This window comes from Flavobacterium saliperosum, assembly GCF_900100625.1.
GTDB lineage: Bacteria > Bacteroidota > Bacteroidia > Flavobacteriales > Flavobacteriaceae > Flavobacterium > Flavobacterium saliperosum.
The window spans coordinates 1-57,671 of record NZ_FMTY01000002.1 but is presented as its reverse complement, the minus strand read 5'-3'; the positions used below and the strand labels follow the sequence as shown (position 1 = coordinate 57,671).

54 protein-coding genes (1 of these 54 running past the window's edge) are annotated in these 57,671 nt (G+C 39.6%); 31 read left to right on the top strand and 23 right to left on the bottom strand.

The window, feature by feature from the left end:
• Positions 1 to 83, bottom strand: partial view of a transcription antitermination factor NusB gene (gene nusB, locus BLQ05_RS03650; protein WP_023576348.1) — the start only. It extends 862 nt beyond the left edge of the window; the window shows 83 of its 945 coding nt (coding positions 1-83); it begins with the start codon at positions 81 to 83; its stop codon lies beyond the left edge, outside the window.
• 82 nt (positions 84 to 165) lie between these two features.
• Positions 166 to 1,272, bottom strand: coding sequence for a Glu/Leu/Phe/Val dehydrogenase dimerization domain-containing protein (locus BLQ05_RS03645; RefSeq protein WP_023576347.1), 1,107 nt, complete (start codon positions 1,270 to 1,272; stop codon positions 166 to 168).
• A gap of 198 nt (positions 1,273 to 1,470) precedes the next feature.
• Here BLQ05_RS03645 and BLQ05_RS03640 point away from each other — a divergent pair, with 198 nt between their 5' ends.
• The 4 genes from BLQ05_RS03640 (at position 1,471) to BLQ05_RS03625 (ending at position 7,617) form a co-directional block, all read left to right on the top strand.
• A complete protein-coding gene (locus tag BLQ05_RS03640) occupies positions 1,471 to 3,219 on the top strand; it encodes an ABC transporter ATP-binding protein (protein ID WP_023576345.1) in 1,749 nt (582 codons plus the stop codon).
• Positions 3,220 to 3,292: 73 nt separating this feature from the next.
• Complete coding sequence (locus tag BLQ05_RS03635; protein ID WP_023576344.1) at positions 3,293 to 3,673, top strand: PUR family DNA/RNA-binding protein; 381 nt, start codon at positions 3,293 to 3,295, stop codon at positions 3,671 to 3,673.
• Positions 3,674 to 4,066: 393 nt separating this feature from the next.
• Entirely contained in the window at positions 4,067 to 6,580 is a 2,514-nt protein-coding gene (locus BLQ05_RS03630; protein WP_023576342.1) for a cation-translocating P-type ATPase, read from the top strand.
• 68 nt (positions 6,581 to 6,648) lie between these two features.
• Positions 6,649 to 7,617 carry a hypothetical protein gene (locus BLQ05_RS03625; RefSeq protein WP_023576341.1) on the top strand — a complete coding sequence of 323 codons (969 nt, stop codon included), beginning with the start codon at positions 6,649 to 6,651 and terminating at the stop codon, positions 7,615 to 7,617.
• Between the two features lie 37 nt (positions 7,618 to 7,654).
• Here the strand turns inward: BLQ05_RS03625 and BLQ05_RS03620 are convergent, their stop codons facing one another.
• Together BLQ05_RS03620 and BLQ05_RS03615 are read right to left on the bottom strand one after the other, a co-directional pair.
• Entirely contained in the window at positions 7,655 to 7,987 is a 333-nt protein-coding gene (locus BLQ05_RS03620; RefSeq protein ID WP_143000905.1) for a tRNA-binding protein, read from the bottom strand.
• Positions 7,987 to 8,460: an Mpo1 family 2-hydroxy fatty acid dioxygenase gene (locus BLQ05_RS03615; RefSeq protein ID WP_023576339.1), complete on the bottom strand. Its 474-nt coding sequence runs from the start codon at positions 8,458 to 8,460 to the stop codon at positions 7,987 to 7,989. The genes BLQ05_RS03620 and BLQ05_RS03615 overlap by 1 nt, the downstream gene beginning before the upstream one ends.
• Positions 8,461 to 8,542: 82 nt before the next feature.
• Between BLQ05_RS03615 and BLQ05_RS03610 the strand changes: the two genes are divergently transcribed.
• The 3 genes from BLQ05_RS03610 (at position 8,543) to BLQ05_RS03600 (ending at position 11,330) form a co-directional block, all read left to right on the top strand.
• On the top strand, positions 8,543 to 9,097 hold the full coding sequence (locus BLQ05_RS03610) for a thioredoxin family protein (protein WP_023576338.1): 555 nt from the start codon (positions 8,543 to 8,545) through the stop codon (positions 9,095 to 9,097).
• Positions 9,098 to 9,371: 274 nt separating this feature from the next.
• On the top strand, positions 9,372 to 10,934 hold the full coding sequence (locus BLQ05_RS03605; protein ID WP_051365744.1) for an FMN-binding glutamate synthase family protein: 1,563 nt from the start codon (positions 9,372 to 9,374) through the stop codon (positions 10,932 to 10,934).
• A gap of 6 nt (positions 10,935 to 10,940) precedes the next feature.
• Complete coding sequence (locus BLQ05_RS03600) at positions 10,941 to 11,330, top strand: GreA/GreB family elongation factor (RefSeq protein ID WP_023576336.1); 390 nt, start codon at positions 10,941 to 10,943, stop codon at positions 11,328 to 11,330.
• 39 nt (positions 11,331 to 11,369) lie between these two features.
• Here the strand turns inward: BLQ05_RS03600 and BLQ05_RS03595 are convergent, their stop codons facing one another.
• Both BLQ05_RS03595 and BLQ05_RS03590 read right to left on the bottom strand, forming a co-directional pair.
• Positions 11,370 to 11,894, bottom strand: coding sequence for a hypothetical protein (locus BLQ05_RS03595; RefSeq protein WP_023576335.1), 525 nt, complete (start codon positions 11,892 to 11,894; stop codon positions 11,370 to 11,372).
• Positions 11,895 to 12,006: 112 nt separating this feature from the next.
• Entirely contained in the window at positions 12,007 to 12,939 is a 933-nt protein-coding gene (locus tag BLQ05_RS03590; protein WP_035654468.1) for a peptidylprolyl isomerase, read from the bottom strand.
• A gap of 129 nt (positions 12,940 to 13,068) precedes the next feature.
• Here BLQ05_RS03590 and BLQ05_RS03585 point away from each other — a divergent pair, with 129 nt between their 5' ends.
• The 16 genes from BLQ05_RS03585 to BLQ05_RS03510 all read left to right on the top strand — a co-directional run bounded on the left by BLQ05_RS03585 (position 13,069) and on the right by BLQ05_RS03510 (position 31,386).
• Positions 13,069 to 13,527: a GNAT family N-acetyltransferase gene (locus tag BLQ05_RS03585; protein ID WP_023576333.1), complete on the top strand. Its 459-nt coding sequence runs from the start codon at positions 13,069 to 13,071 to the stop codon at positions 13,525 to 13,527.
• A gap of 20 nt (positions 13,528 to 13,547) precedes the next feature.
• The gene (locus tag BLQ05_RS03580) at positions 13,548 to 14,351 is read left to right on the top strand and encodes a class I SAM-dependent methyltransferase (protein WP_023576332.1); all 804 of its coding nucleotides are present in this window, start codon (positions 13,548 to 13,550) and stop codon (positions 14,349 to 14,351) included.
• A 2-nt stretch (positions 14,352 to 14,353) separates the two neighbouring features.
• Entirely contained in the window at positions 14,354 to 14,800 is a 447-nt protein-coding gene (locus BLQ05_RS03575; protein WP_023576331.1) for a DUF1569 domain-containing protein, read from the top strand.
• A 188-nt stretch (positions 14,801 to 14,988) separates the two neighbouring features.
• Entirely contained in the window at positions 14,989 to 15,666 is a 678-nt protein-coding gene (gene trmD, locus BLQ05_RS03570) for a tRNA (guanosine(37)-N1)-methyltransferase TrmD (RefSeq protein ID WP_023576330.1), read from the top strand.
• Positions 15,667 to 15,863: 197 nt separating this feature from the next.
• Positions 15,864 to 16,214 carry a 50S ribosomal protein L19 gene (gene rplS / locus BLQ05_RS03565; protein WP_023576329.1) on the top strand — a complete coding sequence of 117 codons (351 nt, stop codon included), beginning with the start codon at positions 15,864 to 15,866 and terminating at the stop codon, positions 16,212 to 16,214.
• Positions 16,215 to 16,446: 232 nt separating this feature from the next.
• Positions 16,447 to 18,669 carry an NADP-dependent isocitrate dehydrogenase gene (locus tag BLQ05_RS03560; protein ID WP_023576328.1) on the top strand — a complete coding sequence of 741 codons (2,223 nt, stop codon included), beginning with the start codon at positions 16,447 to 16,449 and terminating at the stop codon, positions 18,667 to 18,669.
• 128 nt (positions 18,670 to 18,797) lie between these two features.
• Positions 18,798 to 21,176, top strand: coding sequence for a TonB-dependent receptor (locus tag BLQ05_RS03555; RefSeq protein WP_023576327.1), 2,379 nt, complete (start codon positions 18,798 to 18,800; stop codon positions 21,174 to 21,176).
• 4 nt (positions 21,177 to 21,180) lie between these two features.
• A complete protein-coding gene (locus BLQ05_RS03550; RefSeq protein ID WP_023576326.1) occupies positions 21,181 to 22,008 on the top strand; it encodes a DUF4249 domain-containing protein in 828 nt (275 codons plus the stop codon).
• 38 nt (positions 22,009 to 22,046) lie between these two features.
• A complete protein-coding gene (locus BLQ05_RS03545) occupies positions 22,047 to 22,709 on the top strand; it encodes a thiamine diphosphokinase (RefSeq protein WP_023576325.1) in 663 nt (220 codons plus the stop codon).
• Between the two features lie 158 nt (positions 22,710 to 22,867).
• The gene (locus BLQ05_RS03540; RefSeq protein WP_035654462.1) at positions 22,868 to 23,299 is read left to right on the top strand and encodes a thioredoxin family protein; all 432 of its coding nucleotides are present in this window, start codon (positions 22,868 to 22,870) and stop codon (positions 23,297 to 23,299) included.
• Complete coding sequence (locus tag BLQ05_RS03535) at positions 23,299 to 24,219, top strand: FAD:protein FMN transferase (protein ID WP_023576324.1); 921 nt, start codon at positions 23,299 to 23,301, stop codon at positions 24,217 to 24,219. The genes BLQ05_RS03540 and BLQ05_RS03535 overlap by 1 nt, the downstream gene beginning before the upstream one ends.
• Positions 24,220 to 24,239: 20 nt before the next feature.
• Positions 24,240 to 24,446 carry a DUF4266 domain-containing protein gene (locus BLQ05_RS03530; RefSeq protein ID WP_023576323.1) on the top strand — a complete coding sequence of 69 codons (207 nt, stop codon included), beginning with the start codon at positions 24,240 to 24,242 and terminating at the stop codon, positions 24,444 to 24,446.
• A gap of 20 nt (positions 24,447 to 24,466) precedes the next feature.
• On the top strand, positions 24,467 to 25,678 hold the full coding sequence (locus BLQ05_RS03525; protein WP_023576322.1) for a DUF3570 domain-containing protein: 1,212 nt from the start codon (positions 24,467 to 24,469) through the stop codon (positions 25,676 to 25,678).
• An 85-nt stretch (positions 25,679 to 25,763) separates the two neighbouring features.
• Positions 25,764 to 27,068 carry a DUF389 domain-containing protein gene (locus BLQ05_RS03520; RefSeq protein WP_023576321.1) on the top strand — a complete coding sequence of 435 codons (1,305 nt, stop codon included), beginning with the start codon at positions 25,764 to 25,766 and terminating at the stop codon, positions 27,066 to 27,068.
• A gap of 42 nt (positions 27,069 to 27,110) precedes the next feature.
• Positions 27,111 to 29,099 carry an excinuclease ABC subunit UvrB gene (gene uvrB / locus BLQ05_RS03515; RefSeq protein WP_023576320.1) on the top strand — a complete coding sequence of 663 codons (1,989 nt, stop codon included), beginning with the start codon at positions 27,111 to 27,113 and terminating at the stop codon, positions 29,097 to 29,099.
• A gap of 157 nt (positions 29,100 to 29,256) precedes the next feature.
• Positions 29,257 to 31,386: a prolyl oligopeptidase family serine peptidase gene (locus BLQ05_RS03510; RefSeq protein WP_023576319.1), complete on the top strand. Its 2,130-nt coding sequence runs from the start codon at positions 29,257 to 29,259 to the stop codon at positions 31,384 to 31,386.
• Here the strand turns inward: BLQ05_RS03510 and BLQ05_RS03505 are convergent.
• The gene (locus tag BLQ05_RS03505) at positions 31,383 to 31,811 is read right to left on the bottom strand and encodes a TerB family tellurite resistance protein (RefSeq protein ID WP_262486479.1); all 429 of its coding nucleotides are present in this window, start codon (positions 31,809 to 31,811) and stop codon (positions 31,383 to 31,385) included. The two genes, BLQ05_RS03510 and BLQ05_RS03505, sit on opposite strands and share 4 nt — an antisense overlap.
• Before the next feature lie 51 nt (positions 31,812 to 31,862).
• On the opposite strand from BLQ05_RS03505, the gene BLQ05_RS03500 reads away from it, so the two are divergent.
• Positions 31,863 to 32,360, top strand: coding sequence for a DUF1456 family protein (locus tag BLQ05_RS03500; RefSeq protein ID WP_023576317.1), 498 nt, complete (start codon positions 31,863 to 31,865; stop codon positions 32,358 to 32,360).
• A 72-nt stretch (positions 32,361 to 32,432) separates the two neighbouring features.
• On the opposite strand, the gene BLQ05_RS03495 is transcribed toward BLQ05_RS03500, so the two are convergent.
• The gene (locus BLQ05_RS03495) at positions 32,433 to 32,774 is read right to left on the bottom strand and encodes a hypothetical protein (protein WP_023576316.1); all 342 of its coding nucleotides are present in this window, start codon (positions 32,772 to 32,774) and stop codon (positions 32,433 to 32,435) included.
• 312 nt (positions 32,775 to 33,086) lie between these two features.
• Positions 33,087 to 34,283, bottom strand: coding sequence for an ADP-forming succinate--CoA ligase subunit beta (sucC, locus tag BLQ05_RS03490; RefSeq protein ID WP_023576315.1), 1,197 nt, complete (start codon positions 34,281 to 34,283; stop codon positions 33,087 to 33,089).
• 207 nt (positions 34,284 to 34,490) lie between these two features.
• Between sucC and lysA the strand changes: the two genes are divergently transcribed.
• The gene (gene lysA, locus BLQ05_RS03485) at positions 34,491 to 35,696 is read left to right on the top strand and encodes a diaminopimelate decarboxylase (protein WP_023576314.1); all 1,206 of its coding nucleotides are present in this window, start codon (positions 34,491 to 34,493) and stop codon (positions 35,694 to 35,696) included.
• Between the two features lie 40 nt (positions 35,697 to 35,736).
• Here the strand turns inward: lysA and pafA are convergent, their stop codons facing one another.
• From pafA to BLQ05_RS03455, 6 genes are read right to left on the bottom strand one after another with little or no spacing between them, the layout of a single operon-like run.
• Positions 35,737 to 37,350, bottom strand: a complete 1,614-nt coding sequence (gene pafA / locus BLQ05_RS03480; protein ID WP_023576313.1) for an alkaline phosphatase PafA — start codon at positions 37,348 to 37,350, stop codon at positions 35,737 to 35,739.
• A gap of 39 nt (positions 37,351 to 37,389) precedes the next feature.
• Positions 37,390 to 37,800, bottom strand: coding sequence for a hypothetical protein (locus BLQ05_RS03475; protein ID WP_023576312.1), 411 nt, complete (start codon positions 37,798 to 37,800; stop codon positions 37,390 to 37,392).
• Between the two features lie 18 nt (positions 37,801 to 37,818).
• Entirely contained in the window at positions 37,819 to 38,760 is a 942-nt protein-coding gene (locus BLQ05_RS03470) for an NAD(P)H-dependent flavin oxidoreductase (RefSeq protein ID WP_023576311.1), read from the bottom strand.
• A gap of 11 nt (positions 38,761 to 38,771) precedes the next feature.
• On the bottom strand, positions 38,772 to 40,391 hold the full coding sequence (locus BLQ05_RS03465) for a S8 family serine peptidase (RefSeq protein WP_023576310.1): 1,620 nt from the start codon (positions 40,389 to 40,391) through the stop codon (positions 38,772 to 38,774).
• Between the two features lie 27 nt (positions 40,392 to 40,418).
• Entirely contained in the window at positions 40,419 to 41,606 is a 1,188-nt protein-coding gene (gene mnmA / locus BLQ05_RS03460; protein WP_023576309.1) for a tRNA 2-thiouridine(34) synthase MnmA, read from the bottom strand.
• Between the two features lie 20 nt (positions 41,607 to 41,626).
• Positions 41,627 to 42,364 carry a toxin-antitoxin system YwqK family antitoxin gene (locus tag BLQ05_RS03455; RefSeq protein ID WP_023576308.1) on the bottom strand — a complete coding sequence of 246 codons (738 nt, stop codon included), beginning with the start codon at positions 42,362 to 42,364 and terminating at the stop codon, positions 41,627 to 41,629.
• A gap of 60 nt (positions 42,365 to 42,424) precedes the next feature.
• On the opposite strand from BLQ05_RS03455, the gene BLQ05_RS03450 reads away from it, so the two are divergent.
• Positions 42,425 to 43,399, top strand: coding sequence for a fasciclin domain-containing protein (locus BLQ05_RS03450; protein WP_023576307.1), 975 nt, complete (start codon positions 42,425 to 42,427; stop codon positions 43,397 to 43,399).
• Positions 43,400 to 43,450: 51 nt separating this feature from the next.
• Here BLQ05_RS03450 and proC read toward each other — a convergent pair whose 3' ends face one another.
• The 7 genes from proC to guaA form a co-directional block, all read right to left on the bottom strand.
• The gene (gene proC / locus BLQ05_RS03445) at positions 43,451 to 44,251 is read right to left on the bottom strand and encodes a pyrroline-5-carboxylate reductase (protein ID WP_023576306.1); all 801 of its coding nucleotides are present in this window, start codon (positions 44,249 to 44,251) and stop codon (positions 43,451 to 43,453) included.
• Between the two features lie 79 nt (positions 44,252 to 44,330).
• On the bottom strand, positions 44,331 to 46,217 hold the full coding sequence (gene yidC / locus BLQ05_RS03440; RefSeq protein WP_023576305.1) for a membrane protein insertase YidC: 1,887 nt from the start codon (positions 46,215 to 46,217) through the stop codon (positions 44,331 to 44,333).
• A gap of 33 nt (positions 46,218 to 46,250) precedes the next feature.
• Positions 46,251 to 47,867 (bottom strand): CTP synthase, encoded by a 1,617-nt coding sequence (locus tag BLQ05_RS03435; RefSeq protein ID WP_023576304.1) that lies wholly within the window; start codon positions 47,865 to 47,867, stop codon positions 46,251 to 46,253.
• 269 nt (positions 47,868 to 48,136) lie between these two features.
• Entirely contained in the window at positions 48,137 to 48,370 is a 234-nt protein-coding gene (locus tag BLQ05_RS03430; protein ID WP_035654457.1) for a DUF3820 family protein, read from the bottom strand.
• A 1-nt stretch (position 48,371) separates the two neighbouring features.
• The gene (locus BLQ05_RS03425) at positions 48,372 to 48,773 is read right to left on the bottom strand and encodes an OsmC family protein (protein WP_035654455.1); all 402 of its coding nucleotides are present in this window, start codon (positions 48,771 to 48,773) and stop codon (positions 48,372 to 48,374) included.
• Positions 48,773 to 50,701: a LysM peptidoglycan-binding domain-containing protein gene (locus tag BLQ05_RS03420; protein WP_023576301.1), complete on the bottom strand. Its 1,929-nt coding sequence runs from the start codon at positions 50,699 to 50,701 to the stop codon at positions 48,773 to 48,775. Before BLQ05_RS03420 ends, BLQ05_RS03425 begins: the two co-directional genes overlap by 1 nt.
• A 76-nt stretch (positions 50,702 to 50,777) precedes the next feature.
• Positions 50,778 to 52,307: a glutamine-hydrolyzing GMP synthase gene (gene guaA, locus BLQ05_RS03415; RefSeq protein ID WP_035654452.1), complete on the bottom strand. Its 1,530-nt coding sequence runs from the start codon at positions 52,305 to 52,307 to the stop codon at positions 50,778 to 50,780.
• 92 nt (positions 52,308 to 52,399) lie between these two features.
• Between guaA and BLQ05_RS03410 the strand changes: the two genes are divergently transcribed.
• The 4 genes from BLQ05_RS03410 to BLQ05_RS03395 all read left to right on the top strand — a co-directional run bounded on the left by BLQ05_RS03410 (position 52,400) and on the right by BLQ05_RS03395 (position 56,441).
• Positions 52,400 to 53,413 carry a DHH family phosphoesterase gene (locus tag BLQ05_RS03410; protein ID WP_074460087.1) on the top strand — a complete coding sequence of 338 codons (1,014 nt, stop codon included), beginning with the start codon at positions 52,400 to 52,402 and terminating at the stop codon, positions 53,411 to 53,413.
• Positions 53,414 to 53,492: 79 nt separating this feature from the next.
• Positions 53,493 to 54,053, top strand: a complete 561-nt coding sequence (gene gldI / locus BLQ05_RS03405; RefSeq protein ID WP_023576298.1) for a gliding motility-associated peptidyl-prolyl isomerase GldI — start codon at positions 53,493 to 53,495, stop codon at positions 54,051 to 54,053.
• A 25-nt stretch (positions 54,054 to 54,078) separates the two neighbouring features.
• Positions 54,079 to 55,161, top strand: coding sequence for a peptidylprolyl isomerase (locus tag BLQ05_RS03400; protein ID WP_023576297.1), 1,083 nt, complete (start codon positions 54,079 to 54,081; stop codon positions 55,159 to 55,161).
• Between the two features lie 74 nt (positions 55,162 to 55,235).
• Entirely contained in the window at positions 55,236 to 56,441 is a 1,206-nt protein-coding gene (locus tag BLQ05_RS03395; RefSeq protein ID WP_023576296.1) for a peptidylprolyl isomerase, read from the top strand.
• Positions 56,442 to 56,566: 125 nt separating this feature from the next.
• Here the strand turns inward: BLQ05_RS03395 and BLQ05_RS03390 are convergent, their stop codons facing one another.
• Positions 56,567 to 57,001, bottom strand: coding sequence for a hypothetical protein (locus tag BLQ05_RS03390; protein ID WP_023576295.1), 435 nt, complete (start codon positions 56,999 to 57,001; stop codon positions 56,567 to 56,569).
• Between the two features lie 372 nt (positions 57,002 to 57,373).
• Here BLQ05_RS03390 and BLQ05_RS03385 point away from each other — a divergent pair.
• Positions 57,374 to 57,671 (top strand): hypothetical protein (locus tag BLQ05_RS03385; protein ID WP_143000904.1); only part of this gene is annotated, 298 nt, incomplete at its 3' end.

The following is a 57,671-nucleotide window of genomic DNA, read 5'->3' as shown; positions in this document are numbered from 1 at the left end:
TTGTCAAGATTATCGGAATTGTTTTGATGCATGGCGTAGATAGATTGCATCACTTTCACACGGATATGTCTTCTGTTTAACATCTTGTTGTAAGAACTTTAAAAATTAACGGAGCGAAAGAATGCCTTTCGCTCCGCAAAATTATGAAATATTATTTTTTAAAAACTACTTTGCAGCGTTTTCTTTTTTTCTTGCATCGATACGCTCCTGCGCCATTCTCATAGCCGCCTGATGGGTAGTGATGTTGCTTTCTTTTGCATAGTTAAAAATATCCAAAGTAGTATTGTAGATATTTTCGGTTCTGCGCATGGCTTCTTCTTTACCGTATCCTGCGATTTCACCATATACGTTAATGATTCCACCCGCGTTGATTAAGAAATCCGGAGCATACAAAATCCCTCTTTCCTGTAATCTTGCACCGTGAATCTGCTCAACCGCCAACTGATTGTTTGCCGCTCCAGCAATAACTTTCGCTTTGATTTTTTCTATAGTATCATCGTTAATTGTAGCTCCTAAAGCACATGGCGCGTAGATATCCACATCAACACTGTACAAATCGTTTCCTGTATATACTTTAGCACCATATTTGGCACCAACTTCCTGAAGACGCGCTTCGTTAATATCGGCAATCTGAACCAAAGCACCTTCTTTAGTGATTAACTCAACCAAAGTCTCACCTACGTGACCGATACCTTGAACCAAAATCTTTTTGCCTTCTAAATTATCCGAACCAAACTGGTATTTCGCAGCTGCTTTCATTCCCATGTAAACACCGTAAGCCGTTACCGGAGACGGGTTACCTGAACCACCTCTTCCTTCAGAAATTCCGGTCACATATGGCGTATTGTCACGAATCAGATCCATATCGGCCGTAGTGGTTCCCACATCCTCAGCCGTGATATATTTTCCGCTTAACGAATTTACAAACTGTCCGAATTTAGCAATCAATTCCGGAGTTTTATCCGCTTTTGAATCACCGATGATAACCGCTTTTCCTCCACCAAGATTCAAACCTGAAATTGCCGACTTGAACGTCATTCCGCGAGACAAACGCAAAACATCATTCAATGCTTCCCATTCGTTAGTATATTTCCACATTCTCGTCCCTCCCAAAGCAGGTCCTAAAACTGTGTTATGAACTCCAATAATTGCTTTTAAACCAGTATCTTTGTCGTGACAAAATACGATTTGCTCATGATTATCAAATGAAACCTGACCGAAAACAGGGTCGATTTTATGAAGCTCACCAGCGTTTGTAACTTCTGTTATCATGTTTTAAATGTTTTTATAGGTTGAATTATATTCAAAAACAGGTTGCAAAATTACATTTTTATTCAGAATATTTCAATACAAATCGTTTTTTTTAATTTTTTATTAATAAATGTTTTCAAATCAGAATTGCGCTTTTTAAAAATTTATTTTAATTTTTTAACACTTTAAAGCAGATTTTTTCAAAATATATCAAATACAATGAAAGAACTTCAATATTTAAACAAATATTTCATAAAATACAAATACCGATTCCTGCTCGGAATTTTTATTACAATTGTAGCACAATTCTTCACTTTGTATACCCCGAAACTGGTAGGTGACTCCATTAAGGTTTTAGAGCACAGCAAATTATCCCCGGAAGCGGTTCAGGATGTCCTGTTGAAAAACATTATCCTGATTTTGGTCACTACCTTAATAGCCGGTTTTTTGACTTTTTTAATGCGTCAGACATTGATTGTAATGTCGCGTCATATTGAGTTCGATTTAAAAAATGAAGTGTTTTACCAATACGAAAGACTAACCCAAAATTTTTACAAACAAAACCGTACCGGTGATTTAATGAACCGTATTAGTGAAGACGTTGGAAAAGTGCGTCAGTATGTGGGGCCGGCCGTAATGTATTCCATAAATACCATTATTCGTTTTGCGGTGGTGACGGTTCAGATGTATATCGTTTCACCCGAACTTACCTTGTATTCGCTTTTACCATTACCCGTTTTAGCCTACAGCATTTTCAAAATCAGTTCGGAAATCAACAAACGCAGTACTGCCTACCAACAGAATTTATCCAAGCTTTCCACGTTCACTCAGGAAATGTTTTCCGGAATTCGCGTGATAAAAGCCTATGCACTTGAAAATAAGAAACAAAACGATTTTATCGACCTTTCCAAAGAAAGCAAAACCAAGAATCTTGATTTGGCACGGGTACAGTCATTGTTTGGGCCATTGATGATTTTACTTATCGGAATCAGTAACCTTGTGGTGATTTATGTGGGCGGAATGATGTATATCAATGGAACAATTCCGGATATCGGAGTAATCGCCCAGTTTATTTTATACATTAACATGCTGACCTGGCCTGTAGCATCTTTAGGATGGGTGTCCTCCATGGTTCAGGAAGCCGAGGCGTCGCAGAAACGCATCAACGAATTCCTGAAAGTGGTACCGGAAATTCAGAATACCGTGAACGAAAAAACGGAAATCAACGGAAAAATCGCTTTCGAGAATGTTTCGTTTACCTATGACGACACCAATATTGAAGCGCTGAAAAACATTTCGTTTACCATAAACAAAGGAGAAACTCTTGCCATATTAGGGAAAACCGGTTCCGGAAAATCGACGATACTTTCCCTTATCAGCCGACTGTACGATGTAAAAGAGGGAACGGTGAAAATTGACGGTACCGATATCAAAAAACTCAACCTGTTCGATGTTCGGGATCATATCGGTTTTGTTCCGCAGGATGCGTTCCTGTTTTCGGATTCGATAAAAAACAATATCAAATTCGGAAAAGAAGATGCCACCGAAGAAGAAGTGATTGAAGCAGCTAAAAAAGCCGTCGTGCATAAAAATATCGTAAAGTTTAAAAACCAATATGAAACTGTTTTGGGGGAACGCGGGATTACGCTTTCGGGAGGACAAAAGCAACGGGTTTCCATAGCGCGTGCGATGATTAAAAACGCACCAATATTACTTTTAGACGACTGTCTATCAGCGGTTGATACCGAAACCGAAGAAGCCATCCTAAACAATCTGATGGAATTCTGCAAAGACAAAACCACGATTATTGTCAGCCATCGTGTTTCCTCTGCCAAAAATGCCGACCAGATAATCATTTTGGAGGAAGGAAAAATTATCCAGCAAGGTTCTCACTATCAGCTTGTAAATCAGGAAGGTTATTACAAAGAATTGTATTATAAACAACTTTCCGAAAAAGAAATGCAATAAAATGTTGGTTAATTTGGTTTTTTTTTAGATTTTTGGTTTCTACTTAACACAATTAATATTTGACAGAAGGATTATGAGAGAAAATGATTTGTTAGAAAAAGAAGAAATTTTTTCTAAAGTTTTAAGAGCAGGAAGAAGAACGTATTTTTTTGATGTAAGGGCAACTAAGGCAGATGATTACTATATCACTGTAACCGAAAGTAAAAAATTCACCGAAGAAGACGGTTCGTTCCACTTTAAGAAACACAAAATTTACTTGTACAAAGAAGATTTTGCCGCTTTTAAAGATATTCTAGATGAAATGACTTCTTATGTGTTAAACCACAAAGGCGAAGAAGTAATCTCCGAAAGACACCAAAAAGATTTCAAAAAAGAATATTTCGCAGATAAATCAGAAGAAACTGAAACGAGAACTTTAGGAAGCTATACCGATATTGATTTTGACGATATCTAATATTGTGAACTTCAGTTAAAAACATAAAGAAGTCCAAAATCATACGGTTTTGGGCTTTTTATTTCACATTAAACCGATGCATAAAATACGCTATTTCTTTAAAAAATACGGTGTTGCATTCCATTCATCAACACTGCTTCTTTGGATTTGGCTTTCCAAAAAAAATTTCGATACATTCCAAATCTCCCCAACATTACCCGTAAAGATAGCCTTGATAGCTTCTATACTGCTTGTTTGCATCGCTTTTTTAAATCTGATTGTAGCCCTTCAAAAATTGAAAAAAAAATAAATGTGCCATAAAAGCACTACTCCTTTACAAATACAAACTCCCATAAATCTTTCCTTTATACTGCAGAAAAACGTACATTTGAGTACAATCGATACGCTGCAACAATGCCTGACAAAATAAACATTCCCGAACATTTTACCGGCTTAAACGATATGGAAGTGGCTGCTTCCCGACAACAATTTGGCAGTAACGAGCAAACCAACAAACCGCAATACCAATGGTGGATTGCCCTTCTGGAGTTACTTAAAGAACCTATGTTGCTCTTGCTTATCGCCGTTTCGGTTATTTACTTTATTCTCGGTCAAAACAGCGAAGCCTGGTTTATGTTAAGTGCTGTTATTGCCGTTTCCGGAATCTCATTTTATCAGGACAACCGAAGCCGGAAAGCCCTAGAAGCCTTGGAAGCCCTTAATGAGCCTTTAACCACCGTTTTACGAAACCGCGAAATCAAAAGCATTCCCACCAGTGATATTGTGGTCAATGATTTAGTGATTGTCGAAGAAGGCAGTTTCGTCAATGCCGATGGCGAAATCCTGCACAGCAATGATTTTTCAGTCAATGAAGCCTCGCTTACTGGTGAAGCCTATTCCGTTTTCAAATCGGAAAAAACCGAAGACCGTAAAATTTTCAGCGGCACTTTGGTAGCCTCCGGATTGGCTGTTTTTCGCGTAACCGAAATTGGCCCGGCGACCGTTTTGGGAAAATTGGGCTCATCCATCATCAATATTAAAGAAGAAGCCACTCCCCTACAGCAACAAATTGAGCGTTTTGTGAAAAAAATGGCCTACATCGGAATCGCCGTTTTTGTTTTGGTTTGGGCAGTGTATTTTTGGAAAACACACGATATCCTCCACAGCTTACTGAAAGGATTAACCCTCGCCATGTCGATACTTCCCGAAGAAATTCCGGTAGCTTTCACCACATTTATGGCTTTGGGTTCCTGGCGCTTATTAAAAGAGGGAATTATCGTAAAAAAAACGCGAACAGTGGAAACCTTAGGCAGTGCAACGGTAATTTGTACCGATAAAACCGGAACGCTTACGGAAAATAAAATGAGTCTGCAGGCCGTGTATGCTTTTACCGGCAATCAACTTTCGGAAGGTGGCGATTGGAGTCATCCCGAAATACAGAAAGTCATAACAACCGCGATGTGGGCCAGCGAACCCGTTCCTTTTGACCCAATGGAAAAAACGTTGCATCTGGCCTATGAAACAATAACCCCATCCGATGACCGAACATCGTTTGAACTGTTTCACGAATATCCGCTTGACGGTAAACCGCCCATGATGACGCATTTGTTCCGAAACAAAGAAGGAAAACGCATCATTGCTGCCAAAGGGGCTACAGAAGCGCTGATTAATGTATCCAACCTCAGCGAAACGCAACGCCAACAGATTCTTAGCGTTTCCGACACATTGGCTTCTAAGGGTTTCAGGATATTAGGGGTGGGCTTTTCGGATTTTGAAGGGGATGATTTTCCAAAAACCCAACAGGAATTCCGATTTCATTTTTTAGGGTTAATTGCTTTTTATGATCCTCCGAAAGCAAACATCAACAGGGTAATCCAACAATTTTATGATGCGGGAATAATGGTGAAAGTCGTAACCGGAGACAACAATTTCACCACAAAGGCCATTGCGGAAAAAGCGGGAATTCCAAACGCGGACAAATTCATCAACGGGGCCGATTTAATACAATTGAACGAATCGGAATTGATTACCGTCATTCACGATACAACCTTACTCACCCGAATGTTCCCGGAAGCCAAATTAGCTATCGTCGACGCGCTGAAAAAAGACCATCAGATTGTCGCAATGGTGGGCGATGGCGTAAATGACGGTCCGGCGCTGAAAGCCTCACACATTGGTATCGCAATGGGTAAAAAAGGAACTGAAATTGCCAAAACCGCCGCCGATATCATTCTGATTGACGATGACTTATCCAAAATGGTAACCGCAATTGCTGCCGGGAGACGAATTTATGCCAACATCAAAAAAGCAGTGCAATACATTGTTTCCATTCACATTCCTATTATACTTACCGTATCGCTGCCGTTATTTCTGGGCTGGCAGTATCCCGATATTTTCACACCCGTTCATGTTATTTTTCTTGAATTGATTATGGGACCGATGTGCTCCATTGTGTATGAAAATGAACCGATAGAAAAAAACAGCATGCAACTGCCGCCGCGAGCCATGAGAAGCACCTTTCTATCCTTCAAGGAAATGAGCATCAGTATTGTTCAGGGATTGGCAATAACCTGCGGCATTCTTTTTGTGTATCAATACAGCGCTTATCGTTATGACAGTGAAGAACTTACGCGAACCATGGTTTTTGCGACTCTGGTTTTTGCCAACAGCATCTTGTCGCTTGCCAATCGTTCGTTCCTTTACTCTATTTTTACCACGTTGAAATATAAAAACAACATGATGTTCGGGCTGAACATGCTAACCTTATCCATGTTGGCGTTAATCCTTTACTTACCTGTTGTAGCTGGCTTTTTCAAAGTAACTCCCCTGTCGGTTACACAATTGGGAATTTGCTTGCTGGTAAGCGCCGTTTCGGTATTGTGGATTGAAGTATTGAAGTGGAAACGAAGAATGCGAATCTTAAAGTAACATACCGATTAAAAAATCAATGTAACAATCTTAGCTTTAAATCGTCTTAAGAAATAAATAATTTTAGTATGCGAACTGTATTTCTCTTGTTTTTTCTATCTTCCTATTTCCAATCTTTAGCTCAGGAGGTAAAAACCGATGTCTTTAAAAATGACAGTTTACTTGTTATTAAAAAAGATGCCAAAAAAGGATTTCAAAATGACTATATTTTGTTTATTCCCAAAGGTACGCCGTTAAATAAAGAAACATTTCTGCTTGTTGAACCCAACAACACGGGAAAAATATCCGACAGTATTGAAATTCATAAAAAATACGCCATCGATTTGGCTTCGGTAAGTTCCGTGGGAAATAATGTTTCCACTATGCTTAAAATTCCGTTACTTGTTCCCGTTTTTCCGAGACCGGCATCGCAACCTTTGGTTTATACACACGCTTTAGACAGGGATGTGATTCTGGAACATTCACCGGAATTAAAACGTCTTGATTTGCAATTACTGGAAATGATAAACGATGCCAAAAGTATTTTGACTTCCCTGAATATTAAAGTCAATCCCAAAATTTTCATGAATGGTTTCTCAGCTTCAGCCACTTTTACCAACCGCTTCTCCTTTATACATCCGGAAACGATAAAAGCCTTGGCCATCGGAGGATTTAACGGTAAATTAATGCTGCCTGAAAAGAAAATCAACACCGTAAAACTGAATTATCCCATTGGAATACAGGACTTCACTCAACTATTTGATAAAAAGTTTGATGCGGATACATTCAAAACCATTCCCCAATTCATATACATGGGAAAATCAGACGATAATGATGCCGTTCAATTTGACGATGCCTACAACGAAGAGGAACGCAACATAATTAATACCAATTTAGGAAGACAGGTTCAGGAGCGTTATTTGAAGTGCCAGGAAATCTATAAGAAAAACAAGGTAAACGCAATTTTCAAAACATATGAAAAAGTGGGTCATTGGACTACTTCAGATGTAAATTTGGAGGTTATACGATTCTTCTTAAGTCAAATGCAAGCCAAATAGAAAACCATGGTTTGCCCAGACATCATTGTAAAAAAACTTACCCTATCCGTAAACCGTTTTGCACTTTAAAATCCGGAGCCAATAACACAATATCGTTATCAGTGCCAACGGAACCCAGAACCAAACATTCGCTCATGAATTTTCCGATCTGTTTCTTCGGAAAGTTTACAACAGCTACAATTTGACGGTTTACCAAGGCTTCTTTAGCATACCGCTTCGTAATCTGTGCCGACGATTTTCGGATACCTATTTCAGTTCCAAAATCGATGGTTAGTTGGTAAGCGGGTTTTCGGGCTTCGGGAAAATCATTGACTTCGATTATGGTTCCCACGCGCATTTCTACTTTTTCAAATTCTTCCCAAGTTAGCATTATTCGTGATTTTTAGAGGAAAACATCGTTTCAATTACCCAAGCCGGACCAATCAGTAAAAACTGAATGTCTTTTAAAAAGGAAGGCTTCTTTCCTTCCAACCGGTGTCCGTAAAACTGTCCGGTCCAAGCCAATATAAAAATAACCAGTGAAAATTTCCACAACGAGACTTGGAAACTGAGTACATAATTTATCGTAATGCAAACAGCGGAGAATAACGAAATCTTAATGGCCATCATAAGGGAAAGTCGGGAATAAAAAAACAAGACGAAAAACATCGCCACTACCGCCCAATTGTCGATTAAAGGCTCCTGTAACGGGGATATTCGTTCGATAAAATCCGTCGGAATACACATCAACAAGCCTATTATTGAAAAATAGATGGCCGGAACACAAATAAAATGAATCATTTTGTTCGTTGGATGCTGATGACTGACTTCATATTCATCAAACCACTGTTGCAATGTTTTCATGACTTAAATTTTATCCGACTAAAGTAAAAAATAATTTCGGGAAATTCATTTTTGTCGTAATTTGGTACAAACAAAACACATCATGGCACGTACTCCTTCCAATATGCTTCCGTTGGGCACCATTGCTCCCGAATTTCACTTGAAAGATACCAATTCCAATTATTCGTATTCTTTTGCCGACTTGAAAGGAGCAAAAGGCACCCTCGTGATGTTTATCTGCAACCATTGCCCGTTTGTACACCATGTTATTGAAGAGATAATCCGAATCTCTAACGATTACCGGGTGCAGGGATTGGGTATTATTGCCATTTCCAGCAATGATATCGTGAATTACCCTCAGGATGCACCGGAACTGATGACCGAATTCGCTTTTCAGCATAATTTTGAATTTCCTTATCTTTTTGATGCCACTCAGGAAGTTGCCAAAGCCTATGACGCCGCTTGTACACCTGATTTTTATCTGTTTGACAATCAAGACAAATTGGTTTATCGAGGGCAATTGGATGACAGTCGTCCCGGAAATGGCATACCGTTAAGTGGCAGCGATTTGAGAGGCGCGATTGACGGTGTGATTTACAACCGAAGTATCAATCCGAATCAGAAACCGAGTTTGGGCTGTAACATAAAATGGCGTTAAAATTTCAAGGAAGTCATTTACTTTGATTAAATTAGTACGGTAAAACAAAAACCACAAACTTTGCAGGTTACACTCACATCTTCAGTTCTCATGAAACGCTCTTTCTTCAAGAGTGGTGTAACACTATTGTTTTCACACAGCAAGGCCTTCATCAATTAGGCCTCCGTCTGCTTTCTCATTTCTCTTTAGACGGAGGGTTTTCTTTTTAACATTCACATTTTTTTTTTGCAAAGAGTAATCTTCTGCAACAATTTTTATTATATCCTATTTTATCATGGCTCAAAAAAAACTTTTTAGCAAACTGACTGCGCGCCAAATTATCTGGATGCTCTCCATTGGGTTTCTGTTAGGAACTATTGTTTTGTTATACCAATACAAAGCTTATTTCATCTTCCTTAGCGCACCTTTGGTTATTTTATCTGTTGTTTTGATTGATAGTATTCAGTCCAAACATTCGGTTCTGAAAAACTACCCTTTAGTGGGGCGTTTGCGTTATTTCTTCGAATCGGTTCGCCCGGAATTCCGGCAGTATTTTTTTGAAGGGGAATTAGACGGAAAACCTTTCAACAGAAGACAGCGATCGATTGTTTATCAAAGGGCAAAAAACGAAAAACAAACCATTTCCTTCGGTATGCAGGACGACCCGAATCGTATCGGCTATGAATGGGCGGCTCATTCCGTGTACCCTAAAAAACCGAATATCGAGGAATTTCGAACCCATATTGGCAATTCGCATTGTCTGCAACCTTACAGTGCAAGTGTTTATAATATCAGTGCGATGAGTTACGGTGCTTTGAGTAAAACCGCTATAACCTCTTTGAACAAAGGAGCGCAATTGGGCAATTTTGCACACAACACCGGTGAAGGCGGCATTAGCGAGCATCACTTGCAGGGTGGCGATTTGATTTGGCAGATTGGAACCGGTTATTTTGGATGTCGGGATGAGAAAGGGGATTTTTCGGAAACCCTTTTTGCCGATAAAGCCAACTATCCTCAGGTAAAAATGATCGAACTGAAACTTTCCCAAGGGGCAAAACCCGGACACGGAGGGTTGCTTCCCGCGGAAAAAAACACTCCGGAAATTGCGGCCATCCGAAGCATTAAACCAACTATAACGGTGCATTCGCCTTCGGGGCATACCGCGTTTTCAAATGCTCATGAACTGATTCTTTTCATTGCCAAACTGCGTACTTTATCCAAAGGGAAACCGGTTGGTTTTAAAATTTGCATCGGTCGTAAAGATGAATTCATAGACATTGTCGAAGCCATGCTGAAAACCGGAATTTACCCGGACTTTATAACTGTGGATGGTGCCGAAGGAGGTACCGGAGCAGCCCCACTGGAATTCATTGATTACATGGGAATGGCACTTTCCGATGCGGTAGTGTTCGTAAACAGGACTTTAACCCAATTCGGAATTCGGAAACACATAAAAATCTTAGCCTCCGGAAAAATCATTTCTGCTTTTGACATTGCCAAAACAATGGCTTTAGGTGCCGACGCCTGTTACAGTGCGCGTGGGATGATGTTTGCTTTAGGGTGCATTCAGGCTTTGCAATGCGACAGTGGAAAATGTCCCGTGGGTATTGCAACGCAGGACAAATCATTATACAAAGGACTTGATATTACGGATAAAAGCGTACGTGTAGCGAATTTCCATAAAAACACTTTAAAAGCACTCGGCGAATTTATCGGTGCCTGTGGTTTTGATACGCTGTCCAAAATTACGCCCGACGTTTTTTTCAGAAGAACCGACCTTAATTCGAATCAGAATTTCACAGAAATCTACTTCAGTGAACACATAAAACCAAAAAGAGAAATTATTAATTTAAATTAACAACGTATGAAACCTATTCCAACATTTACGGTAGCCGAGTATCAATTGCTGCGAAATCTGGCAAAAAAAAGCATCACCTCCAGTAATGCCAAAGACATGACCCTTTTAAACGGCGAATTGGACAGAGCAATCATAATTAAAGAGGGCGTGATTGAAAAAAACATTATCCGGATAAACTCGTTCGTAACGGTAGAAGATGTATCTGCCAAAAGACAAATGAAATTTCAAATCGTTTTACCTTCCTTAGCGAATGTAAAAGAAAATAAGGTTTCCATTCTGGCGCCGTTAAGCATTGCTATAATTGGATTTAAGGAAAAAGATCAGGTAGAATGGGAATTACCCGCGGGAACAAAAACGTTAAAAATAATTGCTGTTGAAAACCTTTGCGACAATTAAACTGCTTTAAGAACACCTCATTTTTGTGTAGGTGTTTTTTTATTTCTTCTCCAAAACGATGTCAATCGGCCGGTTGGCCTTTCGTCCGAACTGTACCGTTTTATCACTCTGAGTCGAACACAACACATACATGTTAAAAGCAAACAACGGAACAATCTGTGTTTTGTACTTTCTGTTTGGGTCTTCCACTTTTACACTGAAATTATCTGCCGGAAAAGTTGCAGCAATGGATAAGAGATAGTTGTCTTTTGCATAAGGGAAAAACCAGCGTGCCTTTGGGTTTTCTGTGGTGATTTTATTTCCGTTTTCATCAATCTGATAATTCATCGCGAACTGAAGCGGCTTGTTGCTGTCTCTGAAACTGTAGACGTTGTTGATGTTCACCACATCGTTCCCCAAACTGTCCACCACCGTAATTTTAAGGTTTTTGATGTTTTCTTTCTTTCCGTCTTCGTGCACATCCAAAACCAGATACGACGTAAAATCATAACCGCAATGCATGGCAGGGATTTGTGCCTTCGCGGAAATGGAGATTAATAGAAGAAAGAATAAATAACGCATCATAATCAAAATTGAATTCAAAAATACAAAAGCAAACCTCATTCCAAAAAGAAATCCCAAAAACTTAATGCCTTTGGGATTTCCATATGAATTTATTGGATTTTGCGTTTCCGAATTATTTCACATCCATCAGTTCCACATCAAAGATTAAGGTAGCATCCGGTGGAATAACTCCTCCTGCACCACGAGATCCGTAACCTAAATAAGACGGAATCACAAAACGGGCTTTGTCTCCCACTTGTAATAACGCGATACCTTCGTCCCAGCCTTCGATAACCTGACCTCTGCCTAATGAGAATTCAATAGGTTGTTTTCTTTTGTAAGAGGAATCGAAAACCATTCCGTTTTCCAACGAACCCGAATAGTGTACCGAAACCGTTTTGCCTTTTTCGGCTTGCTTTCCGTTTCCTTTTTGGATCATTTTGTAACGCAATCCGCTTTCTGTCTTATCGAAACCAGCGGCTAATTTTTCCAAAGCGGCTTCTGCCATTTTTTTTTGTTCAGCGATTCTTTTTTCTCTCGAACCTTCGAAAGTTCTGAAAGCTTCCACAGCATTCCATTTTTCTGCTTCCGCACCTACTCTAATGATTTCAAGACTTTCAATGATATCACCCTGAACAATTTCGTTCACGATATCCTGACCTTCCACGACATGTCCGAAAACAGTATGCTTGTTATCCAACCAGTCTGTAGGAACGTGTGTAATGAAAAACTGCGATCCGTTTGTACCAGGACCCGCATTAGCCATTGACAATACGCCCGGTCTGTCGTGTTTTAATTCCGGATGAAACTCATCGTCGAATTTATAACCTGCATCACCTGTTCCAGTTCCTAAAGGACAACCTCCCTGAATCATGAAATCAGGAATCACACGGTGGAATTTCAATCCGTCGTAATACGGTTTTCCTTGCGGTTTAATGTCGTTTTCCAAATTTCCTTCGGCCAAACCTACAAAGTTACCAACCGTTCCCGGTGTTTTATCATGAGTCAATTTTATCAAAATAACTCCTTTTGAAGTATTAAATTTTGCGTAAATTCCGTCTTGCATTTTGTTTTGCTTTAAATTTCTGAAAGGCAAAATTACGAATTTAAAATGTAAAAAGTTTCATAAATAATCGACTTCTGTTTCCGGATAATTCAGATTCTCTTTACTTTTGAATGAGAAAATCATCAAAAAATGACCGTTGAAATAATTACCTACCAACCCCAATATAAAAATCTGTTTGTCTCCTTAAACAAAGCGTGGCTGGAAGAATACTTTTTTGTGGAAAATCACGATCTGGAAGTTTTTGAGAATATCGAAGACATTATATTGAAACCCGGAGGTGAAATTTTCTTTTGTCTGGTCAATGATGAAGTGGCCGGAACCGTTGCCATGCAAAAAGTAAACGACAAGGTGTATGAAATGGCGAAACTGGCCATCGACAAAAAGTTTCAGGGACAAAAACTGAGTAATTTACTCGTGGATGCCTGTATTGATTTTGCAAAAAAGAAGCAAGCCGAAAAAATCATGTTGGTTTCCAGCAGAAAATTAACCCCGGCACTAAACCTGTATCGTAAATACAATTTTATTGAAACGCCTTTGGATGAAACCGATTACCATCGCGCTGATATTCAGATGGAATTGTATCTTTAAGACAAATTAAAACGTATTTTATGGAAATCCCGAAAGATTACATCGCCATCAATAAAAAAACATGGAACAACAAAACCGAAGTGCATGTCACGTCCGACTTCTATGATACGGAAGGTTTTCTCAACGGAAAAAACACCTTAAACGAAATTGAACTTTCACTTCTTGGCAATGTTTCCGGAAAGAAAATCCTGCACCTGCAATGTCATTTCGGACAGGATACGCTTTCGTTTGCACGACTTGGTGCCAAAGCGACTGGTGTGGACTTATCCGATAAAGCCATTGAAAAAGCCAGGGAATTCAATGCACAATTACATCTTGATGCCCAATTCATCAACTGTGATATTTACGATTTACCCAATCATCTTGACGAACAATTCGACATTGTTTTCACCAGTTACGGCACGATTGGCTGGTTACCCGATCTAAACAAATGGGCAAAAGTGGTTTCTCATTTTTTAAAACCGGGCGGAAAATTTATCATGGCCGACTTTCATCCGGTAGTCTGGATGTTCGACAATGATTTCAAGGAAGTTTTCTACAGTTATTTTAATATTGAACCTATTATTGAAAACGAATCCGGAACGTATGCAGACAGAGATGCCGAAATATCAACGCAAACCGTAACTTGGAATCACCCGACAAGCGAAATTTTAAACGCTTTAATCTGTAACAAACTCGAACTTAATTCGTTTAACGAGTATGATTATTCGCCTTACAACTGTTTCAACGAAACGGAAGAATTCGAAAAAGGAAAATTCAGAATCAAACATTTAAAAAACAAAATTCCGATGGTCTATTCATTGGAAGCAACCAAAAAATACTAATTATGGAAAGTTTATTCAATCCGCAAGGCAATCAAAATATTATTGACCGAATTCATAAACTGCAACCCACAACCTTATCCCAATGGGGAAAAATGACGGTAAGCCAAATGATGGAACACTGCCAGGCGCCGCTAAAAGTAGCTTTTGGCGATTTGGTTTTAAAACAAAACTTTATGGGATTCCTGTTCGGAAAACTGGCTAAGAAAACATTGGTGAACAACAAACCTTTTGATCATAACCTGCCTACTGCCAAAGAGTTCATCGTTACACACGAACCGGAATTTGAAAAAGCCAAAGCGGAATTGATCAAAGACATTACCCGTTTCAGCGAAGGTCCGTCAGCCATTAAAAACCTGAAACATCCTTTCTTCGGACACATGACCGAAAACGAATGGGACGTGGCACAGTGGAAACACTTGGATCATCATTTGAGACAGTTTGGGGTTTAATTTTTTAGACAGTATAGAAACAGGAGACAAGAACCAAGATATCTAAAACATCTTGTCTCTTGGCTCTTTCTTCTTATCTCTTGCTTCTTATCTCTTGTTTCTTATCTCTTGTTTCTTATCTCTTGTTTCTTTTCACTTAAAATAACTTTGTACCTTTGCGCCTCAGAATCTCAGAACCTCTTTAAAAAATGCGCATCGACATCATTACCGTTTTACCGGATTTAATCCGAAGTCCGTTTGAAGCTTCCATCCTTAAAAGAGCCATCGTGAAAGGCTTAGTGGAAGTGCATATGCATAACCTTCGTGATTACAGCACCAACAAACACAAAAACGTGGATGATTACCAGTTTGGTGGCGGCGCGGGAATGGTAATGAGTGTGGAACCGATTGCCGCCTGTATTGAAAAATTACAAAGCGAGCGCGACTACGACGAAGTGATTTACATGACTCCGGATGGCGAAACGCTGAACCAGAAAATGGCGAATTCGATGTCGCTGTTGAAAAATATCATTATTCTTTGCGGACATTATAAAGGAGTGGACCAACGTGTTCGCGATTTATTCATTACCAAAGAAATTTCCATTGGCGATTATGTTTTATCGGGAGGTGAATTGGGAGCAGCGGTTTTATGTGATGCCATTATCCGACTGATTCCCGGCGTTTTAAGTAACGAAACTTCGGCATTGACGGACAGTTTTCAGGACAATTTACTTTCCCCTCCTATTTACACACGACCGGCAGAATACAAAGGACACAAAGTTCCGGACGTTTTGTTAAGCGGAAATTTTGCCGAAATCGAAAAGTGGCGTGAGAATATGGCTTATGAACATACGAAAACCCGCCGGCCGGATTTGCTGGAGGAATAAGTTTAGTTTTCAGTCTCAGTCCCAGTTTTTAGTCGCAGTATACGGAATCTGAACCTAGAAACTGAGACTGAGACTGAAAACTATCAAAAGAAATTTGTAGTTTAAAATAAAATACGTAATTTCGCAGCCTAATTCAGCCCAACCTCTGACGATAACCGTGAATGTTGCTCTGATTCAAACATTTAACATTAATAATCATGTCAAGTTTATTAAAATTTGTTCAAGACGAATTAGTAACAAGAAAAGATTTCCCTGAATTCGCAGCTGGTGATACTATCACGGTTTATTACGAAATTAAAGAGGGTGAAAAAACAAGAACACAGTTCTTCAAGGGAGTTGTAATCCAAAGAAGAGGTGCTGGTGCAACGGAAACGTTCACTATCCGTAAAATGTCTGGTGCTGTAGGTGTAGAGCGTATCTTCCCTGTAAACATGCCGGCTTTACAAAAAATTGAATTGAACCAAAGAGGTAAAGTTCGTAGAGCTCGTATCTACTACTTCAGAGAGCTTACTGGTAAAAAAGCAAAAATCAAAGAAAGAAGAAGATAATTCCCTTTCCGAAGTTTATAAAATCAGCTCCAACTTTGTTGGGGCTTTTTTTATGCAAAAAATCCGCACTCAAATTATCAGATTCATAATTAATAGTCGCCAAAATAACAATCTGATAATTCGCTTAAATCCGATTAAAACCCATCGCTTTTCAGACTGATTTTCTTATATTTGCCTTGCTTTTAAAGCAACATTTTACACATCCAATTATTTATTCTGAAAATACACAACGATGACACAGAAATCTAAAATCCACTACACCCTGACGGATGAAGCACCAATGTTAGCCACACATTCTTTCTTACCAATCGTACAGGCTTTTACCGCTCCGGCAAACATCGACATTGAGTTAAGAGACATTTCTCTGGCAGGACGAATTTTATCGAATTTCCCTGAATTCTTAAAAGATGATCAGAAAATCGGAGATGCTTTGACTGAATTAGGTCAACTGGCAACCACTCCTGAAGCAAATATTATCAAATTACCAAACATATCCGCATCCGTTCCTCAGTTAAAAGAGGCTATTGCCGAATTACAATCGCACGGTTTTGCCATCCCTAACTTTGTGGAAGAAGCACAAAACGATGCTGAAAAGGAAATCAAAGCAAAATACGCTAAAGTTTTAGGATCGGCTGTAAATCCGGTATTACGTGAAGGAAACTCCGATCGTCGTGCTCCAAAATCGGTTAAGAATTATGCGAAAGCGAACCCACACTCCATGGGCGCCTGGTCATCGGATTCTATTACTGAAATCGCACACATGGACGCGGGTGATTTTTACGGAAGTGAAAAATCGGTTACCGTTGAAAACGATACACAATTCGTTATTGATTTCATCGATGCCAACGGAAACGTAACCAACTTAAAAGCAGCTGCTAAATTAAAAGCAGGAGAAGTAATCGATTCATCGGTTATGAGTTTATCGGCTTTAAAAGCCTTCGCTAAAAAAGAAATCGCAGACGCTAAAGCAAAAGGACAATTATTATCCGTGCATTTGAAAGCTACGATGATGAAAGTGTCCGACCCAATCATTTTCGCTGCCATTGTGGATGTCTATTTTGAAGAAATATTCGCAAAATACGCTGATGTTTTTGCTGAATTAAATATTGATACCAAAAACGGTTTGGGCGATGTTTACGCTAAAATCGCAGGACACTCTAAACAGGCTGAAATCGAAACTGCGCTTACTGCCGCATTAAACAACGGTCCGGCTGTGGCAATGGTGAATTCTGACAAAGGCATTACCAACTTCCACGTTCCTTCCGATGTGATTGTGGATGCTTCTGTACCTGCTTTTGTACGTACTTCCGGTAAAATGTGGAATGCAAAAGGCGAATTACAAGATACTAAAGCCTTAATTCCGGACAGAAATTATGCCGGATTATATGTAGCGACAGTAAATTTCTGTAAAAAGAACGGTGCTTTCGATCCGACAACAATGGGCTCCGTTCCAAACGTTGGTTTGATGGCGCAAAAAGCAGAAGAGTACGGTTCTCACGATAAAACGTTCCAGGCAGCTGCTAATGGAATCATCAGAGTACACGACGGAAACGGTACGACTTTCATGGATCAAAACGTGGAAGCCGGAGACATTTTCAGAATGTGTCAGACTAAAGACGCTCCTATCCAGGACTGGGTAAAATTAGCGGTAAACAGAGCAAGATTATCCGACACTCCTGCTATTTTCTGGTTGGACGACCAACGTGCGCACGACAGAGAAATGATTAAGAAAGTTGAAAAATACTTGAAAAATTACGACTTAACCGGGTTAGACATCCGCATCATGAATATCGTGGACGCTACGAATTTCACTTTGGAAAGACTGAAAAACGGTTTAGACACGATTTCAGTAACCGGAAACGTATTGCGTGATTACTTGACCGACTTATTCCCTATCCTTGAATTAGGAACTTCGGCGAAAATGTTATCTATCGTTCCGTTAATGAATGGTGGTGGTTTATTCGAAACCGGAGCAGGAGGTTCTGCACCAAAACACGTAGAACAATTCATAGAAGAAGGTTATTTGCGTTGGGATTCGCTTGGAGAATTCTTGGCTTTAGGTGCTTCATTGGAGCATTTAGGACAAACGCAAAACAATCCGAAAGCAATAGTATTGGCCGAAACTTTAGACGAAGCAAACGACAAATTCCTTAAAAACGATAAATCGCCAGCGCGTAAAGTAGGCCAGATTGACAACAGAGGTTCCCACTTCTACCTGGCTATGTACTGGGCAGAAGCATTGGCAAACCAAACCAAAGACGCCGAATTGCAAGCGAAATTCGCTCCAATCGCTACCGAATTGTTAGCAAACGAAGCGAAAATCAATGCGGAATTAATCGGAGCACAAGGCAAACCGCAAAACATTGGTGGGTATTACCAGCCTTCTTTCGCTTTGACCGAAAAAGCAATGCGCCCGAGTGAAACATTAAACACGATTTTAAATAAATTAGTGTAGTATAATTCACTTTACATAAATAAAGAAAAGACGATTCGAAAGAATCGTCTTTTTTATTAACCTGTCCTTAACAGTTGTTTCGCTACAAAAAAGCGAAATTTACAGCCAATCTGACAAAATGTAACACCATGATACTTAGGAAAAAATCAATTTCATTCCTTATCCTTTTCATTTGCTGTTTCGCTTCGTATGCCCAGGAAAAATTCACGCTGAGTGGCATCGTTTCGGATTCAAAAACCAACGAAACCCTAATCGGAGTAACCATTTACATCAAGGAACTCAAAACCGGTACCAATACCAATGAGTACGGTTTCTATTCGATTTCACTGCCAAAAGGAGACTACACCGTTCAATATAATTATGTGAGTTATACCGGTTCGGAAGAAAAAATCAGCCTGCTTCAAAACACGAAAAAGAATATCGCATTGAGCGAAAACGTGCAACAGCTCGAAGAAGTCCTCATTGTTGAAAACCGAAAGAAAGTCGACATCCGAAAACCGGAAATGAGCGTTAACAAACTTACAATTGCCGAGATTAAAAAAATGCCCGTAATTTTAGGGGAAACCGATGTGCTGAAATCAATTCTTCAGCTTCCCGGAGTCACCAATGCCGGAGAAGGCCAATCTGGGTTTAACGTTCGTGGCGGTGCTGCCGATCAGAATCTGATTTTACTGGACGAAGCGACCATTTACAATTCTTCTCACCTTTTCGGATTCTTTTCCGTTTTCAATTCGGATGCGATTAAGGATTTGAAATTATACAAGGGCGGTATCCCGGCGCGTTTTGGCGGACGTGTGGCTTCTGTTTTGGACATTTATCAGAAAGAAGGTAACAGTAACGATTTTCACATCAATGGTGGTATCGGTTTAATTTCCAGCCGCTTGTTAGCGGAAGGCCCTATCGTAAAAAACAAAGGATCGTTTCTTGTCGCGGGAAGAAGTTCGTATGCGCATTTATTCCTCAAGCTTACCGACAACGAGAACTCGGCCTATTTTTATGATCTGAACACCAAGCTGAGTTACAAATTCAATGAAAACAACAACCTCTTTCTGTCCGGATATTTTGGTCGGGACGTTTTTAGCCTCAACGAAAGTTTTAAAAACACCTATGGCAATTCCGTTTTAAACCTGCGATGGAACCATTTGTTTTCAGACAAGTTATTCTCAAACATGTCCTTTATTTACAGTGATTACTATTATGGATTGACGCTGGATTTTGTCGGATTCAATTGGGACAGCGGCATCAAGAATTATAATTTTAAATATGATTTGAAACATTATTTGTCGGATAAATTCAAATTGGCTTACGGAATGAACACCGTGTATTACGATTTCAATCCGGGTACCATCGAACCGACCAATTCCGAATCAGGCATCAATCCGGATCAGCTGGATAAAAAATATGCGTTCGAACCTTCCTTTTATATTGAAGCGGAACAGCAACTTCCCGATAAATTTTCCGTGAATTACGGTTTGCGTTACAGCATGTTTTACCGATTGGGAAGTCAGGAAATCAACACGTATGCCAACAATGAAGCTGTAGTTTGGAACAATGATCTGAAAATTTACGAAAAAGCCACACCTACCGGAACCGAAAAATTCGGTAAAAACGAAACGATGGCCAGCTTCAACAATCTCGAACCGCGTTTGGCAGTTGCGTATACTTTGGATGACAACCAATCGATAAAAGCGAGTTACAACCGTATGGCGCAATACCTGCACCTGATTTCCAATACGGCTTCCCCTACTCCTTTGGATGTTTGGACCCCCAGTGACAAATTCATCAAACCGCAATTGCTGGATCAGGTTGCCGTAGGGTATTTCAAAAATTTCAGCAATGACAACTATTCATTAGAAGTTGAAACGTTTTATAAGAAAGTGAAAAACCGAATCGATTATATTGACGGTGCCGATTTAATCGCCAATAACGCTATCGAACAGGTCGTTTTAAACGGTCGTTCCAGAGCTTACGGACTGGAAGTACTACTACGCAAAAACACCGGTAACCTGAGCGGCTGGATTTCTTACACCCTTTCCAGAGCCGAACAACAAACACCCGGAAGAACATCGGATGAATACGGCATCAATAACGGAAATTGGTATAAATCCGGTTATGACAAAACCCATAATGTATCGGTAACCGGTTCTTATAAATTAAATGAAAAATGGACATTCGGTTCGATATTCACCTTACAAACCGGGCAACCCGTAACTTTCCCGGACAGCTATTATGTATATCAGGGCATACAAATTCCGAATTACGGAGGTCGAAACGAAAGCAATCTTCCCACTTACCACCATTTGGATGTGTCCGCAACCTTAACGCCAAGAAAAAACAAAGGCAGAAAATGGCAAGGAGAATGGGTTTTCAGTGTATATAATCTGTACAACCGAATGAACTCCGCCTCAATTTCTTTCCGACAAAATTCGGACACCGGAAACAATGAAGCGGTACGTTTGTCTATTTTCGGAATCGTTCCGAGTGTAACGTATAACTTTAAATTCTAATACGATGAAAAAAGCATTTCACTATATCAGCCTGATAATCATCGCTTCTTTTGCATTAAGTTGCGAGAAAGTAGTCGAAGTCGATTTGGATACGGCACCGCCAAAACTTGTGGTAGACGCTTCTATTCAATGGATTAAAGGCACTTCGGGCAGCGAACAAAAAATCAAACTCACCACTACTGCGCCTTATTATAACACTAGCGTCCCTGTAGTTTCAGGTGCAACTGTTTTTATAACCAACAGCACTAACGTGATTTTTGATTTTCTTGAAACAGGCAACACCGGAGAGTACTTGTGTACTAATTTTCAACCGGTTATTGGAGAAACATATACCTTAACGGTAGTTTACAATGGTCAGACTTTTACCGCAACAGAAACACTAACTGAAGTTCCGGATATTGAAGATCTTATTGAACAGAATAACGAAGGTGGATTTACCGGTGACGAAATCGAAATCAAGTTTTTCTATCAGGACAATGGTGCTGAAGACAATTTTTACATGATTGGTTTCAAACCGAACGACAAACCTTTTCCTGATTATGATGTATTGGAAGACCGATTTTTTCAAGGGAATCAGATGTTTGGCTTATATTCTAATGAAGATTTAAAAGCAGGAGATTTGATAAGCATCAAACTTTACGGTATTTCCCGACAGTATTACAATTACATGAACGTTTTGCTTGCTGTAGCGGGAAGTAATGGCGGAAGTCCGTTCCAGTCCCCACCGGCAACCGTACGAGGAAACGTTGTCAATCAGGCCGATGAGAATAATTTTGCCTTGGGTTATTTTAATCTTTCACAAGTGGATACGGTTGATTACACCATTCAATAATTATTTCTACTTTTACATACATTTAGAACATACCATTCATGTCCTCACACCATATAGTTCGCGACGATCAGGAACCTGCTTTAATTATAGCAAACGGAGCCGCATGCGGTCCGGAATTATTAGGACAACTTCTGGAATGGTCACCTTTTGTTATTGTTCTGGACAGCGCCATCGAACGGGTTTTCGAATTGGAAATTAAAGTCGATGTGCTCTTAGGAGATTTCGACCGAGGATTCGATCCGCAATACTATTTGGAAAAACAGTATCCGCTGGAAATCGTTCATACACCCGATCAGAACAAAACCGATCTGGAAAAAGCCTTTGATTATTTAATTGAAAAAGGGCATACGGCGGTAAACGTAATTTGGGCCACCGGAAAACGCGCTGATCATACCATTACCAACATCACCAACATTGTCCGTTACAGGGAGCATCTTAAAATCGTCATTCTGGACGACCATTCGAAAATCTTCTTACTGCCAAAACACTTTCAGAAATGGTATACCAAAGACAGTATCATTTCCTTAATCCCGATTGGGGAAGTTACCGGAATCCATTCAGATAATCTGTTTTATCCTCTGACTAATGACACCCTGACTATCGGTTTCCGCACCGGAAGCAGCAATCATGCCAAAGAAGACGGCATCGTAACCATCGACCACGAAAACGGCGACTTAATCTTAATCGAATCTTTAGATTAGTCCGGTTCAAAAAATAAAACTTTAAGCTACTTTTACTTTGTTCAAATTCAAACTCTTACCTGAACCGGAACAGTCTGCACTAATTCTGCGGACAAAAAAGTAAAATCATAACAACTGCGGTTTCAAAAACAAATTGAAACCAGATTAAAAACCTGATTATGAAGCTTAAAATTGTATCCCTGCTTCTATTGTTCTCCTTGACAATTACTGCTCAGGAAGCAACCCGATTGACATTCGAGCAATCTCTTGAAAAAGCCAAAACCGAAAACAAAAACGTATTGCTGTTTTTTTCCGGTTCCGATTGGTGTGCCCCATGCGTGAAGTTCAAAAAACATTTCGTGGAAACCGACCAGTTTAAAACCTTCAGCGCCGAAAACCTGATTGTTTTCAATGCGGATTTTCCGAGACTTAAAAAGAATAAACTGGCCGACAATATCACTCAGGAAAACGAAAGACTGGCCGATAAGTACAACAATAACGGGTTGTTCCCTCTGATACTCTTATTAAACGGTAAGGGTGAAATCGTAAAAAAATGGGAACACTATCCGTCTGAAACTTTAGAAGATTTCATTACCAAACTGAAAGGATAATGCTTCACAAAAGAGTTGAAAAATTAATGGGAAATCGTTTTGAGATTTCTGTTGTCGGACCTGATGAAAATTGGTGTTCCGAAAAAATTAATTTGGCAATTGAAGAAATTCAGCGAATCGAACGTTTGCTGACCACCTTTTCCAACGAAAGCATCACTTTTGAAATCAATGAAAATGCGGGAATTCAACCGGTTAAAGTTCCGGAGGAAGTCTTCAGTCTGATTCAGCGCTGCCAGATGTTGTCAAAAATGACACAAGGTGCATTTGATATCAGTTACGGCGGAATCGACAAGAAATTCTGGAATTTCGATTTGAAAATGACCGCGTTACCGGATGCAGAAGCGGCCAAAAAATCGGTGGAACTCATCAATTATGAAAATATCATTTTAAATGAGGCTGAAAAAACGGTTTTCCTGAAAAAGAAAGGAATGCGCATCGGTTTTGGCGGAATCGGAAAAGGCTATGCCGCAGAAATGGCTAAAAAGAAGTTACTTGAAAACGGCGTCGAAAACGGAATCGTAAACGCTGCCGGAGATTTAACCACCTGGGGACATCAGGAAAACGGCGAACCGTGGACCATCGGGGTTGCCGATCCGAATTTAAGAACCTCAACATTCTCAACATTTCAAATCACCAATACTTCTGTAGCTACTTCGGGTAATTATGAGAAGTTCGTAATGATAGACAATAAGAAATACTCCCACACGATTGATCCGAAAACCGGTTTTCCCGTAAGCGGTATAAAAAGCGTGACCATTATCGCTGAAAATGCGGAAATAGCCGATGCGCTGGCAACTCCGGTAACCGTTATGGGCATTGAAGTCGGACTGGATTTCATCAATCAACTAAAACATATCGGTTGCATCATCATCGACGATTACGACCGGAAATATTTTTCAGATAACATTAAACTGACTTAAAAACGTAACTACGATAGCTTATGAAAATAATAGCTTTTTGTCTGCTGCTTGGCCTGAGTGTCGGGTGCTCACCGGTAAAAGAATATCAGAAATCAAAAATTAACGATTCGGACATGGAATTGGCTGCCCGAAAATCGGAGAAATTCGAAAACACATTTCAGTTGTACCGTGAAGCAAGTTCCGGTGCTAACGGAGGAAAAACCGGTGGCGGCTGCGGCTGCAATTAATCCATTCAAAAAAGGAAAAGATGAAAAAGAGAATCTTCGCCGCATCCGTATTGGCCTTTATATTCGGTAACAATATGAGAGCGCAGGACACGCAAACCACCGACAGCTCAGCCTACAAAAAACAAAAATTAAAAATCGAGGAAGTCAATTTTATTTCGAGTTATTACAAACAGGATGGAAACAATTCGGCCGTAACCGGTGGTGTGGGAACTGAAAAGTTAACCGACGTCGCCACCACATTCGACATAAAAGTTTCCAAAAGAGATAAGAACAATAACAAGCATAATTTCGGATTTGAACTCGGAATTGACACCTATACTTCGGCTTCATCGGATAAAATCGATCCCAATACGGTGACTTCCGCATCGTATCAGGATGTGAGAGTGTATCCGTCGGCGAATTACAGCTATGAGAACCTGGAGAAAAACTATATCTTAAACGGAGGACTTTCCTTCTCTGCCGAGTATGATTACACTTCCATTGGCGCCAATGTGGGTTTCACGAAAATCTCCAAAGATAAAAACCGGGAATTTTCAGTAAAAGGAATGGCCTTTTTTGATACCTGGAAGGTAATTCTGCCCGTCGAACTGAGGAACAATCCCTCGGATGATGAAGCCCAACAAGGCGACATGAAACCCCGAACGTCCTATAATTTAGGGTTAACATTATCACAGGTGGTGAACAAGAACTTTCAGGTGGCGTTCCTAACCGATATCGGTTATCAGCAGGGCTTATTGGCAACGAAATTCAACCGCGTGTATTTTGGTGATTTAACGAATGTAAAATCGGAGAAGTTACCCGATACCCGATTTAAACTTCCTTTTGGAGCACGGGCGAATTATTTCTTAGGCGACCATGTTGTTTTAAGAACCTTCTATCGCTATTATTGGGACAACTGGGGAATCAATTCACACACCATCAGTATTGAACCGAGTATTAAGTTATCGGCGTTTTCATCGCTGTCCATTCCGTACCGATTCTATACGCAAAGTGCGGCCGATTATTTCAAACCGATATTTTTACACGGATTGGCGGAAGAATTTTACACCAGCGATTATGACCTGTCGAAATTCAGCAGTAACATGATCGGATTGGGATATAAGATTACCGATGCAGATAAAGGCATCTTCCATGTAAAACGTATCAACAGTCTGGAACTTCGTTACGGTTTTTACACCCGAAACAACGGACTCGATTCGCACATCATTACGTTGGCTATGAAATTTAAATAAGTACTCCCTATCAAAAAAACCAAAAATCAGACTTTAATAAGTCTGATTTTTTTTATATATTACTTAATCATATTATCTGATTCTTATGAAGAAAATTTTTGATTACTTTAATCTTGAAAGAGAGCTTGATGATTTTGATATCATTCACGATAAAGTTGAAAAAGACATAAGTTTTAAAGGCACCAATCTTTGGATTTTGGTCTTTGCCATATTTGTGGCTTCCATTGGATTAAACATGAATTCCACCGCGGTAATTATTGGTGCCATGCTAATTTCACCTCTTATGGGACCAATTAACGGAATGGGTTACAGTGTGGCAACTTATGATTTTCCTTTGTTCAAAACTGCTCTCAAAAATTTTGGTTTTGCAGTGGTAGCCAGTTTACTTGCTTCTACATTATACTTCACGATAAGCCCGGTTTCTGCAGCTCATTCTGAATTATTAGCCCGAACCAGTCCGACAATCTATGATGTTTTAATTGCTTTTTTTGGTGGTTTGGCTGGTATTGTTGCCATAAGTAGTAAACAAAAAGGAAATGTTCTGCCAGGAGTAGCGATTGCTACTGCATTAATGCCGCCTTTGTGTACCGCAGGTTATGGCTTGGCAACAGGTAATTTCTATTTCTTTTTTGGTGCTTTTTATTTATTCACCATCAATACCGTATTTATCGCCTTATCCTCTGCTTTGGTTTGTCAGTTGTTGAAATTTCCGATTCGGGCACAAATTGATGAAAAAAGGAAACGAAGTGTAAATCAAATTTTATCTTTCATAATTCTAATTACCATAATTCCCAGTATTTATTTTGGTTATGGATTGGTTCAAAATGAAAAATTTACTGAAAAATCAAAAAAATTCGTAGAAAGCATCACTGTTTTCGAAGGCAATTACCTCTTAAAAAGCAATATAGATGCCTCAAAAAAAGTCTTGACCCTTGGATTTGCTGGTAATCTATTAGACCAAAATTATAAAAGTAAAGTATATAAAAAAGCTAACGATTTCGGGTTAGACAGTACCAATATTGTTTTTCAAAAAGCTTTGACATTTTCAAAAGTAAGTGATTTAACAAAATCTGAAAATTTACAAGGCGAAATAAACCGACTTCAAGCCTTCATAGAATCTGAAAAAAGAAACAAAGACAGTATAAATTCATTTGGTAATCAAATACTTAAAGAAGCTAACATCCTCTATCCCGAAATAAAAGAATGTGCATTTTCAGTGACCAAAAATTATTCCGTTCAGGATTCTGTTCATAAGATTACAGTTGTATCGTTTATCAGTACCAAAAATTTCGATACTACAGAAAAAAAGCGAATTAAGAATTGGTTAGTCTCAAGATTAAATACTGAAAACATAAAAATAAGTATCGAAGAAGAAGAAGAAAAAAAATAACCTGACTATCTTTGTAAGTATCCTTAAAAACAGGAAGAACAAATGAAATTCCAAGTCGTATCCGAATACAAACCCACCGGAGATCAACCACAAGCCATTGAAAAATTAGCCAAAGGCATTACCAATGGGGAACGTTTCCAAACTTTATTGGGAGTAACCGGTTCAGGGAAGACATTTACTGTTGCCAATGTAATTCAGGAAGTTCAGCGTCCGACCTTGGTACTGGCCCACAACAAAACACTGGCGGCACAGTTGTATTCCGAGTTCAAGCAATTCTTCCCGAACAACTCCGTACAGTATTTCGTTTCCTACTACGACTATTACCAACCCGAAGCCTTTATTCCGGTAACGGGAACCTATATCGAGAAAGATTTGTCCATTAACGACGAATTGGAAAAACTGCGATTGAGCACCACTTCTGCCCTACTTTCAGGTCGCCGTGACGTGTTGGTGGTGGCTTCCGTTTCGTGTTTGTATGGTATCGGAAATCCGGTGGAGTTTCAAAAAAACGTGGTGTCCTTAGAGAAAAACCAAATGATCTCGCGTACTAAATTATTACATCGTTTGGTACAGAGTTTATATGCCAGAACCGAAGCCGAATTCACCCCGGGAACGTTTCGAATCAAAGGCGACACGGTGGATATTTATCCGAGTTACGGAGAAGAACCGTTCCGAATTCACTTTTTTGGTGATGAAATTGAAGAAATTGAAGCGTTCGATTCCAAGACCTCACAGGTTTTGGAGAAATATGATAAACTGACGATTTACCCGGCCAATATGTTTGTGACTTCGCCTGATGTGTTGCAGAACGCCATTTGGGAAATTCAGCAGGATTTGGTGAAGCAAGTCGACTATTTCAAGGAAATCGGCAAACATCTTGAAGCAAAACGTTTGGAAGAACGCACCAATTTCGATTTGGAAATGATACGCGAATTGGGCTATTGCTCCGGAATTGAAAACTACTCAAGATATCTGGACGGAAGACTACCGGGAACCCGACCGTTCTGTTTGCTGGATTATTTCCCGGACGATTATCTGATGGTCGTCGATGAAAGTCACGTTACGATTTCACAAGTCCATGCGATGTATGGCGGCGACCGTTCCAGAAAAGAAAATCTGGTGGAATACGGTTTCCGATTACCCGCTGCGATGGACAACCGCCCATTGAAGTTTGAGGAATTTGAAAACCTTCAGAATCAGGTGATTTATGTATCGGCGACTCCGGCGGATTATGAATTGCAGAAATCGGAAGGTATTTATGTCGAGCAGGTCATTCGTCCGACAGGATTACTGGACCCGATTATTGAAATTCGTCCGAGTCTGAATCAGATTGACGATTTGATTGAAGAAATACAATTGCGTTGTGAAGCCGACGAACGCGTTTTGGTCACCACCTTAACCAAACGTATGGCCGAAGAACTGACCAAATATTTAACCAAAGTTTCCATCCGTTGCCGTTACATTCACAGTGATGTGGACACCTTGGAACGTGTGGAAATCATGCAGGATTTGCGTAAAGGTTTGTTTGATGTTTTGATTGGGGTAAACTTACTCCGTGAAGGCTTGGATTTACCCGAAGTATCGCTGGTTGCCATTTTAGATGCCGATAAAGAAGGTTTCCTGCGCAGTCACCGCTCGCTGACTCAAACCGTAGGTCGTGCGGCGCGTAACGTAAACGGAAAAGCGATTATGTATGCCGATAAAATCACGGCGAGCATGCAAAAAACCATAGACGAAACCAATTACCGAAGAAGCAAACAAATTGCCTACAATACCAAACACGGATTGGCTCCGAAATCACTGAACAAAAGTCTGGGTAACGTGTTGAACCGAAATTCCGTTTCCTCCCAATACTTCGAAGACAAAGCTTTAAAAGCAGCGGAACCGGAAAGCCTGTACTTATCCAAACCCGAAATCGAGAAGAAAATCCGCGAACTACGCAAGAGCATGGAAAAAGCGGCCAAAGACCTTGACTTTATGCAGGCGGCGAAATTGCGTGATGAAATAAAACAGCTACAGGAAAAAATATAATTCCCTTACTTTTAACACTTTAAATTTTCTTTTGTAACTTTAACCTTCTCATTTCTACCTAGTTTTTCTTTTTTAGTATCCATTAAAACATCAAGGATTTATGAAGACTAGTTATCTTTTTTCTTTTGGACTTGTTCTCTGTTCAATTAGCGCCTCAGTGGCACAACTAAAACCCCAACCCGCTCCCGAAAGAGTAGTTACCGATGAATATCATGGTGTCAAGCTTGAAGATCCGTACCGGTATCTTGAGAATCTTAAAGATCCGGAAGTTGCTGACTGGATGAAATCCAATGCCAATTATGCAAAGGCAAAACTCAACGAAATTCCAGAAAGACAAAACATTATTAAGAAACTGAATCTGCTTGATACAAAAACCGAAAGCAGTGTTACCATAATAAAAATTACGGAAAATGACCATTATTTTTATTTAAAACGAAACGCAAACGAAGAAAACGGGAAATTATACCATAGAGTTGGATACAAAGGAACAGAAAAGTTACTTTTTGACCCTGATATGTATAAGAAAGGTACTGGTTTGAAATATGACATCAATAACATTTATCCAACGGAAAACGGAGACAAAGTTGCCTTTAAAATAGCAGCTAACGGCTCTGAAAGTTCAGAATTACTGATAATTGACAAAAACGGAAAACAGTATCCCGAAATTATAGAGCTTGTTGGAAATGGCATTGTTTCCTGGCTTCCGGACCAAAATTCATTTACTTATCGTCGGTTTAATTCTGCTGATATCACTGATGTAAACCGAAGACTAAATACTAAAGTTTATCATCATAAATTAGGTGACGATTACAAAAAAGATGCTGAACTGTTTTCCAATACAACGAATCCGGAACTTAACATTGCTTCTGAAGAACAACCTCACAATTACTGTCATAAAAACTCGAACAAATACTATGGTTTGGTAGGAACTATTGACAAACGTATAATCTTATACCATTCTAAGATAAGCGAGAATTATAAACCTGAAAAATGGGAGCCTTTAGTGTCCAAAAATGATGAAATATCCGATTTTAATTTTGGTAAAGAATATATTTACTATCTCACTTTTAAAAACGCTTCCAACTATAAAATTCTTAAAGCACCTTACTCAAACCCCAGTATTAAAAATGCTGTTACCGTAGTTGAAGAACCAAAAAATGGCAGTATCACTGATTATAGGGTTACAAAAGACGGTCTTTATTATGCTGTGACGGAATATGGCATCCAGGCCAAAGTATATTTTTTAGCAAATGGAAAATCAGTACCAACAGAATTAGAATTACCTTTTCAGGCAGGTTCCGCGCACCTGTCAACTATCAACGAGAATAAAAGCGAAGTCTGGGTAACCCTATCGGGATGGACTTCTCCAACCAAACGTTATTTATATAATCCATCCGACAATACTTTTACATTTCAGCCTTTAACAAAGCCAATCGATTTTCCGGAATTCAAAAATATTGTCTCCAAAGAAATTATGATTCCGTCACATGATGGTGTTATGGTGCCGGTTTCACTTATTTACGATAAAAACATAAAACTAGACGGTAATAACCCTGTATTATTAATTGGCTATGGAGCATACGGAATTTCAATTACTCCCGAATTTAGTCCTGAGTTTGTTCTGAACTATGTAAGTTATGGAGGTATTTTTGTCTTTTCCCATGTTCGAGGAGGTGGCGAATTAGGAGATAAGTGGCACAAAGCCGGATATAAAATAACCAAACCCAATACCTGGAAAGATATTATAGCAACAGCCGAATATTTAGTGAGAGAAAAAATTTCCTCTCCTGAAAAAATAGCAATATGCGGAGGCAGTGCCGGCGGAATTTTAGTAGGTCGTGCCATGACCGAACGCCCTGATTTATTTGCGGCTGCAATTCCTCAGGTGGGTGTTATGAATCCAATTCGTATGGAAATCACTCCGAATGGTCCGGTAAATGTACCTGAGTTTGGAACAGTAAAAGACAAAATCGAATTTAGAGCTTTGCTGGAAATGGATTCCTTCCATCATATCAAAAAAGGTATCGCTTATCCGGCAACATTGATTACTGCAGGGATGAACGACCCCAGAGTGATTGCCTGGCAACCAGCAAAATTCGCGGCAAAACTACAAAACGCAAACGCCTCTAATAATCCTATTTTATTTTATACTGATTTTGAATCCGGTCATGGGATTGGCGACAGCAATACTACCTACTTTGAAAGCATTGCAGATGTTCTGTCCTTTGCTTATCAACACACAGGGCATCCTAAATTTAAGCCCTCAAAACAAATATCGAAAAATTAATTATGTTGCTCCGTAAAGGAGTAAAGCAGGAATTCCGGCTCAATCATTTGGTTTGGTGATTGGGCCATTGCTTTTAAGGTTTTTTTGATTCCCATAGGGTTTAATCCCATATTGATGCCAATCTCGTTGATGGCTTTGATTTCGCGCTCATGCAAAATCCCGTCGCAGTGCATTAACAACGCCAGGCGATAAAACTGCATAATGCGGTGAAGTTCGTCTTTGATCACTTTTGTCTCGTTGCGTTTCCCGAATAATTCCAGGAAAACCGCTTTTTCGATTTCCAGTTCCTGTGCGATAATCCACAAAAAATCATATTCCCGGTCGTGCAATTCGCCATCTACCACCGCAAAAGCAATCATTTCGGAAAGAAGGCTTATTTTTTCATCGTACGTGTTCATCGCATTATTTTTTTGCGAAGTTAAAATAAAATCCCATTTCTGAAAACTGTATCTTTGCTTAAATTATAATTCCGACTTATGACAAACAACGATATATTTAAAAAACTACGTGTTGCGTTGCAATTACGCGATGACCAGATTGTGGAAATTTTAGAATTAGTGGATTTCCGGATTTCGAAAGGCGAAGTCGGGAATTTTTTCCGAAACGAAGAACACGAGAAGTATATGGAATGTGGCGATCAGGTTTTGCGCAACTTTCTGAACGCTTTGGTCATTCACTTACGCGGAACCAAAGAAAATCCTAAAAATCCAATGGAGGTCATAAAAAGCCATAAAGCGGATGCGCCGAAAATGGATAGTGAAAAAGGAAAAGGTACGGAAAGGGAAAAAGGAAAAGGGATAAGTGACAAACCGAAATTCTCAAACGACAGACCGAAAAGTGCCGGCGACAAACCGAAATCGAAAACCGATTTCAAAAAGCCAATGTCAAAAGGAAAAGGCAAACCCGCTCCAAAAAAAGAACCGATTGTAGAAAAAGTACGATTCAATAACGGAAAGAAAAAAGACAACAAGTAATCTGTTTCGTTTTTATAAGACAAAAATCCCGAGCTTTCACTCGGGATTTTTATATTCGTAAGTAAGGATACTTTATTCCGGTTTAAAAGTCACATAAAAGGAATACTCGCTTCCTTGTTTTAACTGACCCGCATCGATTTTCGTATAGTTCAGTTTTCCTGAAATGAATTTTTTGATGGCTTCATTGTCGGTACCAACATTCAAAACAACGATTTCATCCGCTGAATTAATTTTAACCTGTACTTTAACCACCACCTCTTTCTCGAGTTCCACATCAAATCTGGTTGTCTCTAACAACCTAACCACTTTTTTTACCGCTTTTGGCAAATCCTCTGTTGCATTAGAATTGTTAGCTGAAACAAATGTTGTATTCATTAATAGTACAACAACAAACAATGCGATTGAATTTTTCATTTTTTGATTTTTTTTATTTGATTACAGGTCAAAATTACATAAACCCTACAACCAAAAGAACTAGTTTCCAATAGCTTAACCTATATTTAAAATGGGTTTTGACACCATTCATCCTTAACTACGAAATGTTCCGTGAAACGATGATTTGTTTCGATGAATGGCTATAATCCTGTTAAAACATAAAATAAATCGGTTCCTGTTCGAAACATTAACTTAAACTTCAAAAAATGCATTACCAAAAATTTACATTGGTGTAACAAAAAAGCCTCAGCAATTGCTAAGGCTCTTTCTATATAAGTCTGAAACTCTCTGTTATTTACTTAAAGCGGCTTTCACTTGGTCAGCAGCTTCCTGGAACTGCACTGCAGATAAAATCGGCATACCAGAATTATCGATTAATTCTTTTGCGATTTCAGCATTAGTTCCTTGTAAACGAACGATGATTGGCACTGTAATAGCGTCACCCATGTTTTTGTAAGCATCCACAACACCCTGAGCCACACGGTCGCAACGAACGATACCACCGAAGATGTTAATTAAGATTGCTTTTACGTTCGGATCTTTTAAGATGATACGGAAAGCCGTTTCCACACGTTTCGCATCAGCCGTTCCTCCTACGTCAAGGAAGTTAGCCGGCTCAAAACCTGCATATTTGATTAAGTCCATAGTCGCCATAGCCAAACCTGCACCGTTAACCATACATCCTACCGTACCGTCAAGATCAACATAGTTTAATCCTACTTCTTTCGCTTCTACTTCAATTGGGTTTTCCTCACGGATATCACGCATTTCAGCTAAATCTTTGTGACGGAATAACGCGTTGTCATCCAAATCCACTTTAGCATCCACTGCAATAATTTTGTTATCGGATGTTTTTAAAACCGGGTTGATTTCAAACATGGAAGCATCCGATCCGATATACGCTTTGTATAACGCATCTACAAATTTTACCATTTCTTTGAAAGCCTCACCGGACAATCCTAAATTGAAAGCAATTCTTCTTGCCTGGAAACCTTGTAATCCAACAGACGGATCGATTTCTTCAGTAAAGATTAAATGCGGAGTATGTTCAGCCACTTCTTCAATATCCATTCCACCTTCTGTAGAATACATAATCATGTTACGGCCTTTACCTCTGTTTAATAAAACTGACATATAGAATTCTGAAGTTTCACTCTCACCTGGATAGTAAACATCTTCAGCAACCAATACTTTGTGAACTCTTTTACCTTGCGGAGGGGTTTGCGGTGTAATCAAATCCATACCGATGATCTGACCTGCAATTTCTCTAACCTGGTCTAAATTTTTAGCCAGCTTAACGCCTCCTCCTTTTCCACGACCACCTGCGTGAACCTGAGCTTTAATTACGTGCCATCCTGTTCCGGTTTCAGCCGTTAATTGTTTTGCCTTTTCAACAGCTTCTTCCGGGTTGTTAGCCACATGACCACGTTGCACGCGAACGCCGTAACCTGCTAATATTTCTTTACCTTGATATTCGTGTAAATTCATAATATGATGTGTTTTTGCTTTAGTATAAAGTGCCACAAAAATAACAAAGTATATTGAATGTGCCTAATGTTTTTTTGATTTATAACATATACTCCCCCTACAAAAAATCCTGTGGGAAAAACTAAAAGGTAAAATTTTATCAGAATTAAACATTTCGCATTTATAAATCAAAATTGTTTATTATTTTTATGAAAAATTTAATTAAAAATGGAATCTAATCAATTACTTTCAGTAGCAGAAGAATTTGGGTGTCCGCTTTACGTGTACGATGCCGCAAAAATTCAATCACAGTACAACCGTTTAACCAATGCTTTTGCCAAAGTGGAAAAGCTGCAAATCAATTATGCAGTCAAGGCATTGTCTAACCTATCTGTTCTCAAGCTACTGAAGAAGATGGGTTCCGGACTTGATACCGTTTCCATTCAGGAAGTACAGCTTGGCTTACACGCCGGTTTTTCGCCTGAAAGAATCATTTATACACCAAACGGCGTTTCCCTGGATGAAATTGAGGAAGCGGCGGCATTGGGCGTACAGATCAACATTGACAATTTATCAATTTTAGAGCAGTTCGGCGCGAAACATCCTCAGACACCGGTTTGCATCCGTATCAATCCTCATGTAATGGCCGGTGGAAATTCGAATATTTCGGTAGGTCACATCGACAGTAAATTCGGGATTTCGATTCACCAATTGCCTCATATTTTGAGAATTGTGGAAAATACCAAAATGCGCATAAACGGCATTCACATGCATACCGGTTCCGACATTCTGGATATCGAAGTGTTTCTTTATGCTTCAGAAATCTTATTTGATACCGCAAAACATTTCACGGACCTTGAATTCATCGATTTCGGAAGCGGCTTCAAAGTACCATACAAAAAAGGCGATATCGAAACCAATATTGAAGAATTGGGACGCAAATTAACCAAACGTTTTTTGGCTTTTGAAAAAGAATACGGTCGCCCGTTGACCTTGGCTTTTGAACCGGGTAAATTTTTGGTGAGTGAAGCGGGTTATTTTTTAGCCAAAGTGAATGTGGTAAAACAAACCACTTCCACCGTTTTTGCCGGAATCGATTCGGGTTTCAACCATTTAATCCGTCCGATGTTGTACGGTTCCGAACATTATATTGAAAACATTTCGCATCCGAAAGGGAAAGAGCGTTTTTATTCGGTGGTAGGTTATATCTGTGAAACCGATACGTTTGCGACCAACAGAAGAATCACCGAAATCAAGGAAGGAGATATTTTAAGTTTCCGAAATGCCGGAGCGTATTGCTTTACGATGGCATCGAACTACAATTCCCGTTTTAAACCGGCCGAAGTATTATGGATGGACGGAAAAGCGCATTTAATCCGCAAGCGTGAAACGATGGAAGATATTTTGAGAAATCAGGTTGAAATTGAAATCTAATCATAAAAAAAATCCCGTTTAATAGACGGGATTTTTTATTTTATTTGGATTCCAGAACTTCCGTCAACACTTCTGCTTCGGTTCCGTTCGGGAAAGGGATTTTGAGTTTCTGAGCCAAGGTCGGAGCAATTTGTGTAATCACTTTTTTCTCGTGCGACTGTCCTTTTTTAATCTGCCATCCAAAGAAAATCAAAGGAACGTGCGAATCATAACTGTACGGACTTCCATGTGTGGTTCCGGTCCCGGAATATTCCACATAAGCCGGTTTGAACAGAATAACCAAATCACCATTTTGCACCGGATCGTAACCTCTAGCCACGGCATTTAAAAAATAATCGCTTCCGGATGCGGCAAGAATTTCTTCTTCGGCGTACACTTTCTTAACGTATTTCTGGGTGTACAGATACTCTTTGAAAGCCTGCTTTACTTTGGACAATTCCAATCCTTTTGTTTTGATGATTTCTTTATTTAAAAAGACATTGTAGTTGGAATAATTCAATATTAAATCCACACCGAAAGTCTTTGTGGAAAACTCCGCCAGTTCCCTTTCGATATTCTTCCAAAGAATATTATCCACATCATATTTGTTGTCTTTCAGGTATTTCACGTTTTCCGCTCCGGCATGATCGGCAGTTAAGAACAATAAGTAATTATCTTTCCCTACGTTTTTATCTAAATACGTCAGGAATTCGGCAATAGTCTCATCCAGGCGCAGGTAAGCATCCTGTAATTCTATGGAACGCGGCCCTAAAGTATGTCCGATATAATCCGTTGATGAAAAACTTACCGTTAAAAAATCGGTCACATTGTCTTTCCCTAAAGCTTCCGCCTCAATCGCGCGTTGGGCAAAATCCACAATCAGATTATTTCCGAAAGGCGTCGAACGTAGAACACCGGCATCATTATCCGCATACATTTCTTTCAGACTGTACGGAAAGAATGGCGTTCTTTTAAACAATTTTCCTTCGTAGGGATTGTTATCGGTTAAACTCTCGTTGTACGTTTCTTTGGGTTTCAGTAAGTCCCAGCCTTTGTCGATGTATTTCTGAAAATGCTTCTGATTGTTGAATTCGGTTACCCAATTTGGCAGTTGTTCCCCGTAAAACGTACTCGATATGAACGCTCCGGTTTTGCTGTACCAGAAAGCCCCGTTGGCAAAATGTCCGGCAGGCAGTATCGCACCACGATCTTTTAAACTGATTCCGATTACTTTGCCTTTGAAGTTGGTCGCCAGTTTTAACTCATCGGTAATTGTTGTCGCCTGAAGGTTTTTCGGAGACATTTCCCCTTCACTTTTCGTCCCGTCTCCAACTGTTTTAACCGAAGCATCGTCAGTACAATACATTTCTTTTCCAGTGGCCCTGTTGAACCATTCGTTCCCTACGATTCCGTGTACGTCCGGAGTTGCACCCGTATAAATGGAGGCGTGACCCGGCGCGGTATACGTTGGCATGTAATTGTAATGCGTGTTGTGAAACGTATAGCCGTTATGCATCAGTCGTTTGAATCCGTTGGCTGAAAAATCGTCGGAAAACCGATATAAATATTCCATTTTCATCTGATCCACCACGATACCAACCACCAGTTTTGGTTTTTGTTGTGCTGATACTATGGAAACAAAACCTAAAACAGCTATTTGAAGTACTCTTCTCATATTTGATTCTTTTGCATAAAAAATCCCGAAAAACGGGACTTATAATTTCACATATTTCATGTTGTATATCAAGACCCTGCTGTCTTCATAGATATACAATTGTTTCACATCGGTGCCTTTCAGCGATCGTATGGCTAACACACATTTGTCGCCGTCAACATTCGCACATTGAAAGGTATCAATACTTCCTTCTTCACTTGTTTTCGGATCGTCGTAACCTAAAATCGTATACAACTGAACTACTTCCGAATACACCACGATTCGGTCTTTGTTGGTATCCAGGGTCACCACTATTTTAGCATCTTTAAAATCAGAATACGGACTCCATTTTCCTTTAGCGTTTTTGATACTCATGCTCACACCCGAGGTTTCAAAACGATAGGTTTGTGCCGCCGCATTTAATCCGATGAATAATAACACTAATACACTTATATTTCTTAAAAATCTCATACTTTTTTCTTTCTTAAATTACAATAATGATGCCACCTGGTTTCTTGCCGTTTCAAATTCGGACATCATCTCATCGACAATTTGTTGTACCGGTTTGATATCGTGAATTAATCCCGCTATTTGTCCTATTTCCAGTTCGCCTTCCACCAAATCACCTTCAAACATACCGCGTTTTGCACGTGCGCGACCTAATAATGCTTTTAACTCTTCGGTTGTTGGGCATTTCGCGTACAATTCCTGAACGTCATTGTAAAATTTGTTCTTCACCAATCGAACCGGAGCCAACTCTTTTAAAGTCAATTGCGTATCGCCTTCTTTCACATCCACTATGGTCTGCTTGAAATTATCATGAGAGGAACTTTCCACAGAAGCGGCAAAACGGCTTCCCACCTGCACACCGTCAGCACCTAAAACCATAGCGGCCAGCATTCCGCGACCCGTGGCAATTCCGCCAGCGGCTATCAAAGGAATTGTGACATTCTCTTTGACCATCGGAATTAATGTAAGCGTAGTGGTTTCTTCCCTTCCGTTGTGTCCTCCGGCTTCGAAACCTTCGGCAACCACAGCATCTACTCCGGCTTCCTGAGCTTTTAAGGCGAATTTGGAACTGCTTACCACATGTACTACGGTAATTCCTTTCTCTTTCAGGAAGGAAGTCCACGTTTTCGGGTTTCCGGCAGAAGTGAAAACGATTTTCACACCTTCTTCCACTATGATGTTCATGATTTCCTCGATGTTCGGATACAGCATCGGTACGTTTACCCCGAAAGGTTTGTCCGTTGCTTTTTTGCATTTCTGAATGTGTTCGCGCAAGACTTCCGGGTACATTGATCCGGCTCCCAATAAACCTAATCCACCGGCATTACTTACGGCACTGGCCAATTTATAACCGCTGTTCCAAATCATTCCACCCTGAACAATCGGGTATTTTATATTAAAAAGTTCTGTTATTCTGTTCATGTTAGTAGGTACTACTTTTTAATCAGTTTTCCGGTTTCGGAAACAGTGTCAAAAGTAACTTTATAAAAATAAATTCCTGAATTTAAATTGTCAAGAGCAATCGTTTGATTGTCTTTAATTGGTTTCTGTAACACCAATTGTCCCAGATTATTGTAAAACGCGATTTCCGCACTTGAAATTGCATCTGTAAATGTTATCGTAATTTGATTCTGAGCCGGATTCGGATAAATCGAAAAGCTTTTTTTACTGAATGCTGAAGTCGATAATAAGGCATTATTGTAAGCCAGCTGAAAATCGGGAATTCCGTAACCGTAATCGTTATTCGGATTCGTGAACCGGTCTGCAGACGCTTTTACCAACTGAATGATTTCGGCATTGGTTTTATTCGGAAACGCACTCCAAAACGATGCTATCGCTCCGGCTAAAATAGGTCCGGCAAAAGAAGTTCCGTTATTGGTGGCGATTGCACCGGTTTGTGTTGCTACCGTTACGCCTACTCCCATTGCCATTAAATCGGGTTTGATTCTACCGTCAAAAGAAGGACCGATAGAACTGAAAGCAGCTTTAATTTCAGAACTGTTTACTGCACCAATGGCTAACGTTGAAACGGCATCGGCAGGAACACTAATGTACGGATTCGCTCCACTCCCTGAATTTCCGGCCGAAGTCACACAAATCATTCCTTTACTGAATGCTATTTCCGCAGCTCTGGAAGAAAAAGAAGTTTGTCCGTTCATATCAGCATAAACATAACTGTATGCCGGATTGTCGTAAGTGAAATAGCCTAAAGAAGTGTTTACCACATCCACTCCCAAACTGTCAGCCATTTCCAAAGCTTCCACCCAATTGCTTTCTTCTAGAGGATTTTCACTGTTCGTGTCTTCCGTGATAAACAAATAATATTGGGCATTGGGAGCGGTTCCTATTAATTCATTATCGGCATAACCACCCATATTGGAAAGGACTTGCGTACCATGTTGGAAACCCGTGTATGGATTGGCTACTCTGTTCACAAAATCGTAACCGCCCAAAATCAGGTTGTTGTCCCGTAAACGCTGAAAAGGCGTCTGAGTATTTACACCCGGAAATCCGGCATCCATAACAGCTATCACTTTTCCGGTTCCTGTAAAATCCTGTTGGTGTAACCAATTTGCGTTTAACATCTGCACCTGAACATTGGAACCTCCGTAATTATAATCTTCCTGTGTTTCCAGAAACTTATTGATTCTTTGCGTAGTTTGATTGGCTTGCGGGGCTGGACGACCTCCCGGATTTAAGGAATGATTGGCATACTGAATTCTGTCAACGAAAGGTAATGTCGTGAGTGCCGCAATATCCGTTTGCGAACCGCGGATATGCAGTGCGTTTAACCATTTTGATTGTGCTTTCACTATTATACCCGTTGCGGCTGTTATCTGATCTATATAGGTTTGATGAATGGGCGTGTCCTGAACATTCAGCGCTATTCCCTGAGTGGTTCTTCTGTCCAAAGCCCTTTGAGAAAGCATCGTGAGCGGATTATCCAGATAGAACTGAGCCATTGGCTTGTCTGTAAAGTAAACCCACGCATCCTCTTGAGAAAAAGCGGTAGCAGTCAATAAGAAAACAAAAAAGAGTAGTGCTTTTTTCATGGCTTTCTGAATTTGTAAAACGCTAATTTATGAAATTACTCCCGAACCAACTAATTCATCGTCAATATGCCACGAAACAAATTGTCCTTCGGTAATTGCCGACTGTGGTTCTTCGAAAACCACGTACATTCCGTTCTCGAATTTGTGCAGTTTCGCTTTCTGAAGTGGCTGACGGTATCGGATTCTGGCCATGATTTCCATAGATTCCCCATTGGCTAAGGCCAGATCTTGACGGATCCAGTGAATTTCCGAATTTTGAACGAACAGCGCTTTTTTGAACAGGCCCGGATGATTGCCTCCCTGCCCTGTGTAGATGCTGTTGGTTTTCACATCGGTCGCGATAATGAAAAGTGGTTCTTTGGTTCCGCCCACATTCAGTCCTTTACGCTGCCCGATGGTGAAATAATGGGCACCCTGATGTTTGCCTACCACTTTTCCCATTTCGGGTGTATACGCAATATTTTTTGCTTCGAACGCGAGTTCCTCTTCCAAGGAATTGAAGTCCGGTTTTTGTGTCGCATAAATGGCATTATCCGCAGTCACTTCGTAAATCAGACCTTCTTTGGGTTGCAGTTGCTGTTGTAAAAATTCGGGTAAGCGTACTTTTCCGATGAAACACAGTCCTTGCGAATCTTTCTTTTCAGCCGTAACCAAATCCATTTGCGCTGCAATTTCACGAACCTGAGGTTTGGTCAGCTCGCCAATGGGAAATAAAGCTTTCGACAATTGCTCCTGCGATAACTGACAAAGAAAATACGACTGATCTTTATTTCCGTCAACTCCGGCTAACAATTGGTAGACTTCTTTTCCGTCTTTATCAAGTGTTCCTTTTCGGCAATAATGTCCGGTTGCCACATAATCGGCACCAAGACTCATTGCTATTTTCATGAAAACATCGAACTTGATTTCACGGTTGCACAATACATCCGGATTGGGCGTTCTGCCTTTTTCATATTCGCTGAACATATAGTCGACGATTTTTTCCTTGTACTGCTCGCTTAAATCGACAGTCTGAAATGGGATTCCTAATTTTTCGGCTACCAAAAGAGCATCATTACTATCCTCTAACCACGGACATTCGTTGGAAATGGTGACCGAATCATCATGCCAGTTCTTCATAAAAAGACCAATGACTTCATAGCCCTGCTCCTTTAAAAGATAAGCGGCAACACTTGAATCCACACCCCCTGAAAGTCCTACAACAACACGCTTCATTTTTTACTCTTTGATTAAATTTATTTTCCCGGGTAATCCACAACAGGTTTCTTTCTTTTTTCGAATTTTTTTCCCTGCAAATTCATGTTCACGTTTTTAAGTTTTCCTTTTTCAAGAATCTTCCACATGCCCACTTTCTTGCCGTTTTTAAACATTCCCTGACCGCTGATTTGCTTTTCGGATATCCTGAAAGTAGCCAACCCGTCGTATTCGTTGTTCTTATAATTTGATTCTTCCAATACCACACCGTTTTCGGCATATTTTTTATAAACCCCTTCCTTCTTCCCGTTTACATACGTAACTTCTTCTGCGATTTTCTCATTAGGGAAATATACTTTTCTCGGACCGTGTAATTTGCCGTCAACATAATTTTCCAGGGTCATGATTTTTTTGGAATCCAGATGGTAGTATTTCCATTCACCCACATAAGTATCTTTCCCAACAACTTTTCCTTCACTTACCTTAAAACCTTTCTGATTGTAAAAGGTAGTATAGTGCGAACCGTCATTGGCCGAAAAATCACGTGTGGCAATCACCACCAATTTTACGGTATTATCGAAATATTTAAACACCCCGGTTTCTTTTCCGTGGTTAAAAGCACCTTCATATCGTGGGTTTTTGGTGTCCTCATAAATCCCTTTCCAAAGCCCGTGTCGCTTCCCGTTTTCGTCAAATTTATTTTCATTTTGACTGTATGCGATTGAGCACCAAAATGTTAACAAAAGTATAAAACTTATGTTTTGTTTAATCTTTTTCATTTTTTGTTAAACAATTTAAATTAGTATTTCTTAACTTAGCTGTATTAAAAACTCTCAACTATGAAAAATATTTCAAAAGTAATCAAATTAAGCGTGCTGGCAATAGTTGCGAGCGTTAGCTTTAGCTGTTCTGATGATGATGGCAATGCACCATCAACTCCAACAAACAATTCCATTTCCGGAATCGCATCAAGAACACCTGATCTTTCCCTTTTGGTTGATGCACTTGATCGTGCTGATTTAGTACAAACATTGAGCCAAAGTGGTTCGTACACCGTATTTGCACCTACCAATGCCGCTTTCACCACCTTTCTAAGCGACAATGGATTTGCTTCTTTAGATGAAGTTCCGGTGAGTGTTTTAAAAGAAATCCTTTTAAATCATGTTGTTTCCGGAGCTTTACCCTCTTCTTCGCTATCAAACGGTTATGTTAAAACACTAGCCAAAGGTAGTGCTTCCTCATCCAATACCCTAAGTATGTATGTAAACACGACAAGTGGCGTCAAACTGAATGGTATTTCAAATGTAACCATCCCAAATATAGCTGCCTCCAATGGTGTCATCCATATTGTTGACACCGTTATCGGATTGCCCACTGTTGTAACCCATGCTTTGGCGAATCCCAACTTTACCACATTGGTTAGTGCGCTTACAAGAGCAGACCAACCTGATTTTGCAGGTATTCTTTCCGGAACCACAAATTCACCTTTCACTGTTTTTGCCCCAACAAACGATGCATTCGGTTCGCTATTAACAGAACTGGGAGCCGCGAGTTTAAATGATATCAATCAGAATACACTTGAGAACACTTTAAAATACCACGTTGTTGCAGGGGCGAATGTTTTGTCGTCCACGTTAACAAACAATCAGGCAGTAACTACATTTCAAGGTCAGAACTTTACGATTACCACAACTGGCGGTGCTAAAATTACGGATGCGAACAATAGGGTGAGCAACATAATCGCGGTTGATGTTCAGGCTGCTAACGGCGTAATACACGTGCTTGACAAAGTAATACTACCGATGTTAAACTAAATTCAACAAACAAACTAAAATTGCGAAGCACCTCCAAAGGGTGCTTTTCGTTTACATGCCCAATTCGAGTGCCCGTTCATTGGCAGCCATAACCGCTTTTCCAATAATTGCCTCCGTATATGAAATATCAAAAACCTCCAGCGCTTTTTCCGTTGTTCCGCCTTTGGATGCCACTTTTGTAATCCATTCTTCGTTTGAAAAAGAATTGGTGTTCTTCAGATGTATCGATCCTATGAAGGTCTGATTCACCAACAACTCCGCTTCCGAAGCCGTAAAACCCAATTGCTCCGCGGCCTTAATCATCGACTTCATGAAATAAAACACATAGGCCGGACCACTTCCTGAAACGGCAGTAGCGGCGTCAATGAGTTTTTCATTATCCACATAAATCGATTTACCCGTTGTATTTAATAAATTCTGAATGATAAACAAATCCTTTCTGTCAATATCCGATGAAGCGGAAAAAACGGTCATTCCCATTCCGATTTGCGAAACGATATTCGGCATGGAACGCACCACTTTTGAACAATCGGTCATTTTCTGAATGGTTCCGATGGTAACACCGGCCATTATGGAAAGTACGATTTGACTGTCGGTTAGCTTCGACTTCAGTTTTTCGGAAACCGATTCAAAATCCTGAGGCTTCACGGCCAGAATGACGATATCCGTTTCTGAAAAAGAATCGTTGATTTCCGAAATAAAATTACCCGCCGGAATCCCGAACGTTTCTTTTTCCGTTGGTGTGAATTTATCCACTACAATAATATCTTCCGCCTTGATGAATCGGGAATTGATAAAACTGTTGGCATAGGTTTTTCCCATATTGCCGTAACCGATAATCGCAATTTTCATGATTGTAATAAATAAAAAAGCCCTGGATTTATGAGTGTTAACTTTCTAAATACAGGGCTTTGACTTTTATAAATATATATTATTTTTTGGCTTTCTTTTGTGCTTCAGCCTGTTCCATCATTTCCTGCATTTTCTTTTGGAACTTGCTTTGTGGTTTGTCTTTGGTTTTATTAACCTGAATCTGGGCGTGAATTTTCTTCTCGTCTACAATATAATTCTTGATAACCAACATGATACCAATAGTAATGGTATTTGAGATGAAGTAATACAAACTCAACCCGGATGCATAATTGTTAAAGAAGAACAACATCATGATCGGAGACACATAAATCATGATTTTCATGATTTTACCCATATCCGGCATCCCTTCCTGTGGAGGAGTGCTCATTGCCTGATCACCTGTAGTCATTTTCATGTAGAAGAAAATGGCAACCGATGCTAAAATCGGGAACAAACTCACGTGACTTCCGTAGAACGGAATATGGAAAGGCAATTCTAAAACCGAATCGTAAGAGGATAAATCGTCTGCCCAAAGGAAACTCTTCTGACGCAAATCAAACATCGATGGGAAGAACTGGAATAGTGCATAGAATACCGGAATCTGCATGACCGCCGGTAAACAACCCGCCATCGGATTCACACCTGCCTTACCATACAATTTCATGGTTTCCTGTTGTTTCTTCATTGGATCTTTGGCGAATTTTTCATTCAGTTCGGCAATCTCAGGACGCAACACTTTCATTTTTGCCTGAGACAAATACGACTTGTATGTTACCGGAGACATCACCAAACGCACTAACATGGTGAAAACAACAATGGCAATTCCGTGAGGAAAATAATCGCTTAAGAAATCATAGGCCGGAATGAAAACATAACGGTTAATCCATCCAAAGATTCCCCAACCTAAAGGCAATACCTCGTCTAGGTTCTTTTCGTACCCATTTAAAATTTTATAATCGGCCGGACCGTAGTACCAGTTCATGTTATAATTCAATTCGCCGTTTTTAAAGGCCAACGGTAATTTTGCCGAAAAATTCTTCGTGAAAACCGTATCTTTTTCTTCATCGTCAACAAGGTTCTCCGATTTTAACTGCGCGTTTTTAATTGGTGTGTCGGTCAATAAAATTGAGGTGAACAAATCCTGTTTGAAAGCAACATAGGTCAAATCTTCCGCTGTAGTTTCATCCAATTCACTTGCTGCACTCAAATAATTATCTTTTCCGTCTTCGTATTCATAAACCAATTCAGTATAACGGTTTTCATACGAAACACTTTTTTCGTTTCGGTAAGCTTTTAACTGCCAATCCAAATCAAGTGGTTTGGAAGTATTGATTACGTTGTTCAACCCTTGGGAACGAACGGAGAAATCCATCATGTATTCGTTAGGTCTCAACACGTAACGGTACTCCAAAAACTGGTCTGCACCTGCTTTTAAACGCATGGTTACCACCTGATTTGCACCTTCTTTAGTCACCGTAGGCTCAAAATACAGGTCTTTTGTATTTAAAACACGGTTGTCTTTCGTTTGCAACTGAATGTTCAGGTTGGCATTGTTATTTTTGATGATTTCTACAGGTTTTTGCGAACCTTTATGGAATTGTTCAAAATTATTGACTTTAGCATTAACAATGTATCCTCCTTTGTTGGCGATTTTCAACGTTAACACTTCATTTTTAATTTCTGTAACCGCATCTTTAGCTGAAGGTAGAGATGCAGAGTAAGCGAATGAACCAAGAGTTCCCTGAAGCGCTTTTACTTTTAAAGAATCTGTTTGCGTTGTATCTGCCACAACAGCAGCTACAGCCTGTTCTTTTGCTTTTTCTACTTTTTCAGTGGTTGCTTTTTTAGCATCGTCTGCCATTGATTTTTTCTCTTCGGAGATGTTGTTATACATCATCCAAATCATTAATCCGGCAATTAATACAAATCCAAAAATAGTTTTAAGATCTAATTTTTTTTCTTCCATTATTACATTTTGTTGTTTTTGTCTGTGTGCTTCTTAGCAACAAACTTTATTTTTCACCGCAGCTGCCACGAAACTGACAAACAACGGATGCGGGTTGGCTACCGTACTTTTATATTCCGGATGGTACTGCACACCAATGAAAAACGGATGATTTTCCAATTCCACAATTTCAACCAAACCGGTATCCGGATTGATTCCTGATGCTTTTAATCCGGCATTTTCCAATGCTTCCAGATAGTCGCCATTAAATTCATAACGGTGACGGTGACGCTCCAAAATATCGGTTTTTCCATAAATTCTGTGCGCCAGTGAATTCTCTTTGATATGGCATTTCCAGGCTCCCAAACGCATGGTTCCGCCTTTATCTGTAATCGTTTTTTGTTCTTCCATGATGCTGATTACAGGGTGTGTGGTACCTTCATTCATTTCTGTTGAATTGGCATCGGCATACCCTAAAACATTTCTGGAATATTCGATAACCGCCATTTGCATTCCCAAACAGATTCCGAAGAACGGAATGTTATTTTCTCTTGCATAACGAACGGTTTCAATTTTACCTTCAATCCCGCGACCGCCAAATCCCGGAGCAACAAGTATACCATCCAGGTCTTTCAACTGTTCGTCTGCCGTTTTGGCATCCAAATATTCCGAATGAATACTAATCACGTTCACTTTTGTTTCATTCGCCGCACCTGCGTGGATGAATGCTTCCAAAATCGATTTATAAGAATCCTGCAATTCCACATATTTCCCGACCAAACCGATGTTTACTTCGTGTTTCGGGTTTTTCAGTTTGTGTAAGAACTCGTTCCATTGGGATAAATCCGGGGTGTTTTTTTCCGGTAAATCCAATTTTTTCAAGGCCACTTTATCCAATCCTTCTTCCAACATTAAGTTCGGAACATCATAAATTGTGGATGCATCGATGGACTGAATAACCGCTTCTTTTTTCACATTACAGAACAACGCCAATTTCTGACGTAAGTCTTGCGACAATTCGTGTTCGGTTCGGCAAACCAAAATATCGGCTTTGATACCGCTCTCCATTAAGGTTTTTACCGAGTGTTGTGTGGGTTTTGTTTTTAATTCACCGGCAGCGGCCAAATACGGCACCAATGTTAAGTGAATTACGATTCCGTTATGCTCGCCCAATTCCCAAACCAATTGACGTACGGATTCGATATAAGGTAATGATTCAATGTCACCTACCGTTCCTCCAATTTCTGTAATCACAATGTCATAATCACCCGATCTGCCAAGCAACTGCATGCGTTCCTTAATTTCGTTAGTGATGTGAGGCACAACCTGAACCGTTTTCCCCAAGAACTCCCCGCGACGCTCTTTTTCGATTACGGAAAGGTATACTCTACCCGTCGTAACGTTATTCGCCTGCGAAGTCGGAACATTCAAAAATCGTTCGTAGTGACCCAAATCCAAATCGGTTTCGGCACCATCATCCGTTACATAACATTCCCCGTGTTCGTATGGATTCAACGTTCCCGGATCGACATTAATATACGGATCGAATTTCTGAATAGTAGTTCTGTACCCTCTTGCCTGCAATAATTTTGCTAAAGAAGCTGCGATAATTCCTTTTCCAAGTGAAGAAGTCACACCTCCGGTAACAAAAATATACTTCGTTTGATTCATTGTGTTGTGTTTATTGTTGTGTTGTTGTTGTAAAAAACCTGGCAAAAATACGATTATAATTCGATTTTTAGATTGTTGATTTCTTAGATTTTTAGAAAATAACGAATAATTAACTAATCGTGTTATACATTCAGACTTCTTAGACATTCTTAGACATAATAGACTCCGAAAAATCTGATTTCTTTAAATATATGTTATAAATAAAATTCAAAAATCACAACGTATTCTAAAGCATCTGAAAATCTGAAAATCTAAGTTATCTAAGAAGTCTATCTTGGCTTCGGGAAGTTTCTACGGATGTTTCTCACGAGTTCTTCGAGTCCGTTAAGTTTGAGCTCGTAAACCAATTGCAATTGTTCTCCCAATTGCCCTTTCGGAAAGCCTTTGTTGTGATACCAGACCACATAATATTCGGGTAGGTCAATAAGAAAATACCCCTCGTATTTTCCGAAGGGCATTTTGGTATGTGCAAGTTTTATTAAAAGTTCCTGTTGTTTATTCAACTTACTTCCAGTTAAATTTTATTTCTTTTTTAATATCCGGATGTAAACTAAAGAAAACAGGACACGTCATAGCTGTTTTTTCCAAAATGGTTCTGGTTTTATCATCAGCGGAAATTGACATATTGAAGGTAACATGTACTTCCGTTATTCTTCTCGGCTCCGTTCCCATAACCTTAGTTACTTCGGCTGTCGAACCTGAAAAATCCACTTCCATGTCTCTGGCTTTGATTCCCATAACGGTAAACATGCAGCTTGCTAAGGCATTGGCAACGGTATCGGTTGGTGAAAACGCCTCTCCTTTTCCGTTGTTGTCTAAGGGTGCATCGGAAATGATTTCACTTCCGGAATTGGTATGAATCGACGATGTTCTTAAATCGCCTAAATAAGTCACTTTTGAAGTCATTATTTCGCTTCTTTTAACGTTAAATCTTCGTCGTAGTATAACAGATAAACCCCTCTGTTGTAGTATCCACCGTCAAGGTTTACGTAGTTAAATTTACTCTCGATTTGTTCCGATGCTTTTTTGTTTACCGATTCTTTGTAACCGCCGTCCTGGAACAATCTCAGGATTACATCAAACGTCACATCAAATCCGCGGGTCGCGAAACGGTTCGGGAAAATATTGTTTTTCTTTTTGAAAACTTTCGCAAAAATAGCTGCCTGAGTGGTTTCATTATCCCTTGATACTGAAGGGTACAATAGTTTCAGTTTGGTTAATTTACTTAGCGGAATTTCTTCAAAATCCAACGTTTCATTTTTCTCCAAGGTTACCATTTGCACCTGATATTCGGATGATGCGGATACCAAAATATTACACGTACTTAACACCATCCCTGTTTTTTCGGATTCCAGAATAACATAGTTGGTTTTGTCCTTATCCATCAGACTTTTTACATTTTCCAATGTAGGAACGCCTTTGTCATTGATTTCAGCAATTTTAACCGACGGGTAATTTTCTGTTATGTACTGCTTCATGCTCCCTTTTTTCGGATCGATAATGGCAATGATATTCCCGTTTCGTTCCATCATAAAATCAAACATTTTGCGTTTCACATCCAATGCGTTTGGCATGGCCTGAAACAAATTGGAATACGGTTTTCCTCTTTCGTTTGACAATGGCGAAATAACCGGAGTATTGTATTTTTCCAATAAAGAGGCAGCTGTTTCAACATGATTTTGGAAAAACGGACCAATAACGGCATCTGTTTTAGAGAAATCGTTCGACGAAATTAAAGACGCTACCGCAGAAGAATTTTTAGACTCTTCCGAATCCAGAATTTTCACGGTTAACGGCAATCCTAACGTTTTAGCCGAATCAATTGCGATTAATGCACCGGCATAGAAATCCAACGTCATGTTTAAAAATTTGTCTTTTTTCAAACGTTCCGTAACCGAATTTACCGAATCGGCTTCAATCTTATCGATATGGAAAGGCAACAGCAATACCAGTTCTTTTCCTTCGCCTTTATTCATCGTTTTGATGATATCGGCTTGCTCTTTATTCGGATTAATCTGATTGAATTTGGCATTTGACGGTACTTTGATGGTCATTCCGATTTTGACACCATTAGCCAATTCCGGATTCACCGCCAACAATTGCTCCTGAGATAATCCTGACGCTTTTGTCAAACTGTACAATGTCTCTTTAGGCTGAACCGTATAATCCATGTACTGCACCACCGCTTTTGACTGAACCGGCGCCGTTTTAGCAGCAACAGGCGTATTTTTATTCAAACGTAAATTTTGTCCGATTTCAAGATTTTCTTTGATTTCCGGATTTAATGTTTCAAGTTCTTCAACTGTTAATCCGTATTTTTTTGCGATACCGAATTTGGTTTCTTTAGGCTCCACCAAATGGTATTTCTGAGTAGAAGCAGCAACTGATTTAGCCACAATAGCAGGTTTGTCAACTTTTTTTGTGGTGAAAACCACAATCGTCTGTCCTAATTTCAATCCTTCTTTTTCGATATCCGGATTATTTTTCTTAATTGACTCCTCTGAAGTGTCGTATTTTTTTGCAATACTGTATACTGTCTCTTTGGCTTCCACCACATGATACACACGCGTTTCCTTACCGGTTGGTTTTGGAGTGTCTTTTACAACTGTTTTAACAGCCTGACCCGCTTTCGTCGGAATCAAAAGTATCGCATTTTCATTGACGCCGTTTTTGGCTTCAGGATTTAAACGATAAATATCTTCCGGAGCCACATTGTACTTTTTGGCTATCGAATACGTAGTTTCTCCTTTTGCAACTTTATGTTCTTTCGTCTGCGAAAAAGCAGAAACAGAAACTAATAAAGTGGTACACAATCCAATAAAAAATTGCTTCATATGGTATTTTTTAAAACGAACAAGTCGTTACAAAGTTATAGATTGTAACGACTTATTCATAATTTTCTTAATTATTTTATTCCCACTCAATTGTGGCGGGCGGTTTCGAGCTGATATCATACACCACTCGGTTCACACCTTTCACTTTATTGATGATTTCATTTGAAATTTTCATTAAGAAGTCATACGGTAAATGTACCCAGTCCGCAGTCATTCCGTCCGTAGATTCTACAGCGCGTAATGCCACCACTTTTTCATAGGTACGCTCATCGCCCATAACCCCAACACTGTTTACCGGCAACAGGATTGCTCCTGCCTGCCAAACCTTGTCGTACAATCCGTGTTCTTTCAATCCGTTGATAAAAACAGCATCCACTTCCTGAAGAATTCTTACTTTCTCCGGCGTAATGTCGCCTAAAATACGAATGGACAAACCCGGTCCCGGGAACGGATGTCTTCCTAACAATTCCGGATCGATTCCTAAAGTCGCTCCTACTCTACGTACTTCGTCTTTGAACAACATACGTAAAGGTTCTGCAATTTTCAGTTTCATAAAATCCGGCAAACCACCTACATTGTGATGTGATTTAATGGTTGCCGAAGGTCCTTTTACCGAAACCGATTCGATTACGTCCGGATAAATTGTTCCTTGTGCCAACCATTTAACATCTTCGATGTGGTGTGCTTCGTTGTCAAAAACTTCAATGAACACACGGCCGATAATCTTTCGTTTTGTTTCCGGATCATCCACTCCGGCTAATTCAGACAAAAATCGTTCCGAAGCGTCTACTCCTTTCACATTTAAGCCCATTCCTTTGTATTGGTTCAATACGTTTTCGAATTCATTCTTACGTAACAAACCGTTATTCACGAAGATACAATATAATTGACTGCCAATAGCTTTATTCAATAAAACTGCCGCTACTGTTGAATCCACACCTCCGGAAAGTCCCAAAACTACTTTATCGCCTTGGATTTTTTCCTGCATTTCGGCTACAATTTCTTCAACGAATGCACCCGGAGTAAAGTTTTGAGGCACTTCAGCAATTTTTACCAGGAAGTTTTCCAACATTTGTTTCCCATCAGTGGAATGGAATACTTCCGGATGGTACTGAATAGCGTAAGTAGTTTCACCTTCGATTTTATAGGCAGCATATTCTACATCATTTGTACTCGCTAACTTAATTCCGTTAGTAGGCAATGCTTTAATACTATCACTGTGGCTCATCCAAACCTGACTGTTTTGAACAACGCCATCAAAGAAAACTTCGTCTTCCTTAATATAAGATAAATTTGCTCTACCGTATTCTCTGGTATTGGAAGCAGCTACTTCACCTCCGCTGAAATGGGCCAGATATTGCGCTCCGTAACAAACCGCAAGCAAAGGCATTTTACCTCTGATTTGCGATAAATCAGGATGTGGCACATCTTCTCCACGAACGGAAAAAGGACTTCCTCCTAAAATTACAGCTTTATAACTTGATAAATCATCCGGAAAATGATTGTAAGGAAAAATTTCGCAGAATATATTTAATTCGCGAACGCGGCGTGCAATAAGTTGTGTGTATTGCGATCCGAAATCTAAAATAAGTACGTTGTGTTGCATGTGCAAAAATAGACATTTCTGTGAAAATGAAAAATTAAAAATTCAAAGATTTATTTAACTAATTTTTTATTCAAAAAACGTATTTTCGCATCATGATGACAGCCAATGATATTGAAGCAATTAAACAACTTTTAGCTTCCCCTAAGAAAATAGCAATTATTCCGCACCGAAATCCCGATGGTGATGCCATGGGTTCTACGCTGGGTTTATATCACTTTCTAAAGCAACAAAACCACGAAGTGACGGTAATTTCTCCTAACGAATTTCCTGATTTTCTGGCGTGGTTACCTGATGCCGAAAAGACGATGATATTTGAAAAAGACATCCAGAACAGTACCGAAAAATTAAAACAGGCCGATATTGTTTTTACTTTGGATTTCAATGCACTGCACCGCGTGGGCGATTTTATGGCAGCCACTTTGGAAAAGCTGGACACGACTTTTATAATGATTGACCACCATCAGTTACCGGACAATTATGCAAAATATACGTTTTCCGATACCGGATTTGGTTCTACATGCGAAATGGTGTATCATTTCATCCATCAGTTGGGTGGAGAAAATCTGATAAACAAAACGGTGGCAACTTGTATTTATACGGGAATTGTAACCGATTCGGGTTCGTTCCGTTTTCCGCTTACAACCAGCACCACGCATCGTGTGGTTGCCGATTTATTGGACAAAGGAGTGGAAAATCCAAAAATACACAACCTACTTTTCGATACGAGTTCCTATAACCGTTTGCAACTTTTGGGCCGTGCGCTGCAAAACATGAAGCTGTTACCTGAATACAAAACATCATATATAACGTTGAGTCAGGCGGAACTGGACCAGTTCGGTTATGTGAAAGGCGATACGGAAGGCATCGTAAATTATGGTTTGTCGCTAAAAGGATTTGACTTTACGGCCATTTTCATCGAAAACAAAGAGGAAGGCATCATCAAAATATCGTTCCGTTCGCAAGGGGCATTTGATGTGAATCAGTTCGCGAGAAACCATTTCAGCGGAGGCGGACATATAAATGCTGCCGGAGGAAAATCTAGTTTGCCATTGGATGAAACAGTAAAACAATTTATTGCTATTTTAGCAGCAGAAAAGAATAACTGATTATGAAATAAGCATTTACCTTAGGCAAAAAAACTTTGAAATGCGATTCCATATGACCGTTAAAAACAAAAATTGACATATGAAAAGAATACATATTTATGGCGTAATGTTTTCCGGAATTTTATTCGCTTGCTGCACTCAAAAACAGGAAGCACGTAAACCGGTTTCACATACCTCGGGGACTTTCATGAAAGAATCGATTGAACGCAACAAAAAGCTTATCAGTAACGAGGAAACGCTTATAAGTGAAATCATCAAAAAAGATACCGCCAACGATTATATCGCTTCGCCAAAAGGCTATTGGTACTATTATGATGTGAAAAGCACCACCGAAACCCTTACGCCCAAAAAAGGTGACATTGCCAACTTCAACTATCAGGTTACTGATTTGGAAGGCACCGTGATTTATACTTCGGATGAAATGAAAACCCAGCGCTATGTGGTAGACAAACAGCACATCATGATGGGGTTACGCGACGGCATCAAACTAATGAAAAAAGGTGAAAAAGTAACGTTCCTTTTCCCATCACACATGGCCTACGGTTATCATGGTGACAATGAAAAAATCGGTACCAACCAACCCATTATCTGCACCGTTACGTTAAACAGTTTCAAACCGGGCGAAATAAAACCCGAATAATTTTTAAAACACCTATACCTGCACTATGAGAAAAGCAATTACAGGGGTACTATTGGCGTTAAGCGCCTTATTCATTTCCTGCAAAGACAACCACGAAAATCTGCCAGAAGGCTTATATGCCAACATCGAAACACCAAAAGGAGATATCGTTGTTTCCCTTGAATATTTTAAAGCACCGGTTACCGTGGCCAATTTCGTTACGTTGGCTGAAGGCAAGAATCCTTTTGTTAATGCCAAATACAAAGGTAAACCGTTTTATGACGGACTAACCTTTCACAGAGTGATTCAGGATTTCATGATTCAGGGTGGTGATCCGGAAAACACCGGAAACGGCGGACCGGGTTATAAATTTAAAGACGAAATCGACCCCTCTTTAAAACACAATGACAGTGGTATTCTATCAATGGCCAATGCAGGTCCGAACACCAATGGAAGTCAGTTTTTCATCACCCACAGAGCAACAGAGCATCTGGATGGTATTCATACTGTTTTTGGAAAAGTGGTGGAAGGCATGGATGTGGTTGCGGCGATTGAAGGAGGTGACGAAATCACCAAAGTGACCATTATCCGTAAAGGTACCAAAGCGACTGCTTTTGACGCGTTGAAAGTTTTTAAAAATTATTATGATACGGAAGCGGTCGAACTTAAGAAAATCGCAGACAAAACTGCAAAAATCAAAACCGATAAACTAGCCGAATTTGCTGCTTTGAGAGCCAAAGCCATCAAAACACAATCGGGATTGGAATATGCATTTATTAAAAAAGGAAACCAGCCAAAATTAGCTCCGGGCACCAACGTTCTATTTAGTTATGCCGGCTATTTTGAAAATGGCGAGCTTTTTGATACCAACTATAAAGACGTTGCGGAACTTTTCGGAATCTACGATGAGATGCGCGACCAACAGGGAGGCTATGCACCATTCCCATTTGAATATGGCAAAAAAGATGGTTTAATTCCTGGATTCATCGAAGGCATGGAAAAAATGTCAACCGGAGACAAGCTGATTTTATTTATACCTTCGTATCTTGGCTACGGAGAGCGAGGCGCACAAGTGATTCCGCCAAATACAAATTTGGTTTTTGAAATCGAATTATCGGCAAAAAAATAAAATATACTAGGGACAAATCCTGAAAATCCCGGCACGATGCAAAAAGAGTAAGGTTATTTATTACAAGCGTAAAGATGAAAAATAAAATTTTGCTTTTATTATTTTTAGGAATGATGAGCGGATATGCTCAAAAAACAAAAAAAGCCACCACTGCTAAAGCGAAAGCAAAAACAACCAAAACCGTTTCGGCAGCAGCCAGCGAAGGAGTGTTTGCGGATATTGAAACCAATAAAGGAAAAATTACCTTGAAACTGGAGTACAAAAAAACACCTGTTACGGTGGCTAACTTTGTATCTTTAGCGGAAGGTAAAAATTCTATTGTAAAAGAAGAGTTAAAAGGAAAACCTTATTATGACGGATTAAAATTTCACCGAGTAATTAAAGACTTCATGATCCAGGGTGGTGATCCGCTTGGAACAGGAGCCGGTGATCCGGGGTATAAATTTAAAGATGAAATTGATGCCACTTTAAAACACAGCAAAGGCGGAATCCTTTCGATGGCGAATGCCGGACCGGGAACCAACGGAAGTCAGTTTTTCATCACCCACAAAGAGACACCGTGGTTAGACGGAAAACACACCGTTTTCGGAGAGGTGACTCAAGGTATGGATGTGGTAAATAAAATTGAGCAAAACGATCAGATCATCAAAATGACCATCATCCGTAAAGGAAAAGAAGCTAAGAAATTTGATGCTGCCAAAGTATTTGCCGATTACTACGCCAACAAAGCGGAAGACGACAAAAAATTTGCGGAAGCACAAGCTGAACTGCAAAAAAAGCAAGCTGAACTTGACGCTGCAAAAGACAAAGAATACAATGAAAAATTTGGTGCTGTGATACAGGCTAAAAAAGCAGAATTCGAAAAACTGAAAGCAACCGCTACTAAAACGGCGAGTGGTTTGCAGTATGTGATCACTAAAAAAGGAAGTGACAAAAAACCGGCAGCGGGAGCTCAGGTACAAATTGGTTACGCCGGCTATTTTGAAAACGGAAAAATGTTTGATGCCAGTTTCGAAGATGTGGCGAAAGCCTACGGAAAGCATGACCCAATGCGCGCGCAACAAGGTGGTTACAACGGTTTTCCTTTCACTTACGGAAACAAAACCGGTTTGATTCCCGGATTTATTGAAGGTCTGGAAAACATGAATTCCGGAGACCGTGCAGTGATTTTCATTCCATCTGCCTTAGCATACGGACAAAAAGGTGCAGGAGGAATTATTCCACCTAATACCGATTTGATTTTCGAACTGGAAATGACCGAACCGACCCAAAAACAATAACCGTTTTCGGCAGATTTAAGACAACATCAATCTGATTACAATAAAAAAGGCACATTAGTTTTCACTCTTGTGCCTTTTGTTTTTCCCCTCTTCCTTAATGATTTATCAAGGATTACTGTTTTTTTTTATCCGGAAAACCTCCAGTCGAATTCGTCATTTTCAATGATTGCTCCCACCTCCACCTTTGTGATTTCATCGAATTCACAGATAAGCATGAGCCAATTATCTTCGTTAAAGTAACTTACGATACCGTCTTCTTCGGCAATTTCCCATGATTTATAAATTCGTTCCGGTGCTTCATTTTGTACCTCTTTCGGCATACGACCTATGACTTCTTTATCAAAAAGTGTCGTTTCCGGATGAGAGATTACCATATACCCCAAGCGAAACTCCTCCTCTTCATAAAAAGTAAGCCGCAATTTGTGTTGATTATATAGGTAAACCACGTTTTTTTCCTCGTCAGTAAACTGCTTATTGGGTTTGCCAATTAAAGTAATCACGTGTTGCTGTTTCATTCCGAAAAGCAACTCCCCTATTCCATTTTTAGGATAAATATTCATTGAATTCGTATTTTATACAAAGGTAATTCTTTTCAGAAGAGCACAATCTTATTTTTGATTTTTGCCGAGCTCAAAACTACAGTGATCGAAACGTATCAGTTTTCATTTCAAAATTTGATTTCAGAAAAATTTTACATAAAAATAAAAAGACAATTACTGAAAACCATCAATTTTGTTTTATATTTGACGAGTTAAGGAATGAAAATATATATTTAAAATATATTCAAAAAACGAAATGCATTTTTTTAAATATATTTACACAAAGCCTTAATTTTAAACAGATTAACCAACTCTTTATTTACTCAACAACTGCGTATATATATGAGTTGTGCAACAGTTCAAGTAAACTGAACGGATTTTACATCTAAATAAATGAAAATAATTATTATTATTTGTGCTATATCATTTGCTATGAATTTCTTTGCTAAATATTTTTTTACTCAATTGAATAAAAGAAAGGGAGAAAAAATTTTAAATCTATATAGTCACATAGATTTAAAAAAAGTGGAAGTTAAAATTTCAGAGACAAGAATTAATACTCTTACGAATCGTGGAGGAACATTAGGCTATTTAAATGCAATAATGTTTTACTCTGATGGTCTATTAATTTTCACACAAAACGAAAAATACAATTTTGAAGAAATTAATATTACTTTACCATTGATTATTA

Bases quoted from the DNA above. Each gene is read 5' to 3' on its own strand.
- BLQ05_RS03530 (WP_023576323.1), top strand. From the start codon at position 24,240: ATGAAAATAATAGCTTTTTGTCTGCTGCTTGGCCTGAGTGTCGGGTGC.
- BLQ05_RS03615 (WP_023576339.1), bottom strand. From the start codon at position 8,460: ATGAAAACATTGCAACAGTGGTTTGATGAATATGAAGTCAGTCATCAG.
- rplS (WP_023576329.1), top strand. From the start codon at position 15,864: ATGTCAAGTTTATTAAAATTTGTTCAAGACGAATTAGTAACAAGAAAA.
- BLQ05_RS03560 (WP_023576328.1), top strand. From the start codon at position 16,447: ATGACACAGAAATCTAAAATCCACTACACCCTGACGGATGAAGCACCA.
- proC (WP_023576306.1), bottom strand. From the start codon at position 44,251: ATGAAAATTGCGATTATCGGTTACGGCAATATGGGAAAAACCTATGCC.
- BLQ05_RS03435 (WP_023576304.1), bottom strand. From the start codon at position 47,867: ATGAATCAAACGAAGTATATTTTTGTTACCGGAGGTGTGACTTCTTCA.
- BLQ05_RS03465 (WP_023576310.1), bottom strand. From the start codon at position 40,391: ATGAAAAAAGCACTACTCTTTTTTGTTTTCTTATTGACTGCTACCGCT.
- BLQ05_RS03450 (WP_023576307.1), top strand. From the start codon at position 42,425: ATGAAAAATATTTCAAAAGTAATCAAATTAAGCGTGCTGGCAATAGTT.
- guaA (WP_035654452.1), bottom strand. From the start codon at position 52,307: ATGCAACACAACGTACTTATTTTAGATTTCGGATCGCAATACACACAA.
- BLQ05_RS03420 (WP_023576301.1), bottom strand. From the start codon at position 50,701: ATGAAGCAATTTTTTATTGGATTGTGTACCACTTTATTAGTTTCTGTT.
- BLQ05_RS03595 (WP_023576335.1), bottom strand. From the start codon at position 11,894: ATGATGCGTTATTTATTCTTTCTTCTATTAATCTCCATTTCCGCGAAG.
- lysA (WP_023576314.1), top strand. From the start codon at position 34,491: ATGGAATCTAATCAATTACTTTCAGTAGCAGAAGAATTTGGGTGTCCG.
- BLQ05_RS03425 (WP_035654455.1), bottom strand. From the start codon at position 48,773: ATGACTTCAAAAGTGACTTATTTAGGCGATTTAAGAACATCGTCGATT.
- BLQ05_RS03620 (WP_143000905.1), bottom strand. From the start codon at position 7,987: ATGCTAACTTGGGAAGAATTTGAAAAAGTAGAAATGCGCGTGGGAACC.
- BLQ05_RS03535 (WP_023576324.1), top strand. From the start codon at position 23,299: ATGCTTCACAAAAGAGTTGAAAAATTAATGGGAAATCGTTTTGAGATT.
- BLQ05_RS03600 (WP_023576336.1), top strand. From the start codon at position 10,941: ATGAAACCTATTCCAACATTTACGGTAGCCGAGTATCAATTGCTGCGA.
- BLQ05_RS03575 (WP_023576331.1), top strand. From the start codon at position 14,354: ATGGAAAGTTTATTCAATCCGCAAGGCAATCAAAATATTATTGACCGA.
- gldI (WP_023576298.1), top strand. From the start codon at position 53,493: ATGAAAAGAATACATATTTATGGCGTAATGTTTTCCGGAATTTTATTC.
- BLQ05_RS03605 (WP_051365744.1), top strand. From the start codon at position 9,372: ATGGCTCAAAAAAAACTTTTTAGCAAACTGACTGCGCGCCAAATTATC.
- BLQ05_RS03400 (WP_023576297.1), top strand. From the start codon at position 54,079: ATGAGAAAAGCAATTACAGGGGTACTATTGGCGTTAAGCGCCTTATTC.
- uvrB (WP_023576320.1), top strand. From the start codon at position 27,111: ATGAAATTCCAAGTCGTATCCGAATACAAACCCACCGGAGATCAACCA.
- BLQ05_RS03645 (WP_023576347.1), bottom strand. From the start codon at position 1,272: ATGATAACAGAAGTTACAAACGCTGGTGAGCTTCATAAAATCGACCCT.
- BLQ05_RS03640 (WP_023576345.1), top strand. From the start codon at position 1,471: ATGAAAGAACTTCAATATTTAAACAAATATTTCATAAAATACAAATAC.
- BLQ05_RS03410 (WP_074460087.1), top strand. From the start codon at position 52,400: ATGATGACAGCCAATGATATTGAAGCAATTAAACAACTTTTAGCTTCC.
- BLQ05_RS03525 (WP_023576322.1), top strand. From the start codon at position 24,467: ATGAAAAAGAGAATCTTCGCCGCATCCGTATTGGCCTTTATATTCGGT.
- BLQ05_RS03470 (WP_023576311.1), bottom strand. From the start codon at position 38,760: ATGAACAGAATAACAGAACTTTTTAATATAAAATACCCGATTGTTCAG.
- BLQ05_RS03590 (WP_035654468.1), bottom strand. From the start codon at position 12,939: ATGCAAGACGGAATTTACGCAAAATTTAATACTTCAAAAGGAGTTATT.
- BLQ05_RS03540 (WP_035654462.1), top strand. From the start codon at position 22,868: ATGAAGCTTAAAATTGTATCCCTGCTTCTATTGTTCTCCTTGACAATT.
- BLQ05_RS03555 (WP_023576327.1), top strand. From the start codon at position 18,798: ATGATACTTAGGAAAAAATCAATTTCATTCCTTATCCTTTTCATTTGC.
- BLQ05_RS03630 (WP_023576342.1), top strand. From the start codon at position 4,067: ATGCCTGACAAAATAAACATTCCCGAACATTTTACCGGCTTAAACGAT.
- BLQ05_RS03550 (WP_023576326.1), top strand. From the start codon at position 21,181: ATGAAAAAAGCATTTCACTATATCAGCCTGATAATCATCGCTTCTTTT.
- BLQ05_RS03390 (WP_023576295.1), bottom strand. From the start codon at position 57,001: ATGAATATTTATCCTAAAAATGGAATAGGGGAGTTGCTTTTCGGAATG.
- BLQ05_RS03610 (WP_023576338.1), top strand. From the start codon at position 8,543: ATGGCACGTACTCCTTCCAATATGCTTCCGTTGGGCACCATTGCTCCC.
- pafA (WP_023576313.1), bottom strand. From the start codon at position 37,350: ATGAGAAGAGTACTTCAAATAGCTGTTTTAGGTTTTGTTTCCATAGTA.
- BLQ05_RS03625 (WP_023576341.1), top strand. From the start codon at position 6,649: ATGCGAACTGTATTTCTCTTGTTTTTTCTATCTTCCTATTTCCAATCT.
- trmD (WP_023576330.1), top strand. From the start codon at position 14,989: ATGCGCATCGACATCATTACCGTTTTACCGGATTTAATCCGAAGTCCG.
- BLQ05_RS03585 (WP_023576333.1), top strand. From the start codon at position 13,069: ATGACCGTTGAAATAATTACCTACCAACCCCAATATAAAAATCTGTTT.
- BLQ05_RS03395 (WP_023576296.1), top strand. From the start codon at position 55,236: ATGAAAAATAAAATTTTGCTTTTATTATTTTTAGGAATGATGAGCGGA.
- BLQ05_RS03495 (WP_023576316.1), bottom strand. From the start codon at position 32,774: ATGAAAAATTCAATCGCATTGTTTGTTGTTGTACTATTAATGAATACA.
- sucC (WP_023576315.1), bottom strand. From the start codon at position 34,283: ATGAATTTACACGAATATCAAGGTAAAGAAATATTAGCAGGTTACGGC.
- BLQ05_RS03455 (WP_023576308.1), bottom strand. From the start codon at position 42,364: ATGAAAAAGATTAAACAAAACATAAGTTTTATACTTTTGTTAACATTT.
- BLQ05_RS03475 (WP_023576312.1), bottom strand. From the start codon at position 37,800: ATGAGATTTTTAAGAAATATAAGTGTATTAGTGTTATTATTCATCGGA.
- mnmA (WP_023576309.1), bottom strand. From the start codon at position 41,606: ATGAAGCGTGTTGTTGTAGGACTTTCAGGGGGTGTGGATTCAAGTGTT.
- BLQ05_RS03500 (WP_023576317.1), top strand. From the start codon at position 31,863: ATGACAAACAACGATATATTTAAAAAACTACGTGTTGCGTTGCAATTA.
- BLQ05_RS03520 (WP_023576321.1), top strand. From the start codon at position 25,764: ATGAAGAAAATTTTTGATTACTTTAATCTTGAAAGAGAGCTTGATGAT.
- BLQ05_RS03580 (WP_023576332.1), top strand. From the start codon at position 13,548: ATGGAAATCCCGAAAGATTACATCGCCATCAATAAAAAAACATGGAAC.
- BLQ05_RS03635 (WP_023576344.1), top strand. From the start codon at position 3,293: ATGAGAGAAAATGATTTGTTAGAAAAAGAAGAAATTTTTTCTAAAGTT.
- yidC (WP_023576305.1), bottom strand. From the start codon at position 46,217: ATGGAAGAAAAAAAATTAGATCTTAAAACTATTTTTGGATTTGTATTA.
- BLQ05_RS03545 (WP_023576325.1), top strand. From the start codon at position 22,047: ATGTCCTCACACCATATAGTTCGCGACGATCAGGAACCTGCTTTAATT.